General features: G+C 61.1%; 41 protein-coding genes and 2 pseudogenes (1 of these 43 only partly in view). 24 read left to right on the forward strand and 19 right to left on the reverse strand.

From position 1 onward, the window contains the following. A protein-coding gene (locus AB1E33_RS18930) for a D-arabinonate dehydratase (RefSeq protein WP_372578828.1) crosses the window boundary here: on the reverse strand, positions 1-712 show its 5' end (the start). Its footprint begins 809 nt before the window's first position; 712 of the gene's 1521 nt are visible here — the first part of the coding sequence; its start codon is at positions 710-712; the stop codon falls past the left edge of the window. Between the two features lie 88 nt (positions 713-800). Here AB1E33_RS18930 and AB1E33_RS18935 point away from each other — a divergent pair, with 88 nt between their 5' ends. The 4 genes from AB1E33_RS18935 to AB1E33_RS18950 all read left to right on the forward strand — a co-directional run bounded on the left by AB1E33_RS18935 (position 801) and on the right by AB1E33_RS18950 (position 4338). Continuing rightward, on the forward strand, positions 801-1526 hold the full coding sequence (locus AB1E33_RS18935; RefSeq protein WP_372578829.1) for a GntR family transcriptional regulator: 726 nt from the start codon (positions 801-803) through the stop codon (positions 1524-1526). A gap of 354 nt (positions 1527-1880) precedes the next feature. Next, positions 1881-2813 carry a bifunctional riboflavin kinase/FAD synthetase gene (locus tag AB1E33_RS18940; protein ID WP_372578830.1) on the forward strand — a complete coding sequence of 311 codons (933 nt, stop codon included), beginning with the start codon at positions 1881-1883 and terminating at the stop codon, positions 2811-2813. Next, positions 2810-3280, forward strand: a complete 471-nt coding sequence (locus AB1E33_RS18945) for a YcgN family cysteine cluster protein (RefSeq protein ID WP_372578831.1) — start codon at positions 2810-2812, stop codon at positions 3278-3280. Before AB1E33_RS18940 ends, AB1E33_RS18945 begins: the two co-directional genes overlap by 4 nt. Continuing rightward, positions 3280-4338 carry a threonine aldolase family protein gene (locus AB1E33_RS18950; RefSeq protein ID WP_372578832.1) on the forward strand — a complete coding sequence of 353 codons (1059 nt, stop codon included), beginning with the start codon at positions 3280-3282 and terminating at the stop codon, positions 4336-4338. Before AB1E33_RS18945 ends, AB1E33_RS18950 begins: the two co-directional genes overlap by 1 nt. Before the next feature lie 9 nt (positions 4339-4347). Here the strand turns inward: AB1E33_RS18950 and AB1E33_RS18955 are convergent, their stop codons facing one another. After that, positions 4348-5925, reverse strand: coding sequence for an FMN-binding glutamate synthase family protein (locus tag AB1E33_RS18955; RefSeq protein ID WP_372578833.1), 1578 nt, complete (start codon positions 5923-5925; stop codon positions 4348-4350). Between the two features lie 511 nt (positions 5926-6436). Here AB1E33_RS18955 and AB1E33_RS18960 point away from each other — a divergent pair. Continuing rightward, positions 6437-6805 carry an MFS transporter gene (locus tag AB1E33_RS18960; RefSeq protein WP_372578834.1) on the forward strand — a complete coding sequence of 123 codons (369 nt, stop codon included), beginning with the start codon at positions 6437-6439 and terminating at the stop codon, positions 6803-6805. Positions 6806-6826: 21 nt separating this feature from the next. On the opposite strand, the gene AB1E33_RS18965 is transcribed toward AB1E33_RS18960, so the two are convergent. Further along, positions 6827-7882 (reverse strand): OmpA family protein, encoded by a 1056-nt coding sequence (locus AB1E33_RS18965; protein ID WP_372578835.1) that lies wholly within the window; start codon positions 7880-7882, stop codon positions 6827-6829. Positions 7883-8107: 225 nt separating this feature from the next. Between AB1E33_RS18965 and AB1E33_RS18970 the strand changes: the two genes are divergently transcribed. Beyond that, on the forward strand, positions 8108-9613 hold the full coding sequence (locus AB1E33_RS18970) for a caspase family protein (RefSeq protein ID WP_372578836.1): 1506 nt from the start codon (positions 8108-8110) through the stop codon (positions 9611-9613). Positions 9614-9652: 39 nt separating this feature from the next. Here AB1E33_RS18970 and AB1E33_RS18975 read toward each other — a convergent pair whose 3' ends face one another. The 3 genes and pseudogenes from AB1E33_RS18975 to AB1E33_RS18985 form a co-directional block, all read right to left on the reverse strand. Next, positions 9653-9847 (reverse strand): hypothetical protein, encoded by a 195-nt coding sequence (locus tag AB1E33_RS18975; protein ID WP_372578837.1) that lies wholly within the window; start codon positions 9845-9847, stop codon positions 9653-9655. Between the two features lie 88 nt (positions 9848-9935). Continuing rightward, a pseudogene (locus AB1E33_RS18980) lies at positions 9936-10220 on the reverse strand (integrase core domain-containing protein); the annotation flags it as partial. A 127-nt stretch (positions 10221-10347) separates the two neighbouring features. After that, positions 10348-11217, reverse strand: coding sequence for a LysR family transcriptional regulator (locus AB1E33_RS18985; RefSeq protein ID WP_372578838.1), 870 nt, complete (start codon positions 11215-11217; stop codon positions 10348-10350). A 129-nt stretch (positions 11218-11346) separates the two neighbouring features. On the opposite strand from AB1E33_RS18985, the gene AB1E33_RS18990 reads away from it, so the two are divergent. Together AB1E33_RS18990 and AB1E33_RS18995 are read left to right on the forward strand one after the other, a co-directional pair. Then, positions 11347-12207: a HalD/BesD family halogenase gene (locus AB1E33_RS18990; RefSeq protein WP_372578839.1), complete on the forward strand. Its 861-nt coding sequence runs from the start codon at positions 11347-11349 to the stop codon at positions 12205-12207. An 11-nt stretch (positions 12208-12218) separates the two neighbouring features. After that, the gene (locus tag AB1E33_RS18995; RefSeq protein WP_372578840.1) at positions 12219-12767 is read left to right on the forward strand and encodes an isochorismatase family protein; all 549 of its coding nucleotides are present in this window, start codon (positions 12219-12221) and stop codon (positions 12765-12767) included. Between the two features lie 368 nt (positions 12768-13135). Here the strand turns inward: AB1E33_RS18995 and AB1E33_RS19000 are convergent, their stop codons facing one another. Next, complete coding sequence (locus tag AB1E33_RS19000) at positions 13136-15418, reverse strand: adenosylcobalamin-dependent ribonucleoside-diphosphate reductase (RefSeq protein WP_372578841.1); 2283 nt, start codon at positions 15416-15418, stop codon at positions 13136-13138. Positions 15419-15538: 120 nt separating this feature from the next. Between AB1E33_RS19000 and AB1E33_RS19005 the strand changes: the two genes are divergently transcribed. Further along, the gene (locus AB1E33_RS19005) at positions 15539-15970 is read left to right on the forward strand and encodes a DUF1489 family protein (protein WP_372578842.1); all 432 of its coding nucleotides are present in this window, start codon (positions 15539-15541) and stop codon (positions 15968-15970) included. 87 nt (positions 15971-16057) lie between these two features. Then, the gene (locus AB1E33_RS19010) at positions 16058-16507 is read left to right on the forward strand and encodes a cupin domain-containing protein (protein WP_372578843.1); all 450 of its coding nucleotides are present in this window, start codon (positions 16058-16060) and stop codon (positions 16505-16507) included. Here AB1E33_RS19010 and hisG read toward each other — a convergent pair. The 4 genes from hisG to AB1E33_RS19030 all read right to left on the reverse strand — a co-directional run bounded on the left by hisG (position 16504) and on the right by AB1E33_RS19030 (position 20675). Continuing rightward, a complete protein-coding gene (hisG, locus tag AB1E33_RS19015; protein ID WP_372578844.1) occupies positions 16504-17196 on the reverse strand; it encodes an ATP phosphoribosyltransferase in 693 nt (230 codons plus the stop codon). The genes AB1E33_RS19010 and hisG overlap by 4 nt on opposite strands. Further along, on the reverse strand, positions 17193-18281 hold the full coding sequence (locus tag AB1E33_RS19020) for an ATP phosphoribosyltransferase regulatory subunit (protein WP_372578845.1): 1089 nt from the start codon (positions 18279-18281) through the stop codon (positions 17193-17195). Before AB1E33_RS19020 ends, hisG begins: the two co-directional genes overlap by 4 nt. After that, positions 18281-19768: a histidine--tRNA ligase gene (gene hisS / locus AB1E33_RS19025; RefSeq protein WP_372578846.1), complete on the reverse strand. Its 1488-nt coding sequence runs from the start codon at positions 19766-19768 to the stop codon at positions 18281-18283. Before hisS ends, AB1E33_RS19020 begins: the two co-directional genes overlap by 1 nt. Before the next feature lie 103 nt (positions 19769-19871). Beyond that, on the reverse strand, positions 19872-20675 hold the full coding sequence (locus AB1E33_RS19030) for a crotonase/enoyl-CoA hydratase family protein (RefSeq protein WP_372578847.1): 804 nt from the start codon (positions 20673-20675) through the stop codon (positions 19872-19874). Positions 20676-20768: 93 nt separating this feature from the next. Here AB1E33_RS19030 and AB1E33_RS19035 point away from each other — a divergent pair, with 93 nt between their 5' ends. Next, positions 20769-20963 (forward strand): SlyX family protein, encoded by a 195-nt coding sequence (locus AB1E33_RS19035; protein ID WP_372578848.1) that lies wholly within the window; start codon positions 20769-20771, stop codon positions 20961-20963. A gap of 74 nt (positions 20964-21037) precedes the next feature. Further along, on the forward strand, positions 21038-21706 hold the full coding sequence (gene pcp, locus AB1E33_RS19040) for a pyroglutamyl-peptidase I (RefSeq protein ID WP_372578849.1): 669 nt from the start codon (positions 21038-21040) through the stop codon (positions 21704-21706). Positions 21707-21735: 29 nt separating this feature from the next. Here the strand turns inward: pcp and AB1E33_RS19045 are convergent, their stop codons facing one another. The 3 genes from AB1E33_RS19045 to AB1E33_RS19055 form a co-directional block, all read right to left on the reverse strand. Further along, positions 21736-22356 carry a DUF1194 domain-containing protein gene (locus tag AB1E33_RS19045; RefSeq protein ID WP_372578850.1) on the reverse strand — a complete coding sequence of 207 codons (621 nt, stop codon included), beginning with the start codon at positions 22354-22356 and terminating at the stop codon, positions 21736-21738. 172 nt (positions 22357-22528) lie between these two features. Then, on the reverse strand, positions 22529-26029 hold the full coding sequence (gene dnaE / locus AB1E33_RS19050) for a DNA polymerase III subunit alpha (protein WP_372578851.1): 3501 nt from the start codon (positions 26027-26029) through the stop codon (positions 22529-22531). Next, on the reverse strand, positions 26026-26307 hold the full coding sequence (locus AB1E33_RS19055; RefSeq protein ID WP_372578852.1) for a hypothetical protein: 282 nt from the start codon (positions 26305-26307) through the stop codon (positions 26026-26028). Before AB1E33_RS19055 ends, dnaE begins: the two co-directional genes overlap by 4 nt. Before the next feature lie 100 nt (positions 26308-26407). Between AB1E33_RS19055 and AB1E33_RS19060 the strand changes: the two genes are divergently transcribed. Genes AB1E33_RS19060 through AB1E33_RS19090 form a run of 7 tightly spaced genes read left to right on the forward strand, consistent with a single transcriptional unit; the run spans position 26408 to position 35757 of the window. Then, positions 26408-27766: a xanthine dehydrogenase small subunit gene (locus AB1E33_RS19060; RefSeq protein ID WP_372578874.1), complete on the forward strand. Its 1359-nt coding sequence runs from the start codon at positions 26408-26410 to the stop codon at positions 27764-27766. Then, the gene (xdhB, locus tag AB1E33_RS19065; protein ID WP_372578853.1) at positions 27763-30174 is read left to right on the forward strand and encodes a xanthine dehydrogenase molybdopterin binding subunit; all 2412 of its coding nucleotides are present in this window, start codon (positions 27763-27765) and stop codon (positions 30172-30174) included. Before AB1E33_RS19060 ends, xdhB begins: the two co-directional genes overlap by 4 nt. Beyond that, positions 30164-31099 carry a xanthine dehydrogenase accessory protein XdhC gene (xdhC, locus tag AB1E33_RS19070; RefSeq protein ID WP_372578854.1) on the forward strand — a complete coding sequence of 312 codons (936 nt, stop codon included), beginning with the start codon at positions 30164-30166 and terminating at the stop codon, positions 31097-31099. The genes xdhB and xdhC overlap by 11 nt, the downstream gene beginning before the upstream one ends. After that, on the forward strand, positions 31096-32613 hold the full coding sequence (locus tag AB1E33_RS19075) for an ABC transporter ATP-binding protein (RefSeq protein ID WP_372578855.1): 1518 nt from the start codon (positions 31096-31098) through the stop codon (positions 32611-32613). Before xdhC ends, AB1E33_RS19075 begins: the two co-directional genes overlap by 4 nt. Before the next feature lie 30 nt (positions 32614-32643). After that, positions 32644-33726, forward strand: coding sequence for an ABC transporter permease (locus tag AB1E33_RS19080; protein WP_372578856.1), 1083 nt, complete (start codon positions 32644-32646; stop codon positions 33724-33726). 3 nt (positions 33727-33729) lie between these two features. Beyond that, entirely contained in the window at positions 33730-34650 is a 921-nt protein-coding gene (locus AB1E33_RS19085) for an ABC transporter permease (RefSeq protein WP_372578857.1), read from the forward strand. 33 nt (positions 34651-34683) lie between these two features. Then, the gene (locus tag AB1E33_RS19090) at positions 34684-35757 is read left to right on the forward strand and encodes a BMP family ABC transporter substrate-binding protein (protein WP_372578858.1); all 1074 of its coding nucleotides are present in this window, start codon (positions 34684-34686) and stop codon (positions 35755-35757) included. 179 nt (positions 35758-35936) lie between these two features. Here the strand turns inward: AB1E33_RS19090 and AB1E33_RS19095 are convergent, their stop codons facing one another. The 4 genes from AB1E33_RS19095 to parC form a co-directional block, all read right to left on the reverse strand. Beyond that, positions 35937-36797 (reverse strand): helix-turn-helix domain-containing protein, encoded by an 861-nt coding sequence (locus AB1E33_RS19095; RefSeq protein ID WP_372578859.1) that lies wholly within the window; start codon positions 36795-36797, stop codon positions 35937-35939. A 522-nt stretch (positions 36798-37319) separates the two neighbouring features. Further along, on the reverse strand, positions 37320-38495 hold the full coding sequence (gene tuf / locus AB1E33_RS19100; RefSeq protein ID WP_372578860.1) for an elongation factor Tu: 1176 nt from the start codon (positions 38493-38495) through the stop codon (positions 37320-37322). 108 nt (positions 38496-38603) lie between these two features. Further along, the gene (locus tag AB1E33_RS19105) at positions 38604-39188 is read right to left on the reverse strand and encodes a hypothetical protein (RefSeq protein ID WP_372578861.1); all 585 of its coding nucleotides are present in this window, start codon (positions 39186-39188) and stop codon (positions 38604-38606) included. A gap of 101 nt (positions 39189-39289) precedes the next feature. Continuing rightward, positions 39290-41638, reverse strand: coding sequence for a DNA topoisomerase IV subunit A (parC, locus tag AB1E33_RS19110; protein ID WP_372578862.1), 2349 nt, complete (start codon positions 41636-41638; stop codon positions 39290-39292). 203 nt (positions 41639-41841) lie between these two features. On the opposite strand from parC, the gene AB1E33_RS19115 reads away from it, so the two are divergent. From AB1E33_RS19115 to AB1E33_RS19130, 4 genes are all read left to right on the forward strand, one after another. Further along, the gene (locus AB1E33_RS19115) at positions 41842-42471 is read left to right on the forward strand and encodes an SH3 domain-containing protein (protein ID WP_372578863.1); all 630 of its coding nucleotides are present in this window, start codon (positions 41842-41844) and stop codon (positions 42469-42471) included. A gap of 68 nt (positions 42472-42539) precedes the next feature. Further along, a complete protein-coding gene (locus AB1E33_RS19120) occupies positions 42540-43367 on the forward strand; it encodes an SDR family NAD(P)-dependent oxidoreductase (protein ID WP_372578864.1) in 828 nt (275 codons plus the stop codon). A 73-nt stretch (positions 43368-43440) separates the two neighbouring features. Next, a complete protein-coding gene (locus tag AB1E33_RS19125; RefSeq protein WP_372578865.1) occupies positions 43441-43644 on the forward strand; it encodes a twin transmembrane helix small protein in 204 nt (67 codons plus the stop codon). 4 nt (positions 43645-43648) lie between these two features. Next, positions 43649-44221, forward strand: a complete 573-nt coding sequence (locus AB1E33_RS19130) for a cob(I)yrinic acid a,c-diamide adenosyltransferase (protein WP_372578866.1) — start codon at positions 43649-43651, stop codon at positions 44219-44221. A gap of 81 nt (positions 44222-44302) precedes the next feature. Here the strand turns inward: AB1E33_RS19130 and AB1E33_RS19135 are convergent, their stop codons facing one another. Further along, positions 44303-44671 carry a VOC family protein gene (locus AB1E33_RS19135; RefSeq protein ID WP_372578867.1) on the reverse strand — a complete coding sequence of 123 codons (369 nt, stop codon included), beginning with the start codon at positions 44669-44671 and terminating at the stop codon, positions 44303-44305. A 295-nt stretch (positions 44672-44966) separates the two neighbouring features. On the opposite strand from AB1E33_RS19135, the pseudogene AB1E33_RS19140 reads away from it, so the two are divergent. Next, positions 44967-45103: pseudogene (locus AB1E33_RS19140) on the forward strand (electron transfer flavoprotein subunit beta/FixA family protein); the annotation flags it as partial.

Genomic DNA, 45103 nt, shown 5'->3' on the forward strand with positions numbered 1-45103 from the left:
TTGTTTTGCGCGTTCCGCCCTCGGACTGGATCGTCATGTAGCGCAGCGCACCATCGGCCCGGATCGGGCGACCGCCCACCAGATCGGACAGCTGCATCATCTCGCAACCCAGCCCAACCAGCAGGATGCCTCCGAAATTGGGGTGCTGGGCATAGCCCGCCAAGGTACGGAACAGGTTCGCATAGCCCTCGTTCCGCGCCGACATGCCGCAGCCGGTGCCGTGCACGATGGGCACGATGCCATCCACATTGGGAAACCCGTCCAAAAGGTCGGATTTCTCGGCCGCCTCGGCAATGAAGCGCGCCACCGAGCCAGAGCAATTCACCGTTGTCAGGATGCCGATATAGTTGCGCGTGCCCACCTTGCCATCGGCGCGGTGATAGCCTTGAAAGACCCGCGCCTCGTCGGTCGCGGGCAACGGATCGTTCTGGCTGGCAAAGGCATAGTCCTGCTGATGTGCGCCCATGCCCAGATTATGCACATGAACGTGGTCGCCTGATGCGATATCGAGTTTCGCCGCGCCGATGATCTGCCCGTAACGCCGCACTACCTGCCCCGCCCGGATCGCGGCCACCGCGATCTTGTGCCCGCGACTGACCGACGTGGTCAGCACCGCGCCCTCAACCCCTGTTCCGGCGGGTAGATCACGCAGGGCGATCACCACGTTGTCCTTTGGATGCAGCCGTATCGTATCGCGAGCCGGGCCTCTCATGGCGGGTCCTTTCACTGCTGGCGGTGGGGGTTTGCTAGCTTGACAGGCAGCACCTGTCAACTAACATGTTAGTATCAGATGAGGCTCCATGACCCCGACACCAGACATCGACATGACCCGGCTCAGCCCCTCCGGCGCGCAGGACGGGCCGTTGTCGCAACAGGTCTATCGGGCGCTGAGACAGGCAATTCTGTCGCTTGAGTTTCCACCCGGCGCAGTGTTGCGCAAACCCGCGATATGCGCGCGTCTGGGGGTGTCGCGCGCACCGGTCTCTGACGCGATCGCGCGGCTGTCGGAAGATGGGCTGGTCGAAGTGATCCCGCAATCGGCCACCCGCGTGGCCCATTTCTCGATGCCGGAAATCCGCGAGGGCGCGTTTTTGCGCGAGGCGCTAGAATTGGCGGCAGTGTGCAAGGTGGCGCAGGACCGCACCGAAGAGCAGTTACAACAGCTCAACCGCACGCTGCGCCTACAGGCGCTGCTTGCCGAGGATGGCGATTTCCGGGGTTTCTACGAGACGGATGAAACCTTTCACGCCCTGCTCATGACGTTCACCGGCTTCGCCCGCCTGACGGATGTGGCGCAAAAGGTCTCGCTGCAGGTGACCCGCGCGCGGATATTGCTGCTGCCGTCGCCGGGCCGAATGGCCGAGACGCTGATCGAGCACCGCGCCATCTTCGAGGCGATCCGCGGCCGCGATCCGCAGGCCGCGCAGGACCGGATGCGCTGCCATCTTGGCCAACTCATGCCCCGGATCGCGCAGCTGGCCGAGGACCGACCCGAACTCTTCGCACCGCAGGCCCGGAAGGGCTGATGATCTTTGACGAGGCTGTTCGTCCGCCCAAACAATCGCCCTTGCCCGCCACCGGCAAAGCCGGGGCGGTTGAACCCGTCAGGGCATCAAGTTTGGGGTGATATCGGTGGCGCCACCAGGTGCGGAGATCGGAAACGAGGCGTCACCCCCGCTCGGCCAACCGGTCGGTCGAGACCCCTGCCAAAGGGTCCAGTTCCACGTCTGTTGCGACACCCACGTCCCCGAGGGGCGCAGGTGAAGGATCGATCGCCACCACCCTGCACCAGCCACGATTTGCATAACGTAACCCGGGCGCGCGTTGCACCGCCAAACCGTGCTTGAACCGACCCCGCTCTGCTTGTACGGATGCGGGTTATGCACATTATTCGGGATCATCAGTTCGTTACCCCAGAAGATCGCGGCGCGAGCGTTGCGATCGGCAATTTCGACGGGGTGCATCTGGGCCATCAATCTGTCATTGCCCAGACCCGCGCCGCAGCCCCCGATGCGCCGCTGGGCGTGCTGACGTTTGAGCCGCATCCACGCGAATATTTTGCCCCCGCCGCGCCGCCATTTCGCCTGATGCGCCCCAATTCGCGTACTCACCGGCTGGAGAAGCTGGGCGTTGAGCGGCTCTATGAGCTGAACTTCAACGCTGGTCTCGCTGGACTCTCACCCGAAGAGTTTGCCCGCAACGTGCTGGCCGAAGGGCTGGGCCTGCGCCACGTGGTCGTGGGGTCCGATTTCTGTTTCGGCAAGGGCCGCAGCGGCAATGCCGACGATCTGGTCCGGTTCGGGGCGGAACTGGGCTTCTGTGTCACCATCGCCCGGCTGATGGCGCATTCCGACAAGGTCGTGTCCTCGACCGCGATCCGCGAGGCACTAAGCCGCGGCCAGCCCCGCGACGCCGCCGCAATGCTAGGCCACTGGCACCGGATCGAGGGCGAGGTGATCGGTGGCGAACAGCGCGGGCGCGAACTGGGCTATCCCACCGCCAACATGTCGATGGATGGGCTGCACCTGCCGAAATTCGGCGTCTACGCGGTGTTGGTCGATGTGCTGGATGGGCCGCATTCGGGCAGCTATCACGGCGCAGCTTCGGTCGGGGTGCGGCCCATGTTCGATGGCGAGAAACCCAATATCGAAACCTTCCTGTTCGATTTCTCGGGCGATCTTTATGGCACGACACTCTCGGTCGGACTGGTCGCCTACCTGCGCCCCGAATTGAAGTTCGACGGGCTGGATGCCCTGATCGCGCAAATGGACGGGGATTGCGCGCAGGCGCGCAGCATCCTTACGGCGCTATGAGCGATCCGATCGACCGAAAGGGGCTGGCCACCCGGTTCTGGGAACGTAAACCGCTCACCAAACTGTCCCAAAAAGAATGGGAGGCGCTGTGTGATGGCTGCGGCAAATGCTGCCTGAACAAGCTGGAAGACGAAGACAGCGGCGAGGTCGCCCTGACCCGCGTTGCCTGCCGTCTGCTGGACGATGACAGCTGCCGCTGCGCGCAATATGACATCCGGCATCAGTTCGTGCCCGAGTGCATCGTGCTGCGCCCCGACAATCTGGACAGCCACGCCTATTGGATGCCTCAGACCTGCGCCTATCGCTTGCTTTGGGAGGGCAAGCCTCTCTACGATTGGCATCCGCTGATCTCGGGCACACCCGACAGCGTGTACAAGGCGGGCGTCTCGGTGCGCGGCTGGACGGTATCCGAATTCGAGACCCCCGAAGACGAATGGGAAGACCATATTATCGAGGAGCCGACCTAGTGTTTTTTGCCTCTGACAATTCCGGCCCGGTTCATCCAGAGGTCCTGCAGGTGCTGGCCGAGGCCAACCAAGGCTATCAGATGGGCTATGGCGTCGATGATCTGATGGATGAGGTCCGCGACCGCATCCGAACCCTTTTCGATGCGCCCGACGCGGCGGTCTATCTGGTGGTCAACGGCACCTCGGCCAACGCGCTGGCGCTGGCGACATTAGCCGATCCCTGGCAGACGGTGTTCTGCACGCCTGTCTCTCACATCCACCGCGACGAATGCAACGCGCCGGAGTTTTACAGCGGTGCCAAGCTCACGCTGGTCGAGGGCGACGACAAGATGAACACCAAGGCGCTGCGCGCGGCCATCGAAGCCGAGGGCAATCGCGGCGTGCACGGGCCGCAACGGGGGCCGGTCTCGATCACTCAGGTGACCGAATGCGGCACGATTTATAGGCTGGATGAAATCCGCGCATTGGGCGACATGGCGCAGAGTTATGGCCTGCCGCTGCATCTGGACGGCGCGCGCTTTGCCAATGCGCTGGTGGCGCTTGGCTGTTCCCCGGCCGAGATGACGTGGAAATCCGGCGTCGACGTGGTCAGTTTTGGCGGTACCAAGAACGGGCTGATGGGGGTCGAGGCGGTGGTTCTGTTCGATCCCGCCAAGGCGCAGGAGTTTGAGCTACGCCGCAAGCGCGGTGGGCACCTGATGTCGAAACACCGCTACCTGTCGGCACAGATGGCGGCCTATCTGCGCGACGACCTCTGGCTGAGCTCGGCGCGGATGGCCAATGACAATTGCACCCGTCTGGCGGACGGGCTGCGTGCGGCGGGGGCTACGTTCATATATGAGCCACAGGCCAACATGATCTTCGCCCGCCTGCCCCGCCACCTCCACCGCCGCCTGATTTACGCGGGCGCGGTCTATCACATGGAGGGCGAAGAGCTGGACGGCCCGGACGAGAACGCCCTGCTGAGCTGCCGCCTTGTCTGCGACTGGTCGATGCAACAGGCCGAGATCGACCGGTTCCTGGCGCTGGTCTCGAACACGGCCTCTGCGGCGGGCTGACCCCGCCCGTCAGAACCGCTCAACCGAGGCGCGCGCCCAGTCGGCGGCAAACTCTGGCGGGATTTTCTTGCCCAACAGTGCGCCCTCGTCCAAGTGGGCGTAAAGCCCGGCATAGCTTTCTTCGCGCTCATTGGCGTTTCGGCGGCGGATGTCGACGGGGCCAAGCTCGGCGACTTTCTCGCGCCCCATCGCACCCAGCAACTCGCGGAAGCTTTCCAATGTGGCATCGTGAAAGCGGCGCACCCGAATCCGTTTCTGCGGCACGTTGACTGCGCGGGCACGCACCGGGTCCTGCGTGGCGATGCCGCTGGGACAGCGGTTGGTATTGCAATGCAGCGCCTGAATGCAGCCCACAGCAAACATCATGGCACGCGCGCAGTTGCACATATCGGCCCCCAGCGCGAATTTCTCGATCAGATCGTACCCTGTCGCCACCTTGCCCGAGGCGATCACCCGGATCTTGTCACGCACCCCGATGCCGCGCAGGCAGTTGTTGACAAAGATCAGCGCTTCGTTCAGCGGCACGCCCAGCCGGTTGGTATATTCCACCGGGGCCGCACCGGTGCCGCCCTCGGCCCCGTCCACGGTGATGAAATCGGGCAGGATACCGGTGTCCAGCATCGCCTTGCAGATGCTCATGAACTCCGATCGGTTGCCGATGCACAGCTTGAACCCCACCGGTTTGCCACCCGACATCTCGCGCAGGTGCTGGACGAAGCGCATCAGCCCCTCGGGGCCATCAAAGGCGGAATGCGCGGGTGGTGAGATCACGTCCTTATGCGGTTCGACCCCCCGGATTTGGGCAATCTCCTCATCGACTTTGGCGGCGGGCAAGACGCCACCATGCGAGGGTTTTGCGCCTTGGCTCAGCTTGATCTCGATCGCCTTGACCACGTCCTTGCCGGCCTTTTCGGCAAACAGGTCCTTGTCAAACCCGCCTTCCTTGGTGCGGCAGCCGAAATAGCCGGTGCCGATCTGCCAGATGATGTCGCCGCCCTCGGCCAAGTGATAAGGGCTGAGCCCGCCCTCGCCGGTATTGTGGGCGAAACCACCATCCCTGGCCCCCCCATTCAGCGCCCGGATTGCATTGGAACTGAGCGCGCCAAAGCTCATTGCCGAGACGTTGAGACGCGAGGCCAGATACGGCTTGTCGCATTGCGGCCCGCCCAACATCACCCGCTCTTCCGCGGGATCAACCTCTTTGGGCGCAAGCGAGTGGTTGGTACTGTGATAGCCCACTTTCTGCAGATCGAACTGGGTGCCGAAAGGCAGCGTATCAGCCTGCCCCTTGGCCCGTGAGTAGACCAGCGCGCGGGTGATCCGGTTGAAGGGCCGCCCGCTTTCGTTGGTTTCCACGAAATACTGCCGGATCTCGGGGCTGACAAATTCCAACGCATAGCGGAAATGGCCCAGAACCGGGTAATTGTTCAGAACGTTGTGCCGTGTGGTCGTCAGATCGTAGAAACCCACGATGATATAAGGGATCACGAGGACCAGCAGCCAATAAGCCGGCGACCAGAGCCATCCCAGCAGCAGCGTCAGAGGCAGGCCCAGCAGCGCCACAGCATAGTATATCTTGCGTACCATTCATCCGTCCCTTGTTACGTGGCAAGGCCCTTAGGGCCGCTGCGATACCGGCATTACAGGGGCATCGTTACGTGTAAGTGTCAGATTGGCAACAGGATCGGGCCGAAACGGCCTGCGTAAGTCGTCGGCGCCCCAAAACCGTTATTTCCGGCGCAGCCCCGCGAGAACGAGGTATCCAGGCGCCCCGAACAGAAACGCCGCCATCACAAACCATATCAGCGCATAAGACACGTGGGTGTTACGAAACTTGAGCCGGGTCAGCCCGTTGGCGGCCAAGCCGACGGCCCGCCCGAGGGATCGGCATCAACAAAAGACGGCGCGGTCCTGCCCAATCCAACCGCCCGCGACCCGCACCTTGGACAGGATTGCCCAAATCAGGACTCAGGTGAGTTGGACGCGCGAATAGACCCCGATCCAGATCAAGTCGAAGAAGTGTCAGAACAGGCTCAGTCACATCGCCCGGCGCATGTTGGCCGGGGTCAAACCATGTTGAGACAGTTGGATCAGCAGCATGATGAGCGAACGGATGGTAGTTGCGATCAGCACCGGCCTGATCATTGCGCTGAGCTTCCTGATCGACACACTGAACAGCGCGCCCGCGATCTTTATCGTGTTCGGCTTCGTGGTGCTGGGGCTGGCCTATGGACAAGCCAGCGCCATTATGGGCAACAGGTTAGCCCCCGAATATCGCTATTCCGACACCGCGATGGCCACCAACCTGTCCTGGATCACCGGCGCCGCTTTTGCACCGCAGATCGGGCTTGGCCTGACCGTGGCATTCGGCCTCTCTGCTTCGGCCCTGTATCTGATTTCGGGCGTGGTCGTGACCTTCTTTGCGCTCTACCGGTTGAACCGCCTCAAGGCCGCGCATGCGGGTTGACGCGTCAGCTTTGGTGTCGCTCTAATTCACCGGCACGAACTCGATCCGCCGGTTGCGGCGCTTGCCCTCGGCGGTGTCATTCGACACCACGGGCCGGCTTTCGCCATACCCAACCGTGATCAGCCGTTCCGACCCGATCCCCTGCGCGACAAGATAATCGGTCACCGCCTGCGCCCGCCGTTCGCTGAGCGCACGGTTCGCCGCGTCAGAGCCGTCGCGGTCGGTATGGCCGCCCACCTCGATCCGCAGATCGGGGCAACGGCTGATGATGTCGTGCAGATTGGACAGGAGCGGCAGCGAGGCGCGGTCCAGCCGGGCGCTGCCCGAATTGAAATAGATGTTGCCGGTGCGCGACAGAATCTCCATCCGTCCGACACAGGCCTCGCGGTCCAGATCGCCCTTTGTCTCAAGCGCGGCCGCGCCCGGAGTGGCAGCGGCCAGAACCAGCTTGGGCTGGGTGCCGGGGCGTGCGCGATCAAAGACAAAGCCGAAACTGACAAAGCCGAAGGGCAGGATATCGACGTCAGCGGCCTCCTGCAGCTTGCCGCGCCCCTCTTCCAGCGCGAAATCGGTCAGCGGAATCGCGATGGGCGCGGTATTGGCCACCGCCACGCGATCATTATCGACCAGCGTGATCGCCACCTGCGCAGTGCGCTCCTGCGTGACGCCGTGCAGGTTCATGGTATAGGGCAGATCAATTATCTTGTGCCGCACGTCATGCAGATCGGTCAGTTGGTCAGCGGGCAATTGCGTGGTGATCACCGCCTCGGGGAAGTTGAAGGTCTCGAAGAAAAGGAAACGCATCCGCACATTGCGCAGGTCGATCTTGGTGTCGACGCTGTCAAGCTGCACCCGGATCTCGGCCGCGCCGTTTTCGTCTATCACGCCGGAAAAGCTTGCAAAGCCGCTATGTTCGGCTTTGGAGTTCTTCTTGACCGACAGAAAGCGCAGCTCCGAGGCTTCGGCATCCAGCTCCCAGCCATGCTCGAAAGGATCAGCGCTTTGGGCCAAGGCGGCGGTTCCCAGCAGGAGGCCTCCCAATGTCAGAGCTGTGCGAAACGCGGATATGGCCTGCATGGTCACCTTCCCGTAAAAGTTGAGACTGATTCAGGGATAAGTCAGGTGAAGGTCACAATAAAGCCTAAAAGGCGGCGTTAAGGTGAATGTATTGGGCAATTCACCAGGATTTGCCCCTGTCCTGATGGCATCCGCCCCAGGCCCGGACGCCTTTGCGCACAGCCGGTCCGGGAACTTCCGGTTGCAACTACAGGGAGGGGCATTCATGGTTGTCGGGGCATGAAAATGGAACAAAAATTTATCCGCACCCTGCGGGTCATCACGGCTTTGCTGTTGCTGGGCTGGACCGGGTCTGCGCTTGCCGACCCGCGCATCGCGCTTGTTATCGGCAATTCCGCTTATGGAACGGTCACCGCGCTGGACAATCCGGCAAATGATTCGCGTCTGATATCCAAAAAGCTGGAAAAGATGGGGTTCGATGTCCGGCTGCTGACCGATAGCAACCAGGTCGAGATGAAACGCGCCATCGCCCAGTTCGGGCGCGACCTGCGCCAGGGCGGCGAAGAGACCGTTGGCCTGTTCTTCTACGCCGGGCATGGGGTGCAATCCTTTGGGTCGAACTACCTGTTGCCGGTGGACGTGTCGTTGAGCGATCCAGCCGATCTGGACCTGATGGCGGTCGAGGCGCGGTCGGTCCTGCATCAGATGGCCTCGGCCCGCAACAAGACCAATATCGTCATTCTGGATGCCTGCCGAAACAACCCGTTCGAAGAACTGGCGGATATGGATGACAATGGACTGGCCGAGATGAAGGCACCCACCGGCACTTTCCTAGCCTATGCCACCAACCCCGGCGGGGTCGCGCTGGATGGAGATGCAGGAAACAGCCCCTTCACGCAGAGCCTTGCGACCCATATCGAAGAACCCGGTATGCCGATCGAACAGTTGTTCAAGACCGTGCGCGTTGATGTGCTGTCACAAACGCGCGGGCTGCAGACACCCTGGGACACCTCGTCGCTGACGCGCGAGTTCTCGTTTTCGCCGCAGCAGACGCCGGTGCCGAGCTTTGAGACCGAAGATCTTGCATGGGGAGCGATCAAGGCCTCGGAAGACCCAGTGCAGATCATGCTGTTCCTACGCGCCTTTCCCGACAGCCGATACGCGGATCTGGCGCGCGAGCGGCTGCAACAGGTGATGTCGAACTCGTTCTCCAAAACCCTCACCGATCCCGAACCGGCACCGGAGGCACCGCAGGTCGCTGTGATTCAGGACCCCGCGTCCGAGCCTGCCGAGGTCAACGACACCGAGCGGCTGATGTTTGATCTGGCCGCCTCTGACAACACCATCAATGCCTACAAGACCTATCTTGACAGCTATCCCGGCGGCGCCTTCGCCAATCAGGCCTCGGAACGGGTCGCAGCACTGGAGCTTGAGGCCCAGACTGTGACGCGCAAGGCCGAGGCGCAGGCAGAACCGACCGCCTCGCAACCCGGCGAGGTGGTCACGCTCAACGGCAGGCTGACCTTTGGTAATGACCGGATACGGGGCAAGACCATTGCCGAACTGGTGCGCGGCACGCCACATTTCCCTCCGATCGAAGGGCTGCCCGAGGCGATGTGGAAGGACCAGACATGTTCGGGTTGCCATCAATGGACGCCCGAGGCGCTGTGCACCCAGGCGCAAACCTATGCCGCCAACCCGTCCTCCGAAAAGGTCGAAAAGTCCCATCCCTATGGCGGGGATTTCAAGGTCAACCTGCGCAGTTGGGCCCAGGGCGGCTGTCTGGAATAAACCACGCAGCGGCACTGCAATGGGTCAAATGCACGCGATTCACCTTGTGATCTGAGGTAGAGGATAGACGCCTTTCTCCCGCGCCCGTTCGACGGCGATGGCGCGGCCATATGCGCGGCCGAGCAGGTCGAGGCGCAGGGTATTCCGGGGCGCATCCTGACGCAGAATCTGGCCACCCGCCAACAGCACCACGCTATCGGTGCACAAACCAACGACGAAGAATGTGAAATTCAAACCCGCAAAATCTCGTCATTAATGAGGGAGCCTCGGGGGGAAGGTCATATGAGATGTCTCCTATTGCTTCCACAGTGCTTCCAGTTGATCAGCCCCAGCCAAGTGGTCCACATTGTATGTTCGTGCATGATTGCCTTAGTTCCATCGCAACGATGGATTCTGGTACCGGTGGTCGGTAGCCCAGAGCACTGTAGGGTCGTTTGGTATTGAAGTGTTTCCTCCATTGTTCGATCAGGATTTGTGCCACCCGCAAGCTGTAGAAGACCTCGCCATTGAGCAGTTCATCGCGGAGCCGGGCATTGAAGCTTTCGCAATATCCGTTCTCCCTAGGTGATCCTGGCTCGATGTAAGCGGTCTTGGCACCTATGGCTGCATTCCGTGATTAGCAGACACTCACGGTTCCAACATGAAGTGGTAATATGCCGGACTTTGCAGGTATCTAGTTACAGAAAGGAATATCCGGTTCGAAATGTATCAGTATGTGATTGCAGAAAGCGTTCCTAAAACTGGTGACCTAACCACGCCTCAAATTCTTTGACATGCGTCTGGGCGGCATCACGGTGTTCTGTTTGAACTAGATAATGCGCATGTCCAAATTCTTTGGGCTCACCGACGATACGAATTTTTTGCCCGGATTGGATCGCTTGCCGGGCAAATCTCTCTATGACAACAGCATAGCCAAGTCCCGCTGCAACCATTTCGATTGCGGCGGTTGAGGTGTCAGTGATTAGACGCCCGGCGGAGCTTTCATACTTCAACCCATAGGCAGACAGATACCGCGCCCAATGGTCGTCGAACCCCATAATATGGATTGGCGAATGCCGCAGAAGGTCGTCGGGTAAATGTATCGCCTGGCCGGACCCGATGTCGCAGATAGGAACAATCATCTCTGCCGATAACAATTGCAGATCCGGTCTCGCACTCTCTTGTGAGGCGAGGATGATGTCGACATCGACAAGCTGTTGGTCCGAGGGGCTTTTCCAGATGGAAGTCACCATTTTGACGCCAGTATCAGGATGGCTGAGCATGAAGTCATTGAGCCGCGCTGATAGCCATATGATAAATGCCATAGAGGCACGTACCGTGATTGTACGTGTCTGGCGCGGCCCAAAAAGACCTGTGGTCGACATGTCCAAAATATCCAGCGCCTCTCGCACGGTCAGCTGATAAGCCTTGCCCGCATCGGTCAATTGCAGGCTTTTGGGGCGACGAAGAAACAGCTTAGCGTCCAGCTGAATTTCAAGCGCCTTGATATGTTGGCTGACGGCGGTTTGAGTCAATCCAATTTCACGGCTGGCTGCAGTGAAACTCAGCAGCCGCGCAGCCGCTTCAAAACTGCGCAGCCAGTTGAGATTCAGGTTTTCACGCATCGACTATCCATAAATTTTTTATGTTCATGAGAAGGTATTATTTCGTTTTAGATGCTCACGTCGCTCGCGCATAGTGTCTTCGACGATTCCGCCTTCCAAGCATTTGCACCCAATCGCAAGGACTTCGCCATGACAGACACGCGCCAGTTGCAACACGAACCTGCCCTAGATCTCATAGACCTTGACCGATATCCCATTGCGGATCTGGACAGTGGAGATGGGGCGGAATTTTTGACCGAATGCCAGCGCCACATGGAAGAAAACGGCTGGTGCAATCTGGCTGGGTTTGTCCGCACCGAGGCGCTGGAACAGTTGAATGGCGAGGCCAATGATCTTTTACCGACTGCCGAAGTCCTGCATGTAAAACGCAATATCTATCAAGGCGCAATAGACCCTTCATTGCCAGAAGACGACCCACGGCGGAAAGAGTTCACGCATACCGCGGTCCAGCTTGCTGATGATCAAATACCTGCGGCGACTCGTCTCAAACAGCTTTACCACTCCGAAATTTTGACGGATTTCGTGCGTCGGGTTCAAAAAAAGGACCAACTCTACCACTGTGCTGACGAGTTCCAAGCGCTCAATGTAGTCGCGCTGCACCCAGAAAGCTGGCACGCTTGGCACTACGACACGACGGAATGTACTGTGACCCTGTTGCTACAAGCTGCGGAGACCGGTGGCGATTTTACATTCCTTCCAAATTCGCGCAACGATGACGGTGAGGATCGTGAGGCCGTTGACCGGCTGCTGGCGGGCGACATGTCTCATGCTCAAACATTTTCGCGCGGCGCAGGTGCGTTCACCCTGTTCCGGGGCGGCTATTCGCTGCATGGCGTGACCAAAGTCGAAGGTTCACAGTCACGTATCTCTGCAATCATGACATATGATGAAAAGCCAAATCGCGTAATTGAAGACGAAATCAACATTCGCATTTACGGCAAACGGGTGGAAAACATACTGGCCAACCGCAAAGCTGCGGCAAACGCATAGGAGTATTGAGGATGAAAACCGCATTATTGGTGATTGATGTGCAGATGGCGTTGGCACACGTAGATGCCGCTGCCGCCGGACGATCCTGCCCCGAGGCAGAGGGCAACATCGCTCTGCTCTTGGAAAAATTTCGCAGTGCAGGAGATACAGTGGTACATGTTCACCACCACGGTACAGACCTGGACGATCCATTCCATCCCGACGCCGCCGGATCATCGGCGCAACCCATTGCGGCTCCAACACCGGATGAGCCCGTGGTCGTCAAAACCGGCAGCAGCGGGTTCGCGGGAACCTCACTGCAGGAAATCTTGCAGGATGCAGGTATTGAACGCGTCGTCACATGCGGCGCCACCGCCAACCATTGCGTTGAATCGACTACTCGCAGCGCCGCAGATTTAGGATATCGGCCTATTTATGCCTCTGACGCGGTCTGGACCTATGACATTACCGGACCAGATGGCGTGCATCATAGCGCAAACCAGGTACATTCAGTCAGTATGGCAACCCTTGAAGGCGAAATAGCGTCGGTAAGAAAAACCCATGAAATACTGATGATGTAGAGTTCAGCATCCTGAGCCTCCCCCAAAGAAGAGGTCCGCCCCTATGTTCAGGAAAGCGGAGGGCCACAGATGGCAACGAGGAGGCCAAAGCCCGAAGAGATTGTCGTAAAGTTACGGCAGGTTGAGGTGCTGGTGGGGCAAGGCATGCCTCGAAACAGCACCAATCTGCGGAACTCATCAATATCCTAAGCAGATGCCCCAAAAGGCAGAGTGCGCCAGATCAGGAAATCTGGCGCACTCAATTGTTTATATGGACAAGGGCTAACGGGATTTTGGGCGCTAATGCCCTTGTTTTTGGGCGCCAAAATCGCCGAAATGGGTCTCAATCACCTTGCGCATCAGCAACAATACAATGCCTTTTACACTGGCTAACTACATTTAGAATGACCGCAATTGCGGCAGGTCATGCACCCCTCGACCATCTGCATGTCATACTGACCGCAACTTGGGCACGCCGGACCCCGTGGCGCGTCGGCATTGACGACTTGGGCCTGCGGGTCCGATTTCAAGCCCATGCCTTCGCCCTCAAGAAAGCCGATGGACACCATGTGTCGCTCGATCACGCCGCCAATCGCGGCAAGGATCGACGGGATGTACTTGCCTTGCACCCAGGCCCCGCCACGCGGGTCGAACACTGCTTTCAACTCTTCGACCACAAAGGACACATCGCCGCCACGCCGGAACACCGCCGAGATCATCCGGGTCAGGGCCAGAGTCCAGGCGTAGTGCTCCATGTTCTTGGAGTTGATGAAGACCTCGAAAGGCCGCCGCCGCCCGCCGATGACGATATCGTTGATGGTCAGGTAGATCGCATGCTCGCTATCGGGCCATTTCAGCTTGTAGGTGCTGCCCTCCAGCGCCTGCGGGCGGTCCAGCGGTTCGGACATATAGACCACCTCGCCGCCGTCGATGCTGTGCGGCGATACCGCGTTCTCGCCCGGCGCCGCGTCGGCACTTTCGCTCACTGTCAGAACCGAACCGGTCACGTCATTGGGCCGGTAGGTCGTGCAGCCCTTGCAGCCCTGATCCCAGGCCTGCATGTAGACATCCTTGAAATCCTCAAAACTGATGTCTTCCGGGCAATTGATGGTTTTCGAGATTGAGCTGTCGATCCATTTCTGCGCCGCAGCCTGCATCCTGACATGCGCTGAAGGCGCCAGCGTCTGGGCATTTACGAAATGCTCGGGCAGGTCGGTATCGCCGAATTTGTCGCGCCAGAGCTGGACGGCATAATCGACCACCTCTTCCTCGGTGCGCGAGCCGTCCTTTTGCAGCACCTTGCGCTTATAGGCATACGCAAAGACCGGCTCGATCCCCGAAGACACATTCCCTGCATACAGGCTGATCGTGCCGGTGGGCGCGATCGAGGTCAGCAACGCGTTGCGGATGCCGTGTTCGCGGATCGCATCGCGCACATCCTTGTCCATCGCCATCATCGACCCGCTGGCCAGATACCCATCAGCGTCGAACAAGGGAAAGGCCCCCTTCTCGCGTGCCAAATCCACCGACGCCAGATAGGCGGCGCGGGCGATCGCGTGCAACCAGCGCTCGGTCTGACGCGCCGCCTCATCCGAGCCATAGCGCAGGCCCAGCATCAGCAGTGCGTCGGCAAGCCCGGTCACGCCCAGCCCGATCCGCCGCTTGGCCTGTGCCTCGGCGGCCTGGTCCGGCAGCGGGAATTTCGAGGTATCGACCACGTTGTCCATCATCCGGATCGCGGTCGCCACCAGCTCCTGCAGTGCGGTCTGGTCCAACTCGGCACCCGCCTCGAACGGGTCCGTCACCAGCCGCGCTAGGTTGATCGAGCCCAACAGGCAAGCCCCGTAGGGCGGCAGCGGTTGCTCGCCGCAGGGATTGGTGGCGGCAATGGTTTCCACATAGTTCAGATTGTTGGCCGTGTTGATCCGGTCGATGAAGATCACGCCCGGTTCGGCGTAGTCATAAGTCGACTGCATGATCTTGTTCCACAGGTCACGCGCCTGCACCGTGTGATAAACTCTGCCGTCAAATTGCAGCTCCCACGGGCCGTCCGCCTTGACCGCCTCCATGAAGGCATCCGTCACCAGGACCGAGACATTGAACATCCGCAACCGTGCCGGGTCGGATTTGGCGGTGATGAAATCCTCGATATCGGGGTGATCACAGCGCATCGTCGCCATCATCGCCCCGCGCCGGGATCCCGCGGACATGATCGTCCGGCACATGGCGTCCCACACATCCATGAAGCTGAGCGGACCGGACGCATCCGCCGCCACGCCGGTAACCTCCGCGCCCTTGGGCCGGATGGTCGAGAAATCATAGCCGATGCCGCCGCCCTGCTGCATGGTCAGCGCGGCCTCTTTCAACATGTCGAATATGCCGCCCATGCTGTCGGGGATCGTCCCCATCACGAAACAGTTGAACAGCGTTACCTGCCGCGCGGTGCCGGCACCGGCCGTGATGCGACCGGCGGGCAGGTATTTGAAATCCTCCAGCGCCGCATAGAACCGGTCTTCCCACAAATCGGGGTCTTTCTCGACCTGTGCCAGATCGCGGGCGATGCGCCGCCAGGTGTCCTCGACCGTCTGGTCGATCGGCGTGCCATCCGCCTGTTTGAAGCGGTATTTCATATCCCAGATCTGTTCCGAGATGGGGGCGGCGAAACGGCTCATCGGCTGATTCCTGATACTGGTAGGGCGCTCTAATTTACCCAAATCCCGCGTCCGATGCCACAACAGTTTGAAGTTTCGCTCACAAACACTACAATATAAGCTACTCTTGGGGGCGACTCTGTGGATAAGTATGTGAATCTCATCAAGCTGTCGGTCGGATCGGAAAGCGTCGAAACGCTGGCCGACTGGCAACAGACCCGCGCCGCGCAGTCCGAAGACGGTCTGCCGCGCCATGTCACCCGAATGTGGCCCAAGCGCGAGGTGGAGATCCTCAAGGGCGGCTCGATCTACTGGGTGATCAAGGGGCAGGTTCAATGCCGCCAGCGCATCCTGCGCATGGATGAGGTGATCGGCGCGGACGGTATCCGGCGCTGCGCCATCGTGCTCGACCCGGACCTGCACCGCACCCAAAGCGCCCAGAAACGCCCGTTTCAGGGCTGGCGTTACCTCAAGCCCGAGGATACCCCGCCCGATCTGCCGAAAACCCGGCAATCCGAGGATGCCCTGCCCGATGATCTGAACCGGGCGTTGGCCGAAATCGGCGTGCTCTGACCCGCACAGAACCTGTGCAACCATCCGTGTTTTGTTGACCAGCGCACAACGCTATCCTGCTCCTGTGTCGTCAGAGGGAGCCGCGTCATGACCCATTCCGCCTACTCCGACAGCGAAGTTCTGGAATTCCCCGGTGCCATCATACTTCGCATCCTGCTCAACGGCGATCAGACTGGCGGTGCGCTGGAAGTGTTCGAGGATATCGTGCAGCCTGGTGTTGGTCCGGGTCGCCATATCCACCACCATCAGGATGAGACATTTTTCTTTCTGGACGGTGATTTCGAGGTCGAGATCGCAGGCGAACGCGGCAGGGTTGCGCCGGGCGATGTAGCCTTCATCCCGCGCGGCACCGAGCATGCCTTCAAGAATGTCGGAACCACTCCGGGACGCCTGCGCTACGTGTTCTCACCCGCTTACAGGATGGAGGCGATGTTCCGCGCGCTGCATGCCTCGTTGCAGAACGGCGCGATGGACGCGGATGTCATGGCCCGTATCGCGACGCAGCACGGGCAGGAATTCACCGGCCCGCCGCTCTAAAGCGCGATCCGGTCCAGAAGCTCGTCCAGCGTCTTGCGATCGGCACCCTGGCAAGGGGCCGCGCGGCTGCGCCAGAGCGTGGCCTGTGACCGCAACATCATCCCGTCGCTGAGGGTTTTCAGGTGGTTGGCCCGCAGGGTTTCTCCGGTCGAGGTGATGTCGGCAATCGCCTCGGCAGTCTCGTTCTTGACTGTGCCCTCGGTGGCCCCCTGGCTGTCGACCAGCGTGTAATCGGCCACCCCCGCCTCGGTCAGGAACTCTCGCACCAGACGGTGGTACTTGGTGGCGATGCGCAGGCGATGGCCATGGGTTGCGCGAAAGGTGGCAGCGGCGGCGTCAAGATCGCCCAGCGTGTCCACATCGACCCAGGCACGCGGCACCGCAAGGATCAGATCGGCCTGACCGAATCCCATCGGCGCAATCTGTTCCACCTGCTGTTCCCAGAGAGGCAGTTTCTCATGCACCAGATCGGTACCGGTGACGCCCAGATTGATCCGCCCCGCCGCCAGTTCGCGGGGAATCTCACCGGCGGACAGCAGCATCAGGGACATATTGCCGATCCCGTCCACGCGACCCGCATATTCCCGGTCCGACCCCGTGCGCGACAGTTCGATGCCGCGCTTTGCGAACCAGGCGAAGGCCTTGTCCATCAGGCGGCCCTTGGAAGGGACCCCAAGCTTGAGGCTCATGACAGGCTCTCCTGCAGATCTAGGATCAGGCCAGGGCGCAAGATGCCGCCAACCGCCGGGATCTCTGCTCCGTCGCCCAAATAACGGGTCAGCGCGTCATAGCGCCCGCCAGTGGCCAGCGGCGGCAGATCGGGTCGGCCTTGAACATAAAAGCCAAAGACAAACCCGTCGTAATACTCCATCGAGGTGCGACCGTAGGAGGCTTCGAATTCTAGATGATCCACATCGACGCCACGCGCCGCTAGTGCCGTGATCCGCGCCTCCAGCCGGTCCAGCGCCTGTCCGATCGATGGCAGGTCGACGGCAACATCGCGCAGGTGTTCCAGCGCAAAGGGCAGCGTCTCGCGAATGGCAAGCAAGGTTTCAAGCGCCGATAACTCCGTTTCCGAGATCGGCGGAGCGGCGTGATCCGCACGTAACGCCGCGATCCGCGCTGTGATTTCGGCATGGGTGCGTTTACCGATCAGCGGAGCGTCCAACTCAACCTCGTCGCTGCCCGTCAGCAATTCGGCGCGTGCGCCGCTGACCGGGCGCTGACCGCCGAACCGGTCCAGCAGGGTACGGAACCGGCGTGGCCGCCAGATATGCCGCATCAGTGCATGCTTGCGCCGCTCATCGGTTTTCAACCCCTCTACCGCGGCCATCAGAATGCCGATATCCCCGGTCGACGCCATCACCGGAACATCCGCCAGCGCCTGCGAGATCAGCGCAAACACCTCGGCATCGGCGCTGGCCGGGTCGGTGCGGTCGAACACCTCATAGCCCACCTGAATGAACTCGCTGGGACGGTCGGGGTCGTGTTCCTGCCGCCGGAACACCTCGCCCGAGTATGTGTAGCGGGCCGGTTCCGCGCCATCGGCCATGTGCATCTGAACAACCGGCACCGTGAAATCGGGGCGCAGCATTTGTTCGCCGCGCAACGCGTCCGAAGTCACATAGGCACGCGCGCGAATGTCCTCGCCATAGAGGTCCAGCAAAGCCTCAGCGGGTTGCAGAATTGCTGCTTCGACAACCCGTGCGCCCTCGGCCTCGAACCGGGCACGCAGGTCGGCGGCCCTGAGCAGCGTTTTAGCCCGGTCCGCCATCAGGCTTGCGTCGCCAGCATCGCGCGGACTTGCGCCACCAACTCGGCGCGCGGCGATTCGATCTGCGAGGGGCGTTCCTTCCACTCTTCCAGCGTCGCGCTTTCGGCCAGTTTCGCGCCCAGGATTAGGTCCTTGATCTGCACGATGCCATTTGCCTTTTCGTCACCACCCTCGATGATGGCGATGGGAGCGTTACGCTTGTCGGCATATTTGAGCTGGTTGCCGAAATTCTTCGGATTGCCCAGATAGACCTCGGCCCGGATGCCCGCATTGCGCAGCTCGGCCACCATGGCCTGATAATCGGCCATCCGGTCGCGATCCATCACCGTCACCACAACCGGCCCGTCCGCCTCGGTCGTCAGGCGGCCTTTTTCACGCAGCGCAGCCAGCAACCGGTCAACACCGATCGAGACACCGGTTGCCGGCACTTCCTGCCCGGTGAACCGCTTGACCAGATCGTCATACCGCCCGCCGCCCGCGACCGAGCCAAATTGCCGCTTGCGGCCTTTTTCGTCGAGGATCTCGAAGGTGAGTTCGGCCTCGTAGACCGGCCCGGTGTAATAACCCAGCCCGCGCACGACCGAAGGGTCGATCTCGATGCGGTCCGGCCCGTAGCCGCCCGCCGATAGCAATTCACCGATCTGCTCCAGTTCCGCAATCCCGTCTGCGCCGGTTTTGCTGTCGCCCACCGCTGCGCGCAGATTCGCCAACGTCCCGGCCGCATCCGCTGCTTTCGAGGTCAGGAAGGCGATCACCGGCTCAGCCTGATCCTCGCTCAGGCCCACACCGTCAATGAACGCGCCCGAGACATCCAGCCGCCCTTTGGTCAGCAATTCGCGCACACCCGTTTCGCCCACCTTGTCGAACTTATCGATGGTGCGCAGCACGTTGTCGCGGGCGCTGGCGTCATCGCCCAGCCCCATTGCCTCAAGCACACCGTTCAACACCTTGCGGTTGTTTACCCGCACCAGATAGTCGCCGCGTGGGATGCCGACGGTTTCCAGAGTATCGCTGAGCATGGCGCAGATCTCGGCATCAGCGGCCATCGAAGCCGTGCCCACCGTATCCGCATCACATTGGTAGAACTGGCGATAGCGGCCCGGGCCGGGTTTCTCGTTGCGCCAGACCGGACCCATCGCGTAGCGGCGATAGGGGGTCGGCAGATCGTTGCGGTGCTGCGCATAGACCCGCGCCAGCGGCGCGGTCAGATCATAGCGTAGCGCCATCCAGTCGCCCTGCCCTTTTTCGTCGAATTCCTGCCAGGCAAAGACGCCCTCATTAGGGCGGTCAACGTCGGGCAGGAATTTCCCCAGCGCCTCGACGGTCTCGACCGCGCTCGATTCCAGCGCCTCGAACCCGTAGCGATGATAGACCCCGGCAATGGCGCGCAGCATCTCGGTTCGCTGCGTCACCTCACCTCCGAAATAGTCGCGAAATCCTTTTGGGGTCACGGCCTTGGGGCGGGGCTGTTTCTTGGGCTTTGCCATCGGGGCATCCTTGGGGTGGTGGTTCCGGGCGCGGTCTAGCCGATGCCCCCTGCCGGGGCAAGTCACTGCACGGCCCCACCGCGCGGTCCTCCGGAAGGTCCGCTCAGATATCGGCGAAATCCCCCGACCTTCCCTTGCCCCCGGCAAAGCGCGCGGCACCTTCGCGGCTTTCCGCTTCGAACACGGCGGCAGAGGCCCATTCCCGGCGCAGCGCTTGTGCAAGTTCGGCAGGTGTGGGCCGGGCTGAAAGGTGATCGGCGCGCAGACAGCCTTGCGGAAAGCGGATCAGGTCCCGTGCCAGCGCGATGGCGGTGTCCAACGCCGCTCCCTGCGCGCAGGTATAGTTTGCAAAGCCGTTGGCCTGCGCTTCGTCTGCCTGAACGGGACGACCCGTCAGGATCAGGTCATTGGCCCGGCCCTGCCCGAGTATCGCGGGCAGCCGCACCGTTCCGCCATCCAGCAGCGGCACCCCCCAGCGGCGGCAGAAGACGCCCGTCACTGCGCCCTGTGCCATCACCCGCATGTCGCACCACGCGGCCAGTTCCATGCCGCCCGCGACGGCGGGACCTTCGATGGCAGCGATCACCGGCTTACTCAGCATCAACCGGGTCGGCCCCATCGGGCCGGGGCAGGGTTGCGCCATCGGGTCGGTCCAGCCTTGCGAAATGTCGAGGCTTTTGATCCATTCATCCGCCGCCCCAGATCCGGCGGCTTTCAGGTCGAACCCGGCGCAGAAATATCCGCCCGACCCGGTCAGGATCGCCACCAACTGGCTGGCATCCGCCTCAAACGCCAGAAATGCCTGATAAAGCGCCTGCGCCGTTTCCGGGTCCACCGCGTTGCGCGCCTGGGCCCGGTCGATTGTGATGGTCGTGATTGCCGCGTTGCAGTCGATGATGACGCTCATGCTGATCCTCCCTGTCCGCGCGCTCCGGCCATGTGGCTCTGGCAAGTGCGGTAATGCCTCTGTATCACGATGGAAACGCCAAGGAGCCCGCCCATGCAACATCTTGAAGAACAGATCGCCCATCTGACCAAGACCGTCGACGAGATGAGCGCGATCGTGGCGCGCCAGCAGACCGAGATCGACCGGCTGACCCACCGGGTCCAGATGCTGATGGAACGCGAGGCGGGTCGCGAACAGGATGCCAGCGGCGGCGTAGTGATCGGAGACGAGCGGCCGCCGCATTACTGACGGCCCAGGGCTTCCCATAGGGCCTCGTCGCCACCTATGGTCAGGAAACCACCGCATCACTCGGAGGCTGAGCCATGCCAACCCTGTTATTGACCGGATTTGAGGCCTTCGGTACCACTCCGGTCAATCCCGCCGAGCAAGTGGCGCGCCACCTCGATGGTGAAACAGTGGCCGGTCTGACGATCTTGTCGCGGATCATCCCCAACAGCTTTTTCGAATGTATCGACGTTGTGAAAGACGCAATTGCAGAGCTGCGCCCCGAAGCGGTTGTCATGATGGGGGAATTCGGCGGGCGGGCGATGGTCACCGTTGAACGCATCGCGCAGAACCTCAATGACGGCGCCCGCTATGGGTTGCGTGACAATGCAGGTAAGCTGTTGCAGGACGTGATGACGGTGCCGGACGGGCCGGTGGCCTATCGCGCGACCTTGCCGATCCGCGCCATGGTGCACAACATGCGCGCCGCCGGGATACCGTCGGATATCTCGGACGCGCCGGGCACCTTCTGCTGCAACCACCTGATGTATGGCATCCTGCATCACCTGGCTGAATCCGGATCCGAGATCCGCGCCGGTTGGGTTCACCTGCCGCACCTGCCCGAAGTGGCCGCTCTGGTGCAGAACCTCGGCGTGCCCAGCATGTCGATCGACACCGCAGCCGTCGCGCTGCGCGCGGGCATTGAGGCGATCGCCGATCACCCCACGGACACAGATGAGGTTTCGCCTTCACGGCTACAGAATTGATTTTCAGGTAACGTGGTTGGGATTGCGCCTTATCGCCGGGCGAATTGCGGCGCCGGGATTTCCTTCAGCAGTTTGCGCTTCATGGCCTGTTCGTAATCCTCGAAGCCCAACGCAACCTCAACAAACGCGCCGGGGCCGCGAATGACCTTTTCCAGATAATAGTCGATGACACTTGCATCACCGGTGTCGATCACCAACCCGTTGACCGTGATACCCGCCGACGGAAAGTGCCGATAGGCGCTTTCGGGGGGATATCCGTGATTGTTTGCACCATCCCCCGAAATATCCAGTACCAGACGCGCACAGGCCGAAACCTTGCTGAGTTTCGTGGTGCCAAAGCCAATCGCTGCCCCCAGCGCGGTGGGGTAGTCGTCATTCACACGGCTATGTCCAAGCAGACGCGCCGCGAAGCCCGCCAGTTCCGCCTCGCTTGCGATCGCGCTCCACGGGGCGATGGTGGCTTGCTGGGTCTCGCCGCTCCATTCGTAGGCCATCAGCATCACAGTGCCCCGGTGGGCAAGGATCAGGGCGCGGATCTCTTCATCCTGCAGCGCTGCGGCAAGACCCACCCGCTGCTGCTCATACTCGATCTCATCAACACTGGTTGAAATATCGAGCGCAAACGCCAAAGCGAGAGAGCACTCAGGCATCGAACCACCCTGAGCCTTTGCGCCCCCCGACAGTATCGAGAGCATAGTGGCCAATAACGCGATTGAGCTCCTCAAAATCCGGCTCCTGCAGCGGGGCATCCGCAGAACTCAGCCTAGCATCGCGCGACCGGAAAGTCGATTTGCGCCCCGCCCGGAAAGAGACACAGGATGGTCAGAGCTCTTCGACCGACAGGACCCCTTCCAGCGATTTGATGGCGCCCTTGATCTGCGGATTGATAGGAAAATCCCGACCAAGGTCCATTTCAACGTCGCCCGGCAGGCCTGATGCGATCAGGCAAAGCTGAATCGGGCCCTTGCCTGCATTGCGCGCCGCCTCGGCGGCACCTTCGAGCACCTTGGCGACGGTCGGTATCGCCTCGGCCGCGTCAACAAAAACCCGCAGGCCCGTAGCCCCCGCATCCGCCACAGTGGCATCAATCGGCCCCACCGACCGCGCCAGCAGCTTGAGTTGATCCGCCTCCATCGTGGCCTCGGCAGTCAATACGACATGGGCACCGGTTTCGAGGAATTCGCGGCTTTTCTCGAGCGTTTCCGAAAACAGCGTGATCTCATAGGCCCCTGTCGTGTCCGAGAGCTGCGCAAAGGCAAAGCGATTGCCGCGCGCCGATTTGCGTTCCTGCTGACCGGCGACAACTCCCGCCATCTTGGCGATGAACGGACCGCCACGAGCTTTTTCGGTCACCTGATCCAGAGTCAGCACTTGCTTACGCTTGAGGGCGGGCATGTAGTCGTCCAGCGGGTGGCCGGACAGATAAAACCCGATCGCCTTGAATTCCTCGCTCAGCCGTTCGGCGGGCAGCCAGTCGGGCGTGGGAGCAAGGCGCGGCTCAGGCAGATCATCGCCCGCCTCACCGAACAGCGACACCTGATTGGAGTTCTTCTGCTCGTGAATCGCCGCTGAATATCCCATCAGCGGTTCCAGACTATCAAAAACCCGGCGGCGGTTCGGGTCAAGCTGATCGAACGCCCCGGCCCGCGCCAGCATTTCAAGCGGGCGCTTGCCGACTTTTTTCAGATCGACCCGGCGGGCAACGTCGAAAAGGTTGACGAAAGGCTTATCCGCGCGACCTTCGACCACAAGCGTCATCGCCTCGATACCGACATTCTTAAGCGCGCCCAGCGCATAGACCAGTTCACCCTCCTCCACGTCAAAGTTTGCCTGTGAGCGGTTCACGCAGGGTGGCACGTAGGGCAGGCCCAGCCCCTTGCGGACCTCTTCGAAATACACCGCCAGCTTGTCGGTCAGGTGGATATCGCAATTCATGACACCGGCCATGAACTCGACCGGGTGGTTCGCTTTCAACCAGCCGGTTTGATAGCTGACCACCGCATAAGCGGCGGCGTGGGATTTGTTGAAGCCGTAATTGGCGAATTTCTCAAGCAGGTCGAACACCTCAGAGGCCTTCTTGGCATCGACCCCGTTCTCGCCTGCGCCTTTCTCGAATTTCGGGCGTTCGGCATCCATCGCCTCTTTGATCTTCTTGCCCATCGCGCGGCGCAGCAGATCGGCGCCGCCGAGGCTGTAGCCCGCCATCACCTGCGCGATCTGCATCACCTGTTCCTGATAGACGATGATGCCCTGCGTTTCCTGCAGGATATGGTCGATCAACGGGTGTACGGATTCGATTTTGCGCTGGCCATTCTTGACCTCGCAATAGGTCGGGATGTTCTCCATCGGGCCGGGACGATAGAGCGCCACCAGCGCCACGATATCCTCGATACAGGTGGGTTTCATGCGCTTGAGCGCATCCATCATGCCCGAGCTTTCCACCTGGAACACTGCGACCGTTTTGGCAGCGGAATAGAGCTCATAGGTCGGCGCATCATCCAGCGGGATCGCGTTGATCTCGTTCACAGCGCCTTCGGGCGGATTATAAAGTGGGGTGCCGTCGGGCGCCACATGCAAGTCGCGGCCCGATTTGCGGATCAGATCGACGGCGTTCTGGATCACAGTCAGGGTTTTGAGACCCAGAAAGTCGAACTTGACCAGACCGGCCTGCTCGACCCATTTCATGTTGAACTGGGTCGCGGGCATGTCCGAGCGCGGGTCCTGATAGAGCGGAACCAGCGCATCCAGCGGACGGTCGCCAATCACCACACCCGCCGCATGGGTCGAGGCATTGCGCAGCAGTCCCTCGACCTGCTGGCCATAGGTCAGCAACCGGTCGACCACCTCTTCGTTGCGCGCCTCTTCGCGCAGGCGCGGCTCGTCCTTGAGGGCCTTTTCGATGCTGACCGGTTTGACGCCCTCAACCGGGATCATCTTGGACAGGCGGTCCACCTGCCCATAGGGCATCTGCAGCACCCGCCCGATGTCGCGGACAGCGGCCTTGGACAGAAGCGCACCAAAGGTGATGATCTGGCCAACCTTGTCGCGGCCATATTTCTCCTGCACATATTGAATCACCTCTTCGCGGCGATCCATGCAGAAATCGATGTCGAAATCCGGCATCGAGACCCGTTCGGGGTTCAGGAACCTCTCGAACAGCAGGCTGTAGCGCAGCGGATCAAGGTCTGTGATCGTCAGCGCATAAGCCACCAGCGACCCCGCTCCCGAGCCCCGCCCCGGCCCCACCGGAATACCCTGATCCTTGCCCCATTTGATGAAGTCGGCAACGATCAGAAAATAGCCGGGAAAGCCCATGCCTTCGATGATGCCCAGCTCGAAATCCAGACGTTCCTGATACTCCTCGACGCTGACCGCATGCGGTATCACGGCAAGGCGCTGCTTCAACCCTTCATTGGCTTGCCGACGCAATTCCTCGATCTCGTCATCGGCGAATTTTGGAAGGATCGGATCGCGTCGGTAGGCCATGAAAGCGCAGCGTTTCGCGATCTCGACCGTGTTCTCGATGGCCTCTGGCAGATCAGCGAACAGCGTCGCCATCTCCTGAGGCGATTTGAAGTAGTGCTGCGCAGTCAGGCGACGGCGGTCTTCCTGCTGGTCTACATACGATCCCTCGGCGATACAGATCAGCGCGTCATGAGCCTCGTACATCCCGGACTCGGGGAAATAGACGTCATTGGTGGCCACCAGCGGCAGGTTCTTGGTATAGGCCATTTCCACATGCCCGCGCTCGGTCATGCGCTCTGCCTCGGGCGCGCCGCCATCACCGGGGTGACGCTGCAACTCGACATAGAGGCGATCGCCAAACATAACCATCAGACGGTCCAGCAGTGTTTCGGCCGCCGGACGCTGGCTGGCCTGCAACAACCGCCCCACCGGGCCGTTCGGACCACCGGTCAGGCAGATCAACCCGCCGGAATGAGCCTGCAACTCGTCCAATGTCACCTGTGGCAACTGCCCGCCCTTGTCGACGTAAAGGCAAGAGTTCAGCTTCATCAGGTTCTCATAGCCCGCCTCTGACTGCGCCAGCAGAACCATCGGCGCGGGCGGTTTCGGCTTTTCGCCGGGCTGCGCCTGCACATATGTCAGATCTACTTGGCAGCCGATGATTGGCTGAATACCCGCCCCGCTGGCGGTGACGGAGAACTCCAGCGCCGAGAACAGGTTGTTGGTGTCGGTCACCGCAACAGCGGGCATCTGGTACGTTTCGCACAGGCCCGGCAGCTTCTTGAGGCGGATCGCACCTTCAAGGAGGGAGTATTCGGTATGGACGCGGAGATGGATGAATCGGGGATCGCTGCTCATGTCGCGAAGCTATCGCAGCCGCCGGGCCGTTGAAAGCGCTCAAGCCGGATCCCTGCGAAACTGCCGAATAATTGCGCAGGATTGTTCGGATTTTCTTGAAGCTGTCTTTCGGGCCTCTCGGCGCCAGTTTTACCCAAGCGCATGATTTCAATAGCTTCCTTGGCATTTCCGCTGCACAATGACATGTGGATCAGCCACAAAATGTTGCACCGCAGAAGGAGTTTTTCTTGCCAGAGCGAGCGCCCGGTTCCTAACCTTCCAGACAGAACCAAGAGCATCCGCCTCTTCACGCACGCATAATACGCCCGCCAGAGTTTCTACGTCGCATCGAGACCTGGCACAGATGGGATCACGGGGTAAAGCGACAGGCTTCAAATGATGACTATCTCGTTTCTTCTGAACGGAGAGACTATCGAGATCGGGGGGGGATCGCCCACCACGACCCTGCTGGATTGGCTGCGCGAAGAGCGCGGCCTGACCGGCACCAAAGAGGGCTGCAACGAAGGCGATTGCGGGGCCTGTACGGTGATGGTCAGCGATGCGGAGGGGGCCAGGGCTCTGAATGCCTGCATCCTGTTTTTGCCGCAACTGCACGGCAAGGCAGTACGGACGGTCGAAGGCGTGTCCGGACCGCAGGGCGAAATGCACCCGGTGCAGCAGGCAATGGTCGAGTATCACGGCTCGCAATGCGGCTTCTGCACACCGGGCTTCGTGATGTCGATGGTGGCCAGCCATTGCAGCGGTGCAACGGATCACGACACGCAACTGGCAGGCAATCTTTGCCGCTGCACCGGCTACGCCCCGATCATCCGTGCGGCTGAGGCGGTCGAGGGACAACCGGTGCCGATCTGGGTTCAGGATACCGCGCCGGGCGGCGCGCCTGATCCAATGCTGCCGCGCTCATCAAATGAGTTGGCGCGCGCCTATGCGGCCCAGCCAGAAGCTACTCTGGTGGCCGGGGCGACGGATGTGGGGCTTTGGGTGACCAAACAGCTGCGCGATCTCGATCCGGTGATCTTCCTCAACGGCTGCGATGATCTGAAAGAGATCACCATCGACGACAACAGCATCCGGTTTGGCGCCATGGTCGACATGAACAGGATGGGCGAGGCACTCGCGCCATTGCATCCCTCTTATGCCGAGATGATCCGCCGCTATGCCAGTGTGCAGATCCGCCATGCGGCGACCGTGGGCGGCAACATCGCCAATGGCTCCCCCATTGGGGACAACCCGCCCGCCCTGATCGCACTGGATGCTACGCTGCATCTGCGCCGGGGCGAGGCGCGCCGCGCGCTGCCGCTGGAGGACTTCTTTCTCGATTATGGCAAGCAGGACCTTGCAGCCGGTGAATTTGTCGAGGCGGTGAGTTTCCCGCGCCAGCCTGACCGCCTGAAATGCTACAAGCTGAGCAAACGCTTCGATCAGGATATCTCGGCCGTTTGCGGTTGTTTCAACATCATCGTTCAGGACAGTGTCGTCACCGACGCGCGGATTGCTTTTGGCGGCATGGCCGGGATACCGAAACGCGCGACAACGGTCGAGGCGGCGCTGCTGAAACAGCCTTGGACGATTGAGACGATCACGGCGGCCCAATCCGGTTTTGATGCCGACTTCACCCCGCTCAGCGACATGCGCGCCTCGGCCGAGTACCGGTTAGAGACGGCACGCGCGATGCTGGAGCGCTATTTCGCGGAAAGCCAGGGCGCGGCTGGCAACGTGCTGGAGGTGACCGCATGAGCATCGCGAAACCCCTGCCCCATGACACCGCCCCGCTGCACGTATCGGGCGAGGCGCGCTATATCGACGATATCCCGACACCCAAAGGCACTCTGCATCTGGCCTTTGGCCTCAGCGAAATTGCCAAGGGGCGCATCCGGTCGATGAACCTGGACGCGGTGCGCGCCGCACCCGGCGTGGTCGCCGTGCTGATCGCCGCAGATTTACCATTTGAAAACGATGTTTCGCCATCCATCCATGACGAGCCCTTGCTGGCAGAGGATATGGTCAATTACATCGGTCAACCCGTCTATGTGGTCGCCGCGACGTCTCATCTGGCGGCGCGCAAGGCAGCGCGGCTGGTCAAGATCGAGTACGAAGAACTGTCCCCCATCCTGACTATCGAAGAGGCGCTGGAGGCAGACAGCCGGTTCGAGGAAGGCCCCCGAATCTATCGCAAGGGCGATGCCGAGGGTGCGATCGCGGCTTCGCCTCATGTGATCGAAGGCACGTTCGAACTGGGCGGGCAAGAGCATTTCTATCTCGAAAGTCAGGCCGCCCTGACCCTGCCGCAGGAGGGCGGCGACATGATGGTCTATTCCTCGACCCAGCATCCGACCGAGATACAGCACAAGGTCGCCGATGCGCTGGGCGTGCCGATGCATGCCGTCCGGGTCGAGGCGCGGCGCATGGGTGGCGGCTTTGGTGGCAAGGAAAGCCAGGGCAATGCGCTGGCCGTGGCCTGTGCGGTGGTGTCGCGGGCGACGGGCCGTGCCTGCAAAATGCGCTATGACCGCGATGATGATATGACCATCACCGGCAAGCGGCACGCGTTCCGCATCAGCTATCGCGCGGGTTTCGACTCAGACGGGCATATTCAGGGCGTTTCGTTCCTGCATCACGCGATCTGCGGCTGGGCACAGGACCTGTCGCTGCCGGTGGCCGACCGCGCCATGCTGCATTCCGACAATGCCTATCTGCTGCCTAATGCCCTGATCGAGAGCCACCGGCTCAAGACCAACACTCAGTCCGCCACCGCCTATCGCGGTTTTGGTGGGCCGCAGGGCGTGGTGGGGATCGAGAGGGTAATGGATCACGCCGCGCATGTGCTGGGCATCGACCCGGTCGAACTGCGTCAGCGCAACTACTATGAACCGGCGCATGCCGTGCAGCCCGCGCAGCCGAAATCTGCGGAGCCGCTCGGTCATGCCGACCCGCATGAGGACCTGACCAGCCGCGGCGCGGTGGAACAGACCACCCGCGCGCGTCCGGTCCGGCCCGTGCCCTCGGGGGGCAACACCACGCCTTATGGCATGGAGGTCACGGATTTCGAGCTGCACGGGATGACCGACGCGCTGCTGGCCTCAAGCGATTATGCGGCGCGCAGGCTGGCCATCGACACATGGAACAAAGAAAATCCGATCATCAAGAAGGGACTCGGGTTCTCGCCGGTGAAATTCGGCATCTCGTTCACGCTGACCCATCTCAACCAGGCGGGTGCGCTGGTGCATGTCTACCAGGACGGCTCGGTGCATCTGAACCATGGTGGCACCGAAATGGGGCAAGGGCTGTTCCAGAAGGTGGCACAGGTGGCGGCGGCGCGCTTCGGCATCCCGCCGGAGATGATCAAGATCACAGCAACCGACACCGCCAAAGTGCCCAACACTTCGGCCACCGCCGCATCGTCGGGCAGCGACCTGAACGGCATGGCGGTCAAGGCCGCCTGCGACACGATCCGCGACCGGATGGCGGCGTATCTGGCCGAGCACCATCAGGCCGAGGTCAGCACGGTGCGCTTCGTTGACGGTCAGGTAGAGGTGGGCGAAGCCCGCTACAGCTTTGCCCAGGCTGCGGCGCTGAGCTATCAAGGTCGCGTCAGCCTGTCTGCCACCGGGTTCTACAAGACACCCAGAATCGAATGGGACCGGATCAAGGGCCGCGGGCGGCCCTTCTTCTACTTTGCCCATGGCGCGGCGCTGACCGAAGTGGCTGTGGACACGCTGACCGGCGAAAACCGCATTCTGCGCGCCGATCTACTGCATGACGCGGGCGCATCGCTGAACCCGGCGCTGGACATTGGCCAGGTCGAGGGCGGTTATGTACAGGGCGCGGGCTGGCTGACCACCGAGGAATTGGTCTGGGACGACAAAGGCGCGCTGCGCACCCATGCACCCTCGACCTACAAGATCCCGGCCTGTTCGGACCGGCCCGATATCTTCAACGTGACGCTGTGGGATGGCGAGAACCGCGAGGACACGATCTATCGCTCCAAGGCGGTGGGCGAGCCGCCCTTCATGCTGGGCATCTCGGCCTGGCTGGCGCTGTCGGACGCGGTCGCGGCCTGCGGCTCGACCTATCCGGCGCTGAACGCACCCGCCACTGCCGAGGAAATCTGGCGCGGGGTCAGGAGAGTGCGCAATGGGGTTTGAGCTGGAAACCCTGCGCGCAGCGGTTGCCGAATATGGCCGCGTGGTGCGCGTGGTGATCGCGTCGATCAGGGGCTCGTCCCCGCGCGAAGTGGGCACGGCCATGCTGGTCTGGGAGGGCGGCCAATCCGGTACGATCGGCGGTGGGACGCTGGAATTTCAGGCGGCCCAGGCCGCGCGGCAGCAGACCCAGCCGCGCCTATTGAGCCAACACGCGCTGGGTCCGGATCTGGGCCAGTGCTGCGGCGGGGCGGTCAACTTGCTGAGTGAGGTCTATGACGCCAGCGCCTTGAACGAATTGACCGGGGATGTGATCGTACGCCCGGTTGAGGCAACCGAGATGCCCCTCTCGGTAAAGCGGCTGCTGGCGGCACGGCGCGGCCAGGGCCTCGCACCCGAACCGCAACTGATCGACGGCTGGATGATCGAACCGATCCACAATCCCGCACGCGCGCTCTGGATCTGGGGCGCGGGCCATGTGGGCCGGGCGTTAGTCGATGTGCTAGCCCCGCTGCCCGATCTGGCAATCACTTGGGTGGATACCGGGGCAGAGCGGTTTCCCGAATCCGTGCCCGACGGTGTGACTGTGGTTCCGGCGGCAAAGCCCGCCGATCTTGTGTCTTATGCGCCAACAACGGCCGAGCATCTGGTGCTCACCTATTCGCATGTGCTTGATCTGGACCTGTGTGACCAGCTGCTGCGGCATGAGTTCGCCTTTGCCGGGCTGATTGGGTCGGCCACCAAGTGGGCGCGGTTCCGGTCCCGGCTAAGCGTTCTGGGCCATGCGCCCGAACGGATCGCGCGCATCACCTGCCCGATCGGAGACCCCGCACTGGGCAAACACCCTCAATTGATCGCCGTAGGCGTTGCGGCGCAGTTGCTGCGGCCACATAAAGCCCTTGAAAACAAAAAGGATCTGAGCGCGTGACCACCCCACTTCTCAGTCTGCAGGGCCTGACCAAGGCCTATCCCGGCGTTGTCGCCAATGACACCGTTTCCTTCGACATCGGCGAGGGCGAGGTGCACGCGCTGCTGGGGGAAAACGGCGCGGGCAAGTCGACGCTGGTCAAGATGATATATGGTCTGGTGAAACCCGATAACGGCTCGATGCTCCTGCGCGGTCAGCCCTTTGCCCCAGCCGAGCCGCGCGCGGCGCGCGCCGACGGGATTGCCATGGTGTTCCAGCACTTTTCCCTGTTCGATGCGCTGGATGTGGCAGAAAACGTCGCCTTGGGCATGGAGGACCCGCCCGCGATGAACGAACTGGCCTCGCGCATCCGCGACGTGTCCGAGACCTATGGCCTGCCCTTGGACCCATACCGGCGGGTTGGGGACCTGTCCGCCGGGGAACGCCAGCGCGTCGAGATCATACGCTGCCTGCTGCAGGACCCCAAGCTGCTGATCATGGATGAACCGACCAGCGTTCTGACCCCGCAGGAGGTCGATATCCTGTTCCAGACGCTGCAGAAACTACGCTCCGAAGGCACTTCGATCCTCTATATCTCGCACAAACTGGAAGAAATCCGCACGCTTTGCGATCACGCAACCATCCTGCGGCTGGGCAAGAACGTGGGCGAATGCATTCCCGCTGAAACCTCGGCGCGGCAGATGGCCGAACTTATGGTGGGCGACACACTGCAGACGCCCGAGCGTGGCGGACGCGAGTTCGGCGCGGTTGCGCTGGATATTTCCGGTCTGTCGGTGCCCTCGCCCTCGGAGTTCGGGACCGCGCTTAAGAACCTGCACCTGACCGTCCGCAAGGGCGAGGTGCTGGGCATTGGCGGCGTTGCGGGCAACGGCCAGGACGAGTTGCTGGGCGTGCTTTCGGGCGAGATCGCGACCGATCGGGACGCGGTAAAGCTGGCCGGCCAGCCCATCGGGAAAGAGGGTCCGACGGCGCGGCGGCGCATGGGCCTGCTGACCGCCCCGGAGGAACGTCTGGGCCACGCTGCCGCTCCCGATATGAGCCTGACGGAAAACGCGCTGCTCACCGGCTCGGTCCGTGAAGGGCTTGAAAACCGCGGCTTTCTGAAATGGGCGGAGACCCAGAGCTTTGCCAAAAAGATCATCAAGGCCTTCGACGTGCGCACGCCGGGGCCAGAGAATGCGGCGAGGTCGCTGTCGGGGGGCAATCTGCAGAAATTCGTCATTGGCCGCGAGGTGTTGCAAGACCCCGATGTGCTGGTTGTGAATCAGCCAACCTGGGGTGTCGATGCCGCCGCTGCGGCGGCGATCCGGCAGGCCATTCTGGATCTGGCGGCAGGCGGCGCTGCCGTGGTCTGCATCAGTCAGGACCTTGATGAGCTGATGGAAATTTCGGACAGCTTCGCCGCGCTGAACGAAGGCCGCCTGAGCGCGCCGCGCCCGACCACGGAGTTGAGCGTGGACGAAATCGGCCTGATGATGGGCGGCTCACATGGGATCGAGGTGGCGCATGTCTGAAACAAGAAATAACAACGAGGGCGCGCGCGAATGATCGTTCTGGAAAAGAGACCCCAGCCCTCACAGGCCTGGTCGCTGGCCACGCCGCTTGTCGCGGTTCTGGCCACCATGTTCTTTGGTGGGCTGCTGTTTGCCGCGCTGGGAAAAAACCCGGTCGAGTCGATCATGACCATCTTCTGGGAACCACTTTTTGGTGAGTTCTCGTTCTACTACCGCCCACAACTGTTGGTCAAAGGCGCGCCATTGGTGCTGATCGCGATCGGGCTTTCGCTGGGCTTCAAGGCGGGCATCTGGAACATCGGTGCCGAAGGCCAATACATCATGGGCGCCATCGTCGGCGCGGGTGTCGGGCTGGCCTTTTATCCGCTCGAAGCGTGGTACATCTTTCCGCTGATGGTGATCGGCGGCGCTCTGGGGGGCTGGGCCTGGGCCATGATTCCGGCCTTACTGAAGGTCCGGTTCGGTACCAACGAAATACTCGTATCGCTGATGCTGGTCTATGTGGCCGAACAGATGCTGGCCTCGGTTTCGTTGGGGCTTTTAAAAAACCCCGAAGGGTTCGGCTTTCCCGGATCGCGCAATTTCCAATCTTATGCCAGCGCCTATAACGCCGAACTTGTCGAGGGGTCCGGCATGCATTGGGGTGTCGTGGCCGCCCTGATCGCAGTGATCTTTGCCTATGTGCTGCTCAACCGGCATATGCTGGGCTTTCACATCCGGCTGACTGGAGAGGCCCCGCGTGCGGCGCGGTTTGCGGGCGTCAACCCGGCGCGGCTGATCCTGTTCTGTCTGGGCCTCTCAGGCGCACTGGCTGGCCTTGCGGGGCTGTTCGAGGTGTCCGGCCCCTCAGGTCAGGTCAGCATCGATTTCAATGTGGGTTATGGCTTTACCGCGATCATCGTGGCCTTTTTGGGCCGGTTGCATCCGGTGGGCATCCTACTTGCGGGCAGCCTGATGGCGCTGACCTATATCGGCGGCGAGATCGCGCAATCCGAACTGGGCCTGCCCGCCGCTGCTATCCAGGTGTTTCAGGGAATGCTGCTGTTCTTCCTGCTCGCCTTCGATCTTCTGACCAATTACCGCCTCCGACTGGCGCTGAAAGAGGTAGCTTGACCCATGGACCTGTCAGCAATCAATCCCGTCCTGCTGGTTGCCTCTCTGATGGTGGCTGCAACCCCGCTACTCCTCGCTGCAATCGGAGAGTTGGTGGTCGAGAAAGCCGGTGTTCTGAACCTGGGCGTCGAGGGTATGATGATCATCGGTGCGATCTGCGGCTTTGCCATAACGGTCGAGACCGGGTCGACCCTGTTCGGCTTCATTGCGGCGGCGGCTGGCGGCGCGATCCTGTCGCTGTTGTTTGTCCTGCTGACGCAAGTGGCACTGGCCAATCAGGTGGCCTCTGGCCTAGCCCTGACGCTGTTCGGCCTGGGTCTGAGCGCGCTGATGGGGCAGAGCTATGTGGGCGTCAAACCGCCCAGCACGCCCGAATTGAATATTCCGGGGCTGAGCGACCTGCCGGTGGTCGGCCCGATCCTGTTCAGTCACGATCTGGTGCTTTACTTCGGCATCGCGCTGATCGCTGTCGTCTGGGCCGTCCTAAAATACACACGAGTGGGCTTGATCCTGCGTGCGGTGGGTGAAAACCACGACGCTGCCCATGCGCTGGGATACAAGGTGATCCGCATTCGCGTCCTCGCTATCATGTTCGGTGGCGCCTGCGCCGGCCTGGGCGGGGCCTATATCAGCCTCGTGCGGGTGCCTCAATGGACCGAGGGCATGACCGCCGGCATCGGCTGGATCGCTCTGGCGCTGGTGGTGTTTGCCAGCTGGAAACCCTGGCGGGTTTTACTTGGGGCCTATCTGTTCGGGGGAATCACCGTGCTACAGCTTAACCTGCAGGCAGCTGGCGTTGCCATTCCGGTCGAGTATCTGGCAATGTCGCCCTACATCATCACGATCCTTGTGCTTGTGATCCTTTCGGCGGACAAAAGTGGCGCGCCTGCTTCGCTCGGCCGGATTTTCCATGCCTCGCACTAGAGGCCAACTCAATAACCAACTGGGGAGAACCTGATGAAACTTACCACTCTTCTTGCAACGGCGGCGATGGCGCTGGGGATGGCGACCGCTGGCGTCGCGCAGGACAAGACCAAGGTCGGCTTTGTCTATGTCGGCCCTGTCGGCGACGGCGGCTGGACCTATGAACACGACAAGGGCCGTAAGGCAGTCGAAGCCGAGTTCGGCGACCAGGTCGAAACGGTGTTTGTCGAATCCGTGCCCGAAGGTCCCGATTCCGAACGGGTGATGACACAGATGGCGCTGGACGGGGCCGACCTGATCTTCACCACTTCCTTCGGCTACATGGACCCAACCATCAACGTGGCCAAGAAATTCCCAAAGGTGAAATTCGAACACGCCACCGGCTACAAGACCGCACCGAACGTATCGGTCTATTCCGCACGCTTCTACGAAGGCCGCGCGGTGCAGGGCCATATCGCGGGCAAGATGACCAAATCGAACGTCGTTGGCTATATCGGCTCCTACCCGATCCCCGAAGTGATCCGGGGCATCAACTCGGCCTATATCCACGCCAAGAAGGTGAACCCGGATGTCGAATTCAAGATCGTCTGGGCCTACACTTGGTTTGATCCGGCAAAAGAGGCGGACGCCGCCAAGGTCCTGATCGAACAGGGTGCCGACGTGATCCTGCAGCATACCGATTCCACCGCGCCGCAGGCCGCGGCCCAGGACGCAGGCAACGTGATCACCTTTGGCCAGGCCTCGGACATGAGCGAATATGCTCCGATGCCGCGTGTCAGCTCGATCATCGACAATTGGGCGCCGTACTATATCGCCCGCACCAAGGCGGTGATGGATGGCACGTGGGAATCCGTGAACACCTGGGACGGCATCGCGCAGGGCATGGTCGAAATCGGCGAGATCTCCGACGCGGTTCCGGCTGATGTCAAGGAAGAGGCGCTGGCGATGAAAGCCGCGATGTCCGATGGCAGCTATCACCCATTCACAGGCCCGCTGAAAAAGCAGGATGGCAGCGACTGGCTGGGCGAAGGTGAAACCGCCGATGACGGCACGCTGGCTGGCATGAACTTCTATGTCGAAGGTCTGGAAGGCGAGATTCCGCAATAAGCGATCGGGTAATTACCGACAGGAAGGGCCGCCCGGATCGGGCGGCCTTTTTTGTTCGCCGGTGTCGTTCTCGACAGAGTCGGCGATGCTCCCAAATCGCCTGCCACCACCCTCGCCGCCGCGCTGTGAGCATTCGATCATCATTGGTGCGTCGCCCACAGCACCCGCTTTTTCCCTGTTCAGCCGAAGGCCTCGCAATAGCGTTGTCGCAAAAAGGTGCTGCGGCGTCCGAAAATTGATCCGGGGATTCGACTTCCGGGCAGGTTCCAAACGACAAACTCGGGGCTCAGGCTATGAGTTCCCAAGCGGATCATGCCGATGTCGCGGCAGATCTGGGCCCCGCTCGGCGAGACAGAAATCGTTCCCAAGCCGTGCAGGAAAACCTCGCGCTCCGCGAGTGTTTCGAGGAAGCCCACAAACGACGACATCAACAGAGAACTGGCAGCCTCATGGCCGGGTCGCACGATCAGTGCGGGACAATAACCGAAATAGGTTCCTGGCAGGATCGGGCGGCGCAACCGGTCCACACTCAGATCGCATTCGATCAACCGGCCTGCCCGGAACAGCGCCTCATCCTCGGGCAGCAGAAACGGCAGGGTCCATTTCGCGACCATTGCGCCGTCACACATGATGGCCGCCCAATGCGAACGGAAGATCTCATAGATCGGCAGGAACACATCCACATTGGGCTCCAACTCGGACGGCAGGTCGTGCAGCTCGGCATCCGCCATTGCGATGGAGGCCAGGCAGGCTGCCCGCCACGACCCCTCGAACACCGTCTCGACCAGCGTGTCATCCAGTAGGCGATAGCGGCTATTTGCGGGTTTCCTCCTTGCCCCCCAATCCTTGCGGCAGGCAATTACATCAGCCTGGCTCCAGCCGAGGCGATCGGACAGCCGATACTCGAGATCACCCCGGATGAACGAGAGCGAGCGTTCATATTTTCCGATCGCATCCACGCTCACCCCCAACTGTTCCGCAAGCTGCTCCTGCGTCATCCGGCCGTTTTGGCCATGTGACGTGCGATGCGCTTTTAGCATGCGCGCGAATCTGGAGGCTCCATCCGTCATGGGAACACCGGACCTGTTACCAACATGGAGCCATAACGATGGCACCACGGTCCACACATTGCAAAGAGAGATACGGGTGACTTACGGATGCTTGCGGGCCTACGGCTCTTGTCGGTTCAGAAAGAACCCTCCTGCGTGCAGGATAAAGCGCATCCATCCTGTGAGGAGTAAATCCCGTGACCCGAAGGATTTCAGCAAGTTATTTCATGATCGGACAACGTGCACCGAGGTCAGGCCAGACCGGGGATCGGTCGCGCATCAAGCCAACGAGAGAAGAAGACCCACGGCCAAGACCCCGGCGCGCACCGGGATGGTCGGACCGGCGCAGGCGGTTCAGGGGGCTGATTGCCCTGGAACATCAAGCCCAGTAATTGAGACGCTCGCTCAAAGGAAAAGGCCGCTCCTGTTTGGAGCGGCCTTTGTTTGTTTCTATGGTGCGGGCTCGCTTTGCTCCTTCGGAGCAACGGCTGCCCACCAGTCGGCAAAGCCGACTTATTCGATGATCTTCGACACCACGCCGGCGCCGACGGTGCGGCCGCCTTCACGGATCGCGAAGCGCAGGCCGTTTTCCATCGCGATCGGGGCGATCAGCTCGACCGAGAACGACACGTTGTCGCCCGGCATCACCATCTCGGTGCCTTCGGCCAGCGTCACGGTGCCGGTCACGTCGGTGGTCCGGAAGTAGAACTGCGGACGGTAGTTCGCGAAGAACGGCGTGTGACGGCCACCCTCGTCCTTGGTCAGGATATAGGCCTCGGCCTCGAACTTGGTGTGCGGCGTCACCGAACCCGGCTTGCACAGAACCTGACCACGCTCAACGCCGTCACGGTCCACACCGCGCAAGAGCGCGCCGATGTTGTCGCCCGCTTCACCGCGATCCAGCAGCTTGCGGAACATCTCCACACCGGTGCAGGTGGTTTTCTTGGTGTCGCGGATGCCGACGATCTCGATCTCGTCGCCCACATTGATCACGCCACGCTCGACACGGCCGGTCACAACGGTCCCGCGGCCGGAGATCGAGAACACGTCCTCGACCGGCATCAGGAAGGGCTGGTCCACGGCGCGCTCGGGCGTCGGGATGAACTCGTCCACGGCGGCCATCAGCTTGCGGATCGATTCTTCGCCGATCTCGGGGTTGTTGCCTTCCATCGCGGCCAGAGCCGAGCCGGCGATGATCGGAATGTCGTCGCCCGGGTAGTCGTAGCTGGACAGCAGCTCGCGGATTTCCATTTCCACCAGCTCGAGCAGCTCTTCGTCGTCGACCTGATCAACCTTGTTCATGAAGACAACCATGGTCGGGATGCCGACCTGGCGGCCCAGCAGGATGTGCTCGCGGGTCTGCGGCATCGGGCCGTCAGCGGCGTTCACAACCAGGATCGCGCCGTCCATCTGGGCGGCACCGGTGATCATGTTCTTGACGTAGTCGGCGTGGCCGGGGCAGTCGACATGGGCATAGTGGCGCGCGTCGGTTTCATACTCGACATGCGCGGTCGAGATGGTGATGCCGCGCGCTTTCTCTTCCGGCGCGCCGTCGATCTGGTCATACGCCTTGAAGTCACCAAAATACTTGGTGATCGCTGCGGTCAGCGTCGTCTTGCCGTGGTCAACGTGGCCAATCGTGCCAATGTTCACATGCGGCTTGTTACGCTCAAACTTTTCCTTTGCCATGTCCTTGGCGCCCTTTTGCGTTTTGGGGGACCCAAGGTCCCGGTTAGCATCTGCGCGCGCGGGATATTTGGTTCAAAAGGGAAAATCAAGCGGAACCGTGCAACAGGCCTAGCTACCGGTCGGGTTTTCTGTCTCGGTTGTGGGTACCGCGTCAGGTCGGGCATCAAACCAACCATCTTTCTGATGCTCTTCGGCCAGCCATTCCTCTATTGCATCGGCGACTTTCAGGGACAGCCCCGCGATCTGCTGCTCCATGGTGCGGCTATGCCCCGACCCGACCAGGGCGCTTTCGCCGGTCGTGTCTTCGAGAACCTGAATGCGGTGCTCGCGGGCCAGCATCTTTTTCCGTCCGACGTCATAAACATAGACATCCACGATCGCGATGCTCTTGGGATTGTAGATCACCGGCACACCCGGCGGAGCCAGCATGTAGGCACCCAGATAGACGCCGATATCGTATTCCTGTCTGCCCTCATAACGCCCCAGCCGCGCCTCGATGGCATTTGTCAGCGCCGCCTTCCATGCCTCGGGCGTGGCATCACGCGACACCGGTCCCTTGACCGCCTTGTCAGCAACCACGTGATTGATGCGCAGTTTGAAATCTCCGAGATCTTCGGGTTTTTCATCTATCTGGGTCTGCGTACATGCCGCCAACAGGGCAAGCCCACCGGCAAGAGCAAAAGTGCGGATCATGATTGTCCCGTCTCGATTGGTTCCTCAGGGGTGATCTTAGACCACCTCTGATGTGTTTCTCCAAGCAGCATGGGCGAGTTTTCTCCGGCCATGAGCGCGGTTCAAGAAAATTTGTAGTTGCGCGGGAAGCCATGCGGGGGCCGTTTTCCCACCCCTGCCCGCTTGGCCAGCCATTGGGTCAGATCACCCTCATGCCGGGTCTTGTCGCCGCCCATGGTCCAACGCAGCCCGTCGTCCCAGTTGAAGGTCGTCACATCCGAAAGCCCGCCATCCAGTTCCAGCGATCCCTGCTTGCCACGCGCCATATTGTATTTCTGCAGCCGCACCCCCTTGCCGCGCCCCATCTCGGGCAGTTCCGAAGTTGGGAAAACAAGGAACTTGCCGTTCTGTGACACCACCGCAACGTGATCGCCCGCCACCGGCGTGCAGATCAGCGCGCGGTCGTCGCCCTTGACGTTGAGCACCTGTTTGCCGCCGCGGGTCTGCGCTACGACCTCAACCTCGGGCACAACAAAGCCGTTGCCCGTGCTAGAGGCCACCAGCAGCTTGCGTTCAGGCGAATGGATCAGGATGTCGATGATCTCGGCCTCATTGGGCAGATCGACCATCAGCCTGAGCGGCTCGCCCATGCCGCGCCCGCCAGGTAGATTCGACGCGCTGACCGTATAGAACCGCCCGTTGCTGGCGAAGATCAGCAACCGGTCCGTGGTTTCGGCATGGAAGATGAAACGGGGGCCATCTCCATCCTTGAATTTGAGCTCGCGTTTGAGGTCGATATGACCGGTCATCGCCCGGACCCATCCCATCTGTGAACAAACCACGGTGATCGGCTCGCGGTCGATCATCGCTTCAAGCGGCACTTCTTCGACTTGGCCTGCCTCGGCAAAGCGGGTGCGGCGCGCGCCGCCTTCATAGTCCTTGCCGAAGGTCTTGCGGGTCTCGCGCAGCTGTTCGGCGATACGGGCCCATTGCAGATCGGTGCTCTCCAGCAGGTCCTCGATCCCGGCGCGTTCCAGCATCAGCGCATCGCGCTCGCGGATCAATTCCATCTCTTCCAGCCGCCGCAAGCTGCGCAGGCGCATGTTCAGGATCGCGTCGACCTGAACCTCGGTCAATTCGCCCTCACCGGGCGCGGGTGAGACATAGTCACTCTCGTCAGTGGCACGGACATGGTCCTTGCCCCAATCCTCGCGCATCAGAGCCGCCTTGGGGTCGTCGTCATAGCGGATGATATCGATCACCCGGTCGAGGTTCAGGAAGGCAACAATGAAGCCTTCCAGCACTTCCAGCCGATGGTCGATCTTGCCCAGCCGATAGCGCGATCGCCGCAGCAGCACCTCTTGACGGTGATCGAGGAAGGCACGCAGCACCTCCTTCATCGAGCAGACCTTGGGGGTCACCCCGTCAATCAGCACGTTCATGTTGAGCGAGAACCGCACCTCAAGGTCCGAGTTGCGGTAGAGCATGTTCATCAAAACGTCCGGATCGACATTCTTCGAGCGTGGCTCAAGGATCAGGCGGATGTCGTCGGCGCTTTCGTCGCGCACATCACCCAGGATCGGAATTTTTTTGGTCTGGATCACCTCGGCGATCTTTTCGATCAGCTTGGATTTCTGGACCTGATAGGGGATCTCGGTGACCACTATCTGCCACTGGCCACGGCCCAGATCCTCGACCTCGTATTTGCAGCGCAGCCGGAAGCTTCCGCGCCCAGTGCGATAGGCCTGCGCAATGTTCTCGGGCGGCTCGACAATGATGCCGCCGGTCGGAAAATCGGGGCCCGGCACATAGTTCAGCAGCGTGTCGTCGCGCGCATCGGGTGTCTTGATCAGATGCAGGCAGGCGTCGCACAACTCGGCAATGTTGTGCGGCGGGATGTTGGTGGCCATCCCCACCGCGATCCCGCTGGAGCCGTTGGCCAGCAGGTTGGGAAATTGCGCCGGCAGCACCACCGGTTCGGTGAGCGTGCCGTCATAATTTTCCCGGAAATCGACCGCGTCCTCGTTCAGACCCTCAAGCAGCGCCTCGGCCACGATGGTCATCCGCGCTTCGGTATAGCGCGAGGCCGCCGGGTTATCGCCATCGATATTGCCGAAGTTCCCCTGCCCGTCGACCAGCGGGTAGCGCACGTTGAAATCCTGTGCCAGGCGCGCCATCGCATCATAGATCGCCGCATCACCATGCGGATGATAGTTGCCCATCACGTCGCCCGAGATTTTGGCCGACTTGCGGAATCCGCCCGTCGCGTTCAGCCGCAGTTCCCGCATCGCGAACAATATGCGCCTGTGAACCGGCTTTAGACCGTCACGCGCATCAGGCAGGGCCCGGTGCATGATGGTCGATAGCGCATAGGTCAGATAGCGGTCACCAATGGCGCGGCGCAGCGGTTCGGCCACTTCGGAGCCCGGTTCGGGCAACTTCATGTTGGGGTCATCGATCGTATCGCTCATATATGATGTGATACGACGCCAGAAGGCAGGCGTAAAGCGAGCCTGTGTGTTTTCCCACAGTGCTGGTGGGGTTTTCCACAGCTTATGGGGAGCAGGGCGCGAATCCTCCCCGATTTTTCGACTCGTGACCCCGGTTATGGTAAGGTGAGGGTGTTAAGTCTGCTGCTGATTCCGGGTGTTTATTTAGTACGAGGAGGCGCGCCATGCGCTTGGTTATTGTATCTTTTGCTTTCATGGGCTTTGCCTTTTATGAACTCAGCGGCGGCGCTGATTTCGAGCCGCGCGGTGAACGCGGATCGAAACTGGAAATAGTGGCGCAGGTCCCGAAAGACGAAACACCGCCCGTCAAGATCGCCTCTTCCTCGCCAGAGCTTGTCCCGGAACCGGTCATCGAGCCGCAGCCGACCACGCAACCTGTCCAGACAGCGACACCCGAACCCGAGGCGCAGGACGCGCTGGCCCGGCTGGCGCAGGTCAATGTCATCGGCACCACTGACAGCCTGTTCCAGACCCCGACCGAAGACACGATCACGCTGGCCTCTCTACAAGAGGGCCTGCTGTCCGCTGAAACCGTGACAGATGCGCAGGAACCCGAGCAGCCGCTAGCAACCACGCTTGCCGAACCCGATCGCGATATTCGCGAAATCACCGGCACCCGCGTCAACATGCGCGACGGTCCCGGTACAATATATCCGGTGATCACACGTCTGAATATCGGCCACCAGGTCGAGGTGCTGGACAGCTCGGGCACCGGTTGGCTGCGGCTGCGGGTTCTTCCCGAACAGCAGATTGGTTGGATTGCGGCATCACTGGTCAGCAAAAACGCCAACTGAACTTGACAGCGCATTGCGCCAATCCCGCCCTGCGGTCATAGAGACTTCGGTTGCAGGCAAGAGGCGAAATGCGGAAAACCATTCTGATCACAGGGTGTTCTTCGGGCATCGGACTTGATGCGGCACATGGTATGCGTGCGCGGGGCTGGCACGTCTTTGCTTCGTGCCGCAACCAGCGCGACTGCGACCGGCTGCGCGCGCAGGGCTTTGATAGTCCCAGAATCGACTATACCGACCCCGAGAGCATTCAGTCCGGATTGAACGAGGTTTTACAAGCCACAGGCGGAACGCTCGACGCGTTGTTCAACAACGGGGCGCATCAGTTGAACGCAGCGGTCGAAGATTTGTCGATGGAAGGTCTACGTGCAATTTTCGAGGCGAACTTCTTTGGCTGGCACGATCTGACCCGCCGTGTGATTCCCGTCATGCGGGCACAGGGACATGGTCGGATCGTACAATGCTCATCGACGCTGGGTCTGATCCATATGCGCTGGCGCGGGGCCTATTCCGCCACCAAACACGCCATCGAGGCGATCTCTTCTTCGCTGCGATTGGAACTGCGCGATACCGGCATCTCGGTCATTCTGATCGAACCCGGCCCCATCACGACCAAGTTTCGCGAAAAGGGCATCGCCTATTTCGAGCGTTACATCGACTGGGAGAGCTCGCCGAAGCGCGCAGAATACGAAGAAAAACTGATGCCGCGAATGTATCATCCAACCGGTCCCGATCTGTTCGAACTGCCCGCCTCTGCGGTGACCGCCAAGCTGGCGCGCGCACTTACGGCTCGCAGTCCCCGCCCGCGCTATTATGTGACCACGGCAACCTATGTCGCCGCCTATCTGCGCCGCATTCTCAGCACGCGCGCGGTTGATCGCGTGATGTCGCGGCTCTAACCCAGAAACCGGTTCGCTTTTTCACGCTGACCCGCTAGGTGGAGGGTCAGAACATGGAATACGTGAGGACGGCATGGACAGTCTCTTACTGGGAATACTGGGGTTGGCGATGGCGGCGGTCGTGGTCGTGCTGATGATCGGGATCGGCGGGTTTGCCAAAGGTGGAGAGTTCAACGCCAAACACGGCAACAAGATGATGCGGCTTCGGCTGCTGTTCCAGTTTATCGCCGTCTGCCTTGTCGTGCTCTACGTGTATTTGCGCAATCAGGGAGGCTGAGGCGATGGTCGTTCTCAACAAAATCTACACCCGCACGGGCGATGGTGGCCAAACCGCCCTTGGCAATGGCGACCGTGTCGACAAGTTCTCGGGGCGGGTGGCGGCCTATGGTACGGTGGATGAGCTGAATTCCTTTGTCGGCGTCGCGCGGCTCGATGCCGAAGGGGCGTTGGACGAGGCGCTGTCGCATATTCAGAACGATCTGTTCGATCTGGGCGCCGATCTGTGCCGCCCCAACATGGACAAGGATGCCGACGCCGAATACCCGCCGCTGCGGATGAGTGCCACGCAAACTGACCGTCTTGAGGGCGAGATCGACACAATGAACGCAAACCTTGAGCCGCTGCGAAGCTTCATTCTGCCTGGCGGGTCGCGACTGGCCGCCAACCTACATGTTTGCCGCACCGTCTCGCGCCGGGCCGAGAGGATGGCCGTCGAGCTTAGCAGCTACGAGCCGATCAACGAGGTCGCCGTGAAATATCTCAACCGTCTCAGCGATTGGTTCTTCGTGGCGGCGCGGCAGGCCAACAATGGCGGCAAGGACGATGTCTTGTGGGTTCCGGGCGCGAACCGCTGATGCAATCAGCGCCGGGGCGTCCAATGGACGGCCCGGCGACCGGAAGGGCCGAGCTCCGGACTTGCCCTTTGCGAAGCCTGCCTACCCGGCAGGTTCCCAAAGCTCTATCGGATTTCCCTCGGGATCGTTTAGCCAGGCAAAACTGCCATTTGGATAAGGCGAGTCCGGATCGCGCCGCACCTCGACGCCCGCCGCCTGCAATTGCGCGATCATCGACTCGAGGTTGCGGACCCGGAAATTTAGCATGAACTGCTTTTCGGCATTCCCGAAATAGTCGGTGACCTTGTCAAACGGCGCAAATACGGTCGCGCCAGACTGTTGCTGCCAGCATGGAGTGTCATAGTCGTCGGGCACCAGATCGATGCCGAGCGTGTCGCGATACCAGCGCGCCAGCCCCTTGGGGTCGTCAGAGCGGAAGAAGAATCCGCCGAAACCAAGCACTTTTTCCATGATCAACTCCGTCGCTGGGTCTCCGCATCTCTTACCTTATCAGAAAACACGTGCGGCGCGCACATGATACTCGGATCACGATCCGCTTGCCGGCGCCGTCCTGAACAAGGGGGGATTCCGACACGGACGGGCCACGGGTTACCGTTTAAACCGGAAACAAAAAGAACCCGACGTCGTTTGTCGCTAATGTGACGATTTTAACCTGTTTTCCGATGCCTCTACCCGCTATCTAGCCCGAGAGAACAAAGGTCGAGTCGACGCACGGCTCATCAAATCTGTGAGGAGAATGACGCAAATGAAGGTACTTGTGCCTGTCAAACGCGTGATTGACTACAATGTGAAGGTCCGGGTGAAAGCGGACGGTAGCGGTGTCGATCTCGCCAACGTGAAGATGTCGATGAACCCCTTCGACGAAATCGCGGTCGAGGAAGC

The sequence above is a fragment of the Ruegeria hyattellae genome (assembly GCF_041537925.1).
Lineage (GTDB): Bacteria > Pseudomonadota > Alphaproteobacteria > Rhodobacterales > Rhodobacteraceae > Ruegeria_C.

What these genes read in the sequence shown, in the direction of transcription:
- AB1E33_RS18935 (WP_372578829.1), top strand. Translation starts at nt 801, where the DNA reads ATGACCCCGACACCAGACATCGACATGACCCGGCTCAGCCCCTCCGGC.
- AB1E33_RS18940 (WP_372578830.1), top strand. Translation starts at nt 1,881, where the DNA reads ATGCACATTATTCGGGATCATCAGTTCGTTACCCCAGAAGATCGCGGC.
- AB1E33_RS18945 (WP_372578831.1), top strand. Translation starts at nt 2,810, where the DNA reads ATGAGCGATCCGATCGACCGAAAGGGGCTGGCCACCCGGTTCTGGGAA.
- AB1E33_RS18955 (WP_372578833.1), bottom strand. Translation starts at nt 5,925, where the DNA reads ATGGTACGCAAGATATACTATGCTGTGGCGCTGCTGGGCCTGCCTCTG.
- AB1E33_RS18960 (WP_372578834.1), top strand. Translation starts at nt 6,437, where the DNA reads ATGATGAGCGAACGGATGGTAGTTGCGATCAGCACCGGCCTGATCATT.
- AB1E33_RS18965 (WP_372578835.1), bottom strand. Translation starts at nt 7,882, where the DNA reads ATGCAGGCCATATCCGCGTTTCGCACAGCTCTGACATTGGGAGGCCTC.
- AB1E33_RS18970 (WP_372578836.1), top strand. Translation starts at nt 8,108, where the DNA reads ATGGAACAAAAATTTATCCGCACCCTGCGGGTCATCACGGCTTTGCTG.
- AB1E33_RS18985 (WP_372578838.1), bottom strand. Translation starts at nt 11,217, where the DNA reads ATGCGTGAAAACCTGAATCTCAACTGGCTGCGCAGTTTTGAAGCGGCT.
- AB1E33_RS18990 (WP_372578839.1), top strand. Translation starts at nt 11,347, where the DNA reads ATGACAGACACGCGCCAGTTGCAACACGAACCTGCCCTAGATCTCATA.
- AB1E33_RS18995 (WP_372578840.1), top strand. Translation starts at nt 12,219, where the DNA reads ATGAAAACCGCATTATTGGTGATTGATGTGCAGATGGCGTTGGCACAC.
- AB1E33_RS19000 (WP_372578841.1), bottom strand. Translation starts at nt 15,418, where the DNA reads ATGAGCCGTTTCGCCGCCCCCATCTCGGAACAGATCTGGGATATGAAA.
- AB1E33_RS19010 (WP_372578843.1), top strand. Translation starts at nt 16,058, where the DNA reads ATGACCCATTCCGCCTACTCCGACAGCGAAGTTCTGGAATTCCCCGGT.
- hisG (WP_372578844.1), bottom strand. Translation starts at nt 17,196, where the DNA reads ATGAGCCTCAAGCTTGGGGTCCCTTCCAAGGGCCGCCTGATGGACAAG.
- AB1E33_RS19020 (WP_372578845.1), bottom strand. Translation starts at nt 18,281, where the DNA reads ATGGCGGACCGGGCTAAAACGCTGCTCAGGGCCGCCGACCTGCGTGCC.
- hisS (WP_372578846.1), bottom strand. Translation starts at nt 19,768, where the DNA reads ATGGCAAAGCCCAAGAAACAGCCCCGCCCCAAGGCCGTGACCCCAAAA.
- AB1E33_RS19030 (WP_372578847.1), bottom strand. Translation starts at nt 20,675, where the DNA reads ATGAGCGTCATCATCGACTGCAACGCGGCAATCACGACCATCACAATC.
- AB1E33_RS19035 (WP_372578848.1), top strand. Translation starts at nt 20,769, where the DNA reads ATGCAACATCTTGAAGAACAGATCGCCCATCTGACCAAGACCGTCGAC.
- pcp (WP_372578849.1), top strand. Translation starts at nt 21,038, where the DNA reads ATGCCAACCCTGTTATTGACCGGATTTGAGGCCTTCGGTACCACTCCG.
- AB1E33_RS19045 (WP_372578850.1), bottom strand. Translation starts at nt 22,356, where the DNA reads ATGCCTGAGTGCTCTCTCGCTTTGGCGTTTGCGCTCGATATTTCAACC.
- dnaE (WP_372578851.1), bottom strand. Translation starts at nt 26,029, where the DNA reads ATGAGCAGCGATCCCCGATTCATCCATCTCCGCGTCCATACCGAATAC.
- AB1E33_RS19055 (WP_372578852.1), bottom strand. Translation starts at nt 26,307, where the DNA reads ATGCTCTTGGTTCTGTCTGGAAGGTTAGGAACCGGGCGCTCGCTCTGG.
- AB1E33_RS19060 (WP_372578874.1), top strand. Translation starts at nt 26,408, where the DNA reads ATGACTATCTCGTTTCTTCTGAACGGAGAGACTATCGAGATCGGGGGG.
- xdhB (WP_372578853.1), top strand. Translation starts at nt 27,763, where the DNA reads ATGAGCATCGCGAAACCCCTGCCCCATGACACCGCCCCGCTGCACGTA.
- xdhC (WP_372578854.1), top strand. Translation starts at nt 30,164, where the DNA reads ATGGGGTTTGAGCTGGAAACCCTGCGCGCAGCGGTTGCCGAATATGGC.
- AB1E33_RS19080 (WP_372578856.1), top strand. Translation starts at nt 32,644, where the DNA reads ATGATCGTTCTGGAAAAGAGACCCCAGCCCTCACAGGCCTGGTCGCTG.
- AB1E33_RS19085 (WP_372578857.1), top strand. Translation starts at nt 33,730, where the DNA reads ATGGACCTGTCAGCAATCAATCCCGTCCTGCTGGTTGCCTCTCTGATG.
- AB1E33_RS19090 (WP_372578858.1), top strand. Translation starts at nt 34,684, where the DNA reads ATGAAACTTACCACTCTTCTTGCAACGGCGGCGATGGCGCTGGGGATG.
- AB1E33_RS19095 (WP_372578859.1), bottom strand. Translation starts at nt 36,797, where the DNA reads ATGCTAAAAGCGCATCGCACGTCACATGGCCAAAACGGCCGGATGACG.
- tuf (WP_372578860.1), bottom strand. Translation starts at nt 38,495, where the DNA reads ATGGCAAAGGAAAAGTTTGAGCGTAACAAGCCGCATGTGAACATTGGC.
- AB1E33_RS19105 (WP_372578861.1), bottom strand. Translation starts at nt 39,188, where the DNA reads ATGATCCGCACTTTTGCTCTTGCCGGTGGGCTTGCCCTGTTGGCGGCA.
- parC (WP_372578862.1), bottom strand. Translation starts at nt 41,638, where the DNA reads ATGAGCGATACGATCGATGACCCCAACATGAAGTTGCCCGAACCGGGC.
- AB1E33_RS19115 (WP_372578863.1), top strand. Translation starts at nt 41,842, where the DNA reads ATGCGCTTGGTTATTGTATCTTTTGCTTTCATGGGCTTTGCCTTTTAT.
- AB1E33_RS19120 (WP_372578864.1), top strand. Translation starts at nt 42,540, where the DNA reads ATGCGGAAAACCATTCTGATCACAGGGTGTTCTTCGGGCATCGGACTT.
- AB1E33_RS19125 (WP_372578865.1), top strand. Translation starts at nt 43,441, where the DNA reads ATGGACAGTCTCTTACTGGGAATACTGGGGTTGGCGATGGCGGCGGTC.
- AB1E33_RS19130 (WP_372578866.1), top strand. Translation starts at nt 43,649, where the DNA reads ATGGTCGTTCTCAACAAAATCTACACCCGCACGGGCGATGGTGGCCAA.
- AB1E33_RS19135 (WP_372578867.1), bottom strand. Translation starts at nt 44,671, where the DNA reads ATGGAAAAAGTGCTTGGTTTCGGCGGATTCTTCTTCCGCTCTGACGAC.